Source organism: Tabrizicola fusiformis (assembly GCF_013328815.1).
In the GTDB taxonomy this organism is placed as follows: domain Bacteria; phylum Pseudomonadota; class Alphaproteobacteria; order Rhodobacterales; family Rhodobacteraceae; genus Fuscibacter.
In genome coordinates, this window is sequence record NZ_JABUHN010000007.1 from 164,369 (window position 1) to 220,135 (window position 55,767).

The following is a 55,767-nucleotide window of genomic DNA, read 5'->3' on the forward strand; positions in this document are numbered from 1 at the left end:
TGACGCGAGGAACGGCCCGAGCAGATCACCATGTAATCCGCCACGTCCGAGCGCCCGCGCAGATCAATCTGCACGATATCCTCAGCCTTGTCGTCATCGACCGACTGCAGCACCGCTGCCAGAAGTTGCTCGGCGGTGAAATCGGCGGCGCCCCGGGCGTCGCGCGGTCCGACCGGCAGCCCGGTCGAAGGGTCAGAATGAGACAGGACGTCGTCCTCCATGCAACATGCCGCATCGCCCCGGCACCGGGCCTTCCTTGCAATTTAACACCCGAAGGGCGAAATCTCAACCAAGGCAGGGAAGGCACGGGCCATATATCTCAGCGCGGGCCGCCGCAAGGGGCGATGGCCGCGATGAGATCGGGACCAAGCAGGGCGGAAAGCGGCGCCGGACCGATCAGCGGCATAAGCGCGCCATCCCGCTGCACCCGGATCAGCGCGGCCCCCTCGGCCCCCGGCGCGGCGCCGGCGCCCTGCGTGCAGGCATCCAGCGCCATGCCAAGGCTGACCTGACCACCGCCCTGCCCGCTCCACGCCGCCGCCTTGGCCTGCCAGTCGCGCATCGCCGCAATATCGGCAGGCCGCAGGACAAAGACATGGCCCGAAGCGCCGGCAGGCACAGCAAGCGCCGGATCGGCTGCGGTTTCGCGCAGCGGATAGCGGCCCGCCAGCACCTGCGCGCCCTGCACCGCCTGCAATTCCAGCGTCACACCATCCGGCCCCACCGCCAGCCCCGGCGGCAGCACCACGGCCACGGCAAGCGCCGCAGGATCGGCCGCCAGCGGGTCCATCGCTGCAAGCTGCGCGCTGGTCAGCGGCGAGACATAAGAACAGGCCGCAAGCAACAGGGTGGGGAAAAGGCGGGACAGGGGTAGGCGCATGGTGATTCTCTTTTTGACAGCGATTATTTATCGTATTACAGTAATTTTTAGACTTGAAAAGAGGATTTCCCAGATGCAAAACCTCACCCGCATCGCCCGGCTTTCCGACGTGCTTTATCGCGGGACCTCCGTGCTTTTGCCGCTGCTGCCGCTTTTGGTGCTGGGCTATGGGCTCTGGGGGCTCCGCGATCCGGGATGGTTGAACGGGGCCTTCCCCGAGCTGCCAACGGCGACACGCCTGACGGCGGCGAAATCCGTGGGGGTGCTGGCAATCGGGGCGTTGGCACTGGGGCCGATCTGCGCGGCGCTGTGGCAGATGCGCGGGCTTTTCGCGCGCTATCGGCGCGGCGAAATCCTGACCGCGGCCTGCGCCGGGCATATCCGGCGCAGCGGTGTGGCGCTGGTCGTGCTGGCCGGGATGCAGGTTCTGATCCGGCCGCTGCAGATACTGGCGCTGACCGCCGACAACCCGCCCGGAGAGAAGATGCTGGCCATATCCCTGTCCGGCGAAATGCTCTGGCTGGCCCTTGCCGGCGGCTTGCTGGTGGTGATCGGATGGGTGATGGCCGAAGCGGCGCTGGCCGCCGAAGAGAATGCGGGGTTCGTCTGATGCAGATTGTCGTGCGGCTGGATGTGATGCTGGCGCGGCGCAAGATGCGTTCGCGCGAGCTGGCCGAACGGATCGGGATCACCGAGGCGAATCTGTCGCTGCTGAAATCCGGCAAGGTCAAGGGCATCCGCTTTGAAACGCTGGCCGCGATCTGTGCCGTGCTGGACTGTCAGCCGGGCGATCTGCTGGAAGCGGCGGAGTGACCGCAACAGGGGGCGGCCGGCGTTGCAGATGGTGCAGGCCGGGGCCTCCGGCGGGAGTATTTCGAAAGGTGCAAATCGCAGGGCGGCGCAAAAAGGGATGCCGCTTGATCGCGGGGGGATTCGGGCGTATCTAGCGGCCCCATGAACCGCTTTTTCGACATGGCCGATCACGCGCGCCTGCCTTGGCGCTTTACCGCGTTGCGTCGGTCCGTGCTTGCGCGGCTGCGCTGAACGCGATGTCGCCCGGGCGCTGCTGCGCCCTTGCCTGCCCATTCCCCGCATACTCCCATAGCCAACACGGATGTGAGCCATGACCGCTCGGACTCTCTATGACAAGATCTGGGACGACCACGTTGTCCATCAGGCCGAGGATGGCACCTGCCTCCTCTATATCGACCGCCATCTGGTGCATGAGGTGACCAGTCCGCAAGCCTTTGAAGGGCTGCGGATGACGGGCCGCAAGGTGCGGGCGCCGGAAAAGACCATCGCGGTGCCGGACCACAACGTGCCCACGACGCTGGACCGCGCCAATGCCGCGACCATGACCGAGGAAAGCCGGGTTCAGGTGGCGGCGCTGGACAAGAATGCCAAGGACTTCGGCATCAACTATTATCCGGTGTCGGATGTCCGTCAGGGCATCGTGCATATCGTCGGCCCCGAGCAGGGTTGGACACTGCCGGGCATGACGGTGGTTTGCGGTGACAGCCATACCGCCACCCATGGCGCCTTCGGCTCGCTGGCCCACGGGATCGGCACGTCGGAGGTGGAGCATGTGCTGGCGACCCAGACGCTGATCCAGCGCAAGGGCAAGAACATGAAGGTCGAGATCACCGGCAGCTTGCGCCCCGGGGTCACCGCCAAGGACATCACCCTGTCGGTCATCGGCGCCACCGGCACCGCGGGCGGCACCGGCTATGTCATCGAATATTGTGGTCAGGCGATCCGCGAGCTGTCGATGGAAGGCCGCATGACCGTCTGCAACATGGCGATCGAGGGCGGCGCCCGCGCCGGTCTGATCGCGCCGGATGAAAAGACCTTTGCCTATGTCATGGGCCGCCCGCACGCCCCGAAAGGGGCGAAGTGGGAGGCGGCGTTGGCCTATTGGAAGACGCTTTTCACCGATGAGGGCGCGCATTTCGACAAGGTGGTGACGATCAAGGGCGAAGACATCGCCCCCGTCGTGACCTGGGGCACCAGCCCCGAGGATGTGCTGCCGATCACCGGCACGGTGCCCGCTCCGGCGGATTTCACCGGCGGCAAGGTCGAGGCGGCGCAACGCAGCCTTGACTATATGGGTCTGGTGCCGGGCATGAAGCTGACGGATATCAAGATTGATACCGTCTTCATCGGCTCTTGCACCAATGGCCGGATTGAAGACCTGCGTGCTGCCGCGGCGATCCTGAAGGGCAAGAAGATCAAGGACGGGATGCGCGCCATGGTCGTGCCCGGTTCGGGTCTGGTGCGGGCGCAGGCGGAAGAAGAGGGTCTGGCGCAGATATTCATCGACGCCGGGTTTGAATGGCGTCTGGCCGGTTGCTCGATGTGTCTGGCGATGAACCCCGACCAATTGGCGCCGGGGGAACGCTGTGCTGCCACCTCGAACCGCAATTTCGAGGGCCGTCAGGGCCGCGGGGGCCGCACGCACCTCTTGTCGCCCGCGATGGCGGCGGCGGCGGCGATCACCGGCCACCTGACCGACGTGCGTGAGATGATGTGACGATCCCGGCGGCGGCGGACCTGCGTGCAGGTCCGCCGCCGCCTTGCCGAAGGCAAACCGATGCAGCCGCGCCCCAAGGTTCTTGTCATCGCCGAAGCGGCCAACCCGCAATGGACTTCGGTCCCGCTGGTGGGCTGGTCGCTGACGGCTGCCCTGCGCGGGGTGGCGGATGTGCATCTGGTGACACAGGTGCGCAACCGCGATGCCATTGCCGCCGAAGGCTGGGTCGAAGGCGTGGATTTCACCGCCATCGATTCCGAGGCGCTGATGCGGCCTCTCTGGAAATTCGCCAGCCTGCTGCGGATGGGCGAGGGCAAGGGTTGGTCCACCCTGCAGGCGATTTCCTCCGCCAGCTATCCCTATTTCGAGCATCTGGTCTGGAAGCGCTTCGGCGCAGATATCCGAGCGGGCAAATATGACATCGTGCATCGGTTGACGCCGCTGACGCCGACCGCCGTCAGCAGTCTGGCGAAGAAGTGCAAGGCGGCGGGCGTGCCCTTTGTGCTGGGTCCGCTGAATGGCGGGGTGCCCTGGCCCAACGGGTTTGACGCCGACCGGCGGCGCGAGCGGGAATGGCTGTCTTGTGTCCGGGGCGTCTACAAGGCGATGCCGGGGCGTGGGCGGATGCTGCGCGATGCGGCGGCGGTGATCACCGCCTCGGCCCATACCATGGGCGAGGTTCCGGCGCAGTATCGCGGCAAGACCGTCTATATCCCTGAAAACGCCATTGATCCGGCGCGATTCAACCTGATCGCGCCGCAGGACGTGACCGGCCCGCTGCGCGCCGTCTTTGTCGGCCGTCTGGTGCCCTACAAAGGGCCCGAGATGCTGTTACAGGCGATGGCCCCCCTGTTGCGGCAGGGGCGGATGGTGCTGGACATCATCGGCGCGGGTCCGCTGGACGAACCTTTGCGCGCCATGGCGACCGATCTGCCCGGCGTCACCTTTCACGGCTGGCTGGACCACCGGGCGGTGCAGGCGGTTATGGCGCGGGCCAATCTGCTGACCTTTCCGTCGATCCGTGAGTTTGGCGGCGGCGTGGTGCTTGAGGCGATGGCGCTGGGGGTGGTGCCTGTGGTCTGCGACTATGCCGGGCCGGCCGAGTTGGTGACCCCGGAAACCGGCTTTGCCCTGCCCATCGGCAGCCGGGACCAGATCATTGCCCGCTTTCACGACAGGTTGGCGACGCTCTGCGATGACCCCACCGCTCTGCCCGCCATGGGCGCCGCCGCGCGCGCACTGATCGCCGACCGTTTCACCTGGGCCCGCAAGGCCGAACAGATCGCCGGGGTTTATGACTGGGTTCGCGGGCAATCGCGCGCGCGCCCGGACCCCTTTCTTCGCAATCCCACCTGACATCCGCCCCCTGAGGCGCTCTACCGAAAGGCCCAACATGGACAAGTTCACCACCCTGACCGGCATCGCGGCCCCCATGCCGCTGGTCAATATCGACACCGACATGATCATTCCCAAGCAGTTCCTGAAGACCATTCAGCGTTCCGGCCTTGGCAAGAACCTGTTCGACGAGATGCGTTATACCCAGGACGGGCAGGAGATTGCCGATTTCGTGCTGAACCAGCCCGCCTATCGCAAGGCGGAAATCATCGTGGCCGGTGACAATTTCGGCTGTGGCTCGTCGCGCGAACATGCGCCTTGGGCGCTGTTGGATTTCGGCATCCGCTGCGTGATTTCCACCAGCTTTGCCGACATCTTCTTCAACAACTGCTTCAAGAACGGCATCCTGCCGATCGTGCTGCCCGCCGATGTGGTCGAGGTGCTGATGGCCGATGCGCGCAAGGGCGCCAATGCCCGCATGACCGTGGATCTTGAGGCGCAGACCGTCACCACTTCGGACGGTCAGGTCTTTGGCTTTGAGGTGGACAGCCACCGCAAGCATTGCCTGCTGAACGGGCTGGACGATATCGGCCTGACGCTTGAGAAGGTTGCCGCCATCGACAGCTTTGAAACCCGCTATGCGGCGCAGCATCCGTGGTCCTGAGCCTCTTGGGGTTCGGCACAGTTTGAACACAAGATATGGGCCGCCCGCCGGGGCGGCCTTTTTCTTGCCGCCAGTTTGATGCAATCCGGCGACACATTGCCCCTGAAATCGCCCAAGTGATTGAGTTCCCTTAACCAGATCGTTGCGGGGACCGGCGAAAGAAGGCACAAATTGGGCAAGATTGAGGCAATCCGCCACAAAGTGCGGGAAATCGTCGGAACAAGGGCCTGGCGTCGCATCAGGTCCGTCCGGTTCAAAGGTGGGCAGGCAGTGATCTCACGGCTGACAAGCGCATTGGTGCGCGCGATTCTGGTGATGGTGCTGGTCGCCACGCCCTCGGCCTTGCTGCCGGGCATGACCGCCGACACCAAGCAGATGGTGGCGCTGGTGGCCCTGTTTGCCGGGGTGCTGACCTTTGTGGAATATAACGCCACCTACCCCAGCCTGGTCGAATTCCGCGACGCGCCGCCCTTCAACCGCATTCGCTTCGTGATGCTGTTTGCCACGGTGTTCTGCCTTTCGGCGATTCTGCGCAATGGAACCGCCCCCTCGACCCTGACCCAGTTGATCGAGGCGGTGGGCACGCTGATCGGGTTGTCGATGGATTTCCCCTATAGCCCCGTCCGGCTTGCCACGCTGATGCTGCGCGACGACGCCCCCGCTGCACAGGTCGAAATGGTGCGCACGGCGGCAGGCATGGCCTATCTTATCTCTCTTGTCTCGCTGGCGGTTTTTGTCGTGCTGATGCGGGCCGGACGCTGGCCGGGGCGGGAGACCGCCTTCAACGTCTGGGTGAACCTGCCGACCTTCGACCCCACCGCAGGCCCTGATATCGTGCGCCGCCTGACGCGCGATGCCCGCATTAACCTCGCGTTAGGGTTTCTTCTGCCATTCCTGTCGCCAGCGATGGTGAAGATTTCGTCAAGCGGGTTCGAGCCGATGACCCTGTCTTCGCCGCAAACCCTGATCTGGACGATGACGGCATGGGCCTTCCTTCCCGCCTCTCTTTTCATGCGCGGCATCGCCATGGGCCGGGTCGCCGACATGATCCGCGAGACGCGGCGGCAAAACCGCAGCAACGAGGCCAAGGCGCGCTACGCGCCGGCCTGATTCTTGTGTTCATCTGGCTGGGCGGGGCGGCTTTTGCCGATCCGCTGCGGCTTGCCTTCTGGAATGCCGATCTTTCGGCGCCCGGGCCGGGGCTGATGCTGCAACGGCTCTTGCGCGGCGGGCCCGAGGTGGAGGCCGTGGTTGCCGTGATCGTCGCGCTGGATGCCGATGTGCTGGTTCTGGGCGGCCTTGACCATGATCTGCGGGGCGACGGTCTGGCGGCGCTTGAGGTGCGGCTGGCCCGCGCCGGGGCGCCCTACCCCCACCGGATTGCCCTGCGGCCAAACAGCGGCGTGGCGACGGGCCTTGACCTTGACGGCAACGGCAAGCGTGGAGAGCCGCGTGATGCGCAGGGCTATGGCCGCTTCGCGGGCGAAGGGGCGCTGGCCGTGCTGTCGCGCCTGCCGCTGGGGGCGGCGGTGGATTACTCGGGGTTTCTCTGGGCCGATCTGCCGGGCAACCTGATGCCGCCCGGCCCGCCCGAGGTGCGGGCGGCGCAGCGGCTGTCCAGTGGCGGTCACTGGGCCGTTCCGGTGCGTTTGCCGGACGGGGGCACCCTGACGCTCTTGACCTTTTATACCACGCCGCCAGTGTTTGACGGCGCGGAAGACCGCAACGGTCGGCGCAACCATGACGAGGCCGCGTTCTGGCTGCGGCTGCTGGCGGGAGAATTGCCCTTTGCGGTGCCTGCGGCGCCGCTGGCGGTGATCGGGCAGCCCAATCTGGACCCCGCCGATGGCGAAGGGAGGCGGGGGGCGATTGCCGCCCTGATGCACCATCCCGCGCTGCAAGACCCCGCACCCCGGGGCACGGCCGGGCGCAGCGACCCGGGCCAAAGCGGCGACCCCGCGCTGGATACCGCGCTTTATGACGGGCTGGGCGGGCTGCGGGTGGATATGATCCTGCCCTCGGCCGATCTCACGCTGACAGGCGCCGGTGTGCTGTGGCCCCCCGACACCGATCCGCTGACCGCCGCCCTGCAAGCGGCCTCGCGCCACCACCCGATCTGGGTGGATATCGCCCTGCCCTAACCCCACCAAACCATAGCGCCGCTTGACCCCGGGCGGTGCTTTGGCTAGGCCCCAGCGCAACCCAGTTCAGAGCGGAGCCGCAACATGGCCAATCCTTCCCTCCTGATCCTTGCCGGCGACGGCATCGGCCCCGAAGTCATGGCCGAAGTGAAAAAGATCATCGCCTGGATGGGCGACAAGCGCGGCGTCGCCTTTGACGTCAGCGAAGGTCTTGTCGGCGGCTGCTCGTATGATGCGCATGGCACGCCGCTGACCGATGCCACCATGGCCAAAGCGCAAGAGGTGGATGCGGTGCTGCTGGGCGCCGTGGGCGGGCCGAAATACGACAAGCTGGATTTCAGCGTGAAACCCGAGCGCGGCCTGCTGCGCCTGCGCAAGGAAATGGACCTGTTCTCCAACCTGCGCCCGGCCCAGTGCTTTGACGCGCTGGCAGATTTCTCGTCGCTGAAAAAGGATGTGGTGGCGGGCCTCGACATCGTCATCGTGCGCGAACTGACCTCGGGCGTCTATTTCGGCGAACCGCGCGGGATTTTTGTTGAGGGCAATGAGCGTGTGGGCATCAACACCCAGCGCTACACCGAAAGCGAGATCGCCCGCGTTGCACGCTCGGCCTTCGAGCTGGCCCGCAAGCGCAACAACAAGGTCTGCTCGATGGAGAAGGCCAATGTCATGGAATCGGGCATCCTGTGGCGCGACGTGGTGCAGGAAATCCACGACAAGGAATACCCCGATGTCGAATTGTCGCATATGTATGCCGACGCGGGTGCGATGCAGCTTTGCCGTTGGCCCAAGCAGTTCGACGTGATCGTCACCGACAACCTTTTTGGCGACCTCTTGTCGGATATGGCGGCAATGCTGACCGGATCGCTGGGTATGCTGCCCTCGGCCAGCCTCGGCCTGCCGCAAGCCAATGGCCGCCCGAAGGCGCTGTATGAGCCGGTCCACGGCTCGGCCCCCGATATTGCCGGTCAGGGCAAGGCCAATCCGATCGCCTGCATCCTCAGCTTTGCGATGGCGCTGCGCTATTCCTTCGATCTGGGCGACGAGGCGACCCGCGTCGAAAAGGCCGTGGAAAAGGTGCTGGCCGACGGCGTGCGCACCGCCGATCTGATGGGCCCCGAAGGCGGCACCCCGGTTTCGACCAGCCAGATGGGCGATGCTGTGATCGCCGCGCTGAACGCCAGCCTCTGATCTCTGCGAAAGCAGCGGAAAGCGGCCCTTTCGGGGCCGCTTTTTCATTTTCTGCGCTAGCGCGGATTGAGCCTTGGCCGCCGATCTGGCATGAACCCGTTAGCGCGAACACCCCCAAGGACCGTCCCCATGGCCAGCCATACTGTCAAGGGCGCCGCCCTGTCGCTTGCCGCCTTTGCGCTTTACGCCACGCATGACGTGGTGGTGAAGTTTCTGGGCGCCAGCTACAGCCCGTTCCAGACCATCTTCTTTGCCGGGCTGCTGACCTTTCCCTTGGTTTCGGTGATGCTTTTGACCGACCGCAGCGGCGGCACGCTGATCCCGGCGCATCCGGGCTGGTCGATCTTGCGGACGGTGACGGCGGTGCTGAACGGGATCGCGGGATTCTATGCCTTTTCGATGCTGCCGCTGGCGCAATGCTATGCGATTTTCTTTGCCATGCCGCTGATGATCACCCTGCTGGCCATCCCGATTCTGGGCGAAAAGGTTGGCGCGCGGCGGGGTATCGCGGTGGCGGTCGGGCTTGTCGGCGTCGGCATCGTGCTTCGGCCTGGGGATGTGGACCTGAACCTTGGCCATCTGGCGGCGCTGTCGGCGGCGCTGATGGGGGCGATGACCTCGGTCATCGTGCGCAAGATCGGCCATGCCGAGCGGGCGGTGGTGCTGATGCTCTACCCGATGATGGGCAATTTCGTGGTCATGGCGCTGGCCCTGCCCTTCGTCTACCGCCCGATGCCGATCGAACATCTGGGGCTTCTGGCAGTGATGGCCAGCCTTGGCCTTGTCGCGGGCCTCTTGATCATCATGGCCTACCGGCTGGCGCCCGCAGTAATCGTGGCGCCGATGCAATATTCGCAAATCCTCTGGGCTGCCGTCTTTGGGTCGCTGCTGTTCGGCGAAGAGATTGACCTGTGGACCGGAATAGGGGCCGCGGTGATCATCGCCTCGGGCATTTACATCGTGCTGCGCGAGGGCACGCCGCGGGTGTCCGAGAATCGCCCGGTTCTGGAAACCCGTTCCCGCTTTGACGGCGGCAGCTTTCCCCGGATCAGCCTGTGGATGCGCTTTTTCGACCGCCGCAAAGGCGTGGAATGAATCTGCCGCAGCCCCTTGCAAATCGCTGCGCGGCAGAGTAACCCCCACCGCACGGTCGGAGCGTAGCGCAGTCTGGTAGCGCACCTGCTTCGGGAGCAGGGGGTCGGAGGTTCGAATCCTCTCGCTCCGACCAATTTCCCGCATTTTATGAATGATGCGCGATGCCTGCCGGCAAGGCACGGTTTCCCCTTCCTGTCGGCGGCATCAGGGCTCCACAAACTTCCGGCAATTTGCTGCGGCGCAAAGAGGGCGGTTCGGCCTTGGCCCATGCTGCCCGAAATCAAGCGGGGTTCACGGATGCCTGGCAAACAGCTTTCCCGTTGGACGATGGCGTGGTTCGCCAGTGCCATCCTTTTCCTGATTGCCGCTCTGGGTCTGATGGTGGCCGGGGCGGCGGGGCCCGCGCATTGGGAAAATGGCCGGGCGCTGGCGGTGGTTCATCTTTTTGCGCTGGGATGGCTGGGGCAGATGATGCTGGGGGCGCTGTTGCAGTTCGCGCCGGTGCTGGTGGCGCGGCCGCTGGCGCTGCCGGCACTGGCCCTGCCCGCATTGCTGATGTCAACGCTTGGCGTGCTGCTGCTGGCGGCGGGGTTTCTGGCGCTGGACGGCTGGGAGGGCGGTATCCTGCTGCTGGAGGCCGGGCCGGTCTTGCTTGCCGGGGCATTTGCCTGTGGCGGGGCGATGCTGGGCGGCACGTTGGTGGCAGCGGGTGGCTGGCGCGGGTCAGAGGCACGGGTGGTGCTGGCGGGGCTTGCGGGGCTGGTGCTGGTCTGGGCCAGCGGCGCCGGGATGGTGCTTGACCTGACGGGCAACGGGCCGGGGCAACTGATCGAGGCGCTGCCCCTGCATGTCGCGGTGGGGGTCGGGGGCTGGCTTGGCCTCGCGGCCTTTGGTGTGAGCTACAAGCTCTTTGCGATGTTCCTGCTCGCGCCCGATGGCGACAGCGCACAACGCCGCGCCGGGTTTGTGCTGGCCCTTGTTGCGCTGTCGCTTGTCCTTGGCGGGCTGACCGCGGTTCTGACGGCGCTGTCCGCACGGCTGGCCGTGATCGGTGTGGCCGTTGCCGCACTGGCGGCGGCGGTGCTTTACCTTGCCGATATCCGCCGTCTGTGGACAATCCGGAGGCGCCCGCAGCCCGAGGTCAACATGCAGATGTCGCGCGCCGCACTGGCTTTTCTGGTGCTGGTCTGCGGCCTGCTGCCCTTTGCCGCCGCATGGGGCGGCCGCTGGGCCGAGGCGGCGGTCTTTGCCGCGCTGGTCGGCTGGCTTTCGACACTGACCCTGGCGCAGATGATCAAGATCGTCAGCTTTCTAACATGGATTCAGTATTTCGCCCCCCGGATCGGCAAGGCCAAGGTGCCGGTGGTTCAGGATCTGACCAATGCAGGCGCCGCCCGGCGCTGGCTGTGGCTGTGGACGCTGGGTGCGCTCTGCGGCACCATGGCCCTGCTGGCGGAAATGCCGCTGCTGTTCCGTCTGGCCAGCCTTGCGTTGCTGGCTGCCGCAATCGGCCTTGCGGCGGAAGCGGTGGCCATCCGCCGCCTGTCGCATCTTTCGCCCGACGCGCGCCCGACAAGGGTGCCCGTCATCCTGCCCCCACTTGCCGAACGGAGACCCCGGAATGACCCCATGCAAGCTTGACGTGCGCCCTCTTCTTGCCCGCGGGGAAGAACCCTTTGCCGCCATCATGTCGGCTGTCGATGCGCTTGCGCCCGGCCAGCCGCTGTGCCTGATCGCGCCATTCCGGCCGGTGCCGCTGTTCAACGTGATGTCCAACCGCGGATTCGCCTGCAGCGACCGCGCACTTGAGGGCGGCGACTGGGAGGTGATCTTTACCCCCGTCAGCGCCGTCGAACCGGGCCTTGCGCCTGGAAGCGCCAGCGCCGCCGCCTTCTGGCCGGAACCGGCCGAAGTGCTGGACCTGACCGGCCTTGCCCCGCCCGAGCCGATGGTGCGCATCCTCGAAACGCTTGAGGCGATGGAACCGGGGGCGGTGCTGTTCGCGCTGCTGGACCGCGAGCCGATGTTCCTGTTCCCCGAACTGGCGCAGCGCGGCCATGAATGGGCCGGCAACCTTGCCGCAGATGGCACGTGCTACCGGCTGCTGGCGCGGAGGGGTGGCGATGACTGATCCCCTGCGCCGTGAGGTCGAGCAGGCGCTGACCCGGATCATCGACCCCGAAACGGGGCGCGATCTGGTCGCCATGGGGCTGATCTACGGGATCGAGGTGGCGGGGGACCGGGTGCAGGTCACCATGACCACCACCACCCGGGGCTGCCCCCTGACCGCGATGCTGAAACATGGGGTCGAGGCGGCGGTGGCCGCCCTGCCCGGCGTGGCGCAGGCCGAGGTCACGCTGACATGGGAACCGCCATGGACGCCTGCCCGCATGGCGCCGCCGGGCTGAGGGGCCCTACCCCTCGCCATGCGGCTTGCGGCGCTGGCGGGCCAGCATCGGCGCATGTTCGGCCACGAATATACCAAAGGCCGCAATCCACAGCCCCCCGGCCGCCTCCATCAGACCCATGCCGCCCGTCAGATCGGCCAGTGGCCGCGCGATGGCCGCCGCGAAAAGGCACAGATAGGACAGCGTGGTCCAGCCCGAGGCGGTCAGTGCCCGCCCGGTATGGCCGCGCGTCGCCCGCGTCATCACCGCCAGCATCATCGGCGCGATGACCCCGACCGTCAGCACATGCAGCGCCGAGGCGGGCAGGATTGCCCCGGCCTGGGCCGCTGCGATGGCAAGAAAGCCCAGCGGCACAAAGGCATAGGCAATATGCAGCACCAACAAAAGCGGCTCGGCCCGGCAGGCCAGCCCGCGCCAGCGCGCCAGCCGTGCCACGTTCAGTGCTGCCGCGACAAGGGCCGCAGGCAGCAGCAGCCCCGACTCCGGCGCCAGTGCCCAAAGGCCCAGAACCGCCGCGCTGACGCCGATCACTCCCATGTCAAAGCGCCGGTAAGGCACCGGCAGCGCCTGCACACCGCGCTGGGCCAACCAGTTGCGGGTAAAGCTGGGAATGATCCGCCCGCCGATGATCAGGATCAGCGCGACATAACCCGCAACCGCCCCGCGCAGCCAGAGGGCCGGATCACCGCCCCAGAATACGGCGACATGAAACCCCAGATTGCCCAGCGTCACGGCGCCAACCGCAGCCAGCACCTTGAGGTCGTTCCACTTCTTTCCGGCGACGATCTCACGCGTGGCGATGATCCAGAGCGCTGGCAGAAATGCGGCATCCACCAGTGCAGCGGCGCCCATGCCCCAGAGCGCCGCCCCCGCCATGGCCAGCCGCCCGGCCGCCCAAAGGCCGGCAAGCCCGATCAATGGCCCGCCAGAGACCGGCAGGCTGCCCGTCCAGTTGGGAATCGCGGTCAGCAGGAACCCCGCCAGCACGGCGGGGGCGAACCCGAAAACCATCTCATGCGCGTGCCAGAGGGGCGCGCCATATCCGCCGCCCAGCGGCAGGCCGTGGATCAGCGCCGCGATCCACAGCGCCATGGCTGCCACGGCCCAGACCGCGCCCCCCAGAAAGAACGGTCGGAACCCGTAGGACCACAGCGCCATCCCATCCTGTTTCAACCCCCGCGGCACCCGCCGCCGTTTTGCCTCGACCATGTTCATCGCGGTCTCCTGTGTTGTCAGACCGGGAATAGGCCGGGAAACGCTCTGCTCTTTGCGCGGGCGCAAGCAACGGCGCGATTCAGGCCGCGAAGGTTGTGCTGGCGCAACGAGAGCGGCAGCTGAAACCACTAATCCGGTGGCAGCCCGGCGGAACGCGCCGGAATGCCGAAAGGACGGAAAGATGAGCGAATTTCAGATGACCCGCCGCACAATCCTGGCAGGGGCAGCCCTTGCCGGGGCCATCGCCCAGGTGCGCAGCACCGCTGCCCAGGCGCAAGAGGTTCTGACTCCGGTTGCCAGCAGCGCCGATGGTCTGCCGCGCCGCAAGGTGCAACTGGTCGATCCGCCCTTCGTGCATGAACACGAGCAGGTCGCCACCTCGGGTCCGGCTGTGATCGAATTCGAGATGACGATCCACGAAAAGAAGATCGTCCTTGATGACGAAGGTACCGAGACCTTTGCCTTCACCTTCAACGGCACGGTGCCCGGGCCCCTGATGGTGGTGCATGAAGGCGATTACGTCGAGCTGACGATGATCAACCACCCCGACAATGAATTGCTGCACAACATCGACTTCCACAGCTCGACCGGGGCTTTGGGCGGTGGCGGGCTGACGCAGGTGAACCCGGGCGAAAAGGTGATCCTGCGCTGGAAGGCCACCAAGCAAGGTGTCTTCGTCTATCACTGCGCCCCGCCCGGCATGGTGCCGTGGCATGTCACCGCCGGGATGAACGGCGCCATCATGGTGCTGCCGCGTGACGGGCTGAAGGACCATCAGGGCAACGCGCTGTCCTATGATCGCATCTATTATGTCGGCGAGCAGGATTTCTATGTGCCCCGCGACGAAACCGGCGCCTACAAGAAATATGAAAGCGTCGGCGAAAGCTATGACGATGCAATCAAGGCGATGCGGACGCTGACGCCCACCCATATCGTCTTCAACGGCAAGGTGGGGGCGCTGACCGGCGACAATGCGATGACGGCGAAGGTCGGTGAAACCGTGCTGATCATCCACAGCCAAGCCAACCGCGACACGCGGCCCCACCTGATCGGCGGGCATGGCAACTATGTCTGGGCGACCGGCAAGTTCCGCAATCCGCCGGAACTGGATCAGGAAACCTGGTTCATCCCGGGCGGCACGGCGGGCGCGGCAATGTATACGTTCGAACAGCCGGGCATCTACGCCTATGTGAACCACAACCTGATCGAAGCATTCGAGCTTGGCGCCGCCGCCCATTTCAAGGTGGAAGGCGAGTGGAACGACGATCTGATGACGCAGGTTCTGGCGCCGACCGCGATCTGAGACGCGCTTTGCAAAAACGGGCCGCCCCTTTCGGGGGCGGTTCCTGCCCGAAAGGAACGGATATGCGCGGCCTTTCCCTGCTTGCCTGCCTTTGGCTGTGCTGCCCCGCCCTGGCGATGGCGGATCAGGCGGCGCCTGTCCTGTTGCGGCTTGACCCTGTTCCCTTCACCCACCGGCTGGATGGCGAATGGCAACGCGACGGCCACCCGGTGGACCCGCCGCTGGCCGAGGTTCAGATTGCCACCCCGGTCGAGATCATGGCACTGCCGGTCAGCGTGGGCGACTACATGGCCTGTGTGCAGGCGCGGGCCTGCGTTCTGCCCGACGGACCAACCGACCGGGCCGATTTGCCGGTGACCGGCGTCAACTGGCTGGACGCCACGGCCTATGCCGACTGGATGTCACAGCAGACCGGCGACATCTGGCGCCTGCCGAGCGATGTGGAATGGGCGCAGGGTGCCGCCGAGCTTTATCGGGACGATGCCCTGAACATCGTTGACGACCCCGGCAATCCCGCTGTGCGCTGGCTTGCCGAATATGAGGCGGCGGCCGAGCGCAGCCGCGACCGCGACCGCGAAATTCGCCCCGTGGGCAGCCTGAACGTCAGTGCCACCGGAATGCGCGACATTGGCGGCGCGGTCTGGGAATGGACATCGACCTGTTTGCGCCGCGTCGATGTGGACGGCGACGGCAAGATTCTGCGGCAGGACGAAACCTGCGGCATCTATATTGCCGAGGGCCGCCACCGTGCCGCCCTGACCCTGTTCGAGCGTAATCCCCGCACCGGGGGCTGTTCGGTCGGCACACCGCCCGACAATATGGGTTTCCGGCTGGTGCGCGAGCTGAACCCGGGGTTTCTGCACCGGATGTCGCGCTGGTTGGCCGGATGAGGCGGCCTTCCTGCTTTGCATTCCCCGCCGTTTGCGCCACCTTGCGGTGAGGCGATGATGCGGGAGCAAGGCTTGGCAATAGACCCCTTTCTGGTGCGAAACCTGCCGCTGTTCCAGCGTCTGAGCGAAGCCGAGCTGACGCGCCTGATGGCCCATGCCACCTCGCGCCGGGTGGCGCAGGGCGCCACGGTGTTCGAGCAGGGGGAAAAGGCCCATGCCTTTTATCTGCTGCTGCACGGGCGGCTGAAGGTCAGTCAGGTCACACCCGACGGGCAACAGGTCATGGTGCGGGTCGTGCATCCCGGCGACCTTTTCGGTTTTGCCCGGGCCCTGGCGCGGCCGGATTACCCGGGAACGGCGCGGGCGGCGGTGGATTGCGTGGTGATCGGCTGGCCGATGGCCGATTGGGACGCGGTGGTGGAAAGCAGCCCGCATCTGGCGATCAACGCCATGCAGACCATCGGCCAGCGTCTGGACGAGGCGCATACCCGCCTGCGCGAAATGTCCACGCAAGAGGTGGAGCGCCGGGTGGCCCATGCCGTGTTGCGTCTGGCTGCGAAGGCCGGGCGCCCCGAGGCGCAGGGCACGCGCATCGACTTTCCCATCACCCGGCAGGACATCGCCGAGATGACCGGCACCACACTGCACACCGTCTCACGGCTTTTGTCGGCATGGGAGGGGCTGGGTCTGGTCGAGGGCGGGCGGCAGAAGTTGACCATCTGCGATGCCGAAGGGCTGGCGCGGATCGCTGACCCGGAAATCTGACTTTCGCCCGCCTCTTTGCGCAGGCGCAAAGTCTTCGGGGGCTGGCGGCGCTATTCCGCTTGGCAACGGGCCATGTCGGCCCGCATCCGAAGGAGACGCAAGATGAAACTGTCGCACCTGTTCGCCGCCCCCGCCCTGATCCTTGCCCTTGCCAGTGCGGTGCAGGCCGCCGAGGTGGAAATCCACATGCTGAACAAGGGGGCCGATGGCGCGATGGTGTTCGAGCCGGCCTTCGTCAAGGTGCAGCCCGGCGATACCGTGAAATTCGTGCCCACCGACAAGAGCCACAATGTGGAATCGATCAAGGACATGCTGCCGGAAGGGGCCGAGCCCTTCAAAGGCGAGATGAACGCCGAATATGTGCTGACCGTCACCGCGCCGGGCGTCTATGGCGTGAAATGCACCCCGCATTTCGCCATGGGTATGGTCGCGCTGATCCAGGTCGGCGATGCGCCGGCCAATCTTGACGCGGCCAAGGCGGTAAAGCTGCCCAAGAAGGCGCAAGAGCGGATGAACAAGGGCTTTGATCAGGTCAACTAAGCCGCCCTGACCCGGTTCCCAGACGCCCGTCGCACCCGCGGCGGGCGCTTTGGTTTTTGCACCCGCCGGGCAAGCAGCGCTTTAACGCCCGCTGTCTCCGCCCCGCAGGTCGAGCCGTTGCAGATCTTCCAGCAGGTCCAGCAAATCCTCCAGCCGGTCATGGCCGAAACCGGCCTCGATCCGGGCAAAGATCGCGGCGCTGTCGCCGGAATGCGACGCGACGAATTGCTGCCCCTCTTCCGTGATGGCCACCACCACCTTGCGCCGGTCGCCCTTGGGGGTGGTGCGGCGGATCAACCCCTCGTCCTCCATCGGGCGGACCATCCGCGTCAGGCTGGGCAGCAGAAGGCAGGCTTCATGCGCCAGCAGGGTCAGTTCCAGCGGCCCCTGTTCCTGCAAGACCCGCAGCACCCGCCATTTCTGCTCGGAAATGCCCGATTGGGCCAGCATTTCGCGGATGGGGCCCATTACCGCTTCGCGGGCACGAAGCAGGGCAATGGGCAAAGAGCGGCGGGTGCGGCGCAGGGGGGGCGTGTCGGTCATGGCCATGGGTAACGCGGCTTGCGCGTTCTTCCAAGGGCCGGATTGGACGGGTCATCCCGAATCATTGACAGATGCGCAGATTTACTTAACAAAGCAACTATTAGGGAGGAACGGATGCCGCATATCCAGATCGACTATTCGCCCAATCTTGCGGCCCGGCTGGATATCGCCGGGCTGTGTCGGGTGCTGCGCGATGCGGCCGCCGAAACCGGCGTGCTGCCGCTGGCAGGGCTGCGGGTGCGGGCCACGGCCTGCGACCATGTGGTGATCGCCGACGGCAACCCCGACCATGCCTTTGCCGACATCTCGCTGCGGCTGCGCGCCGGGCGGCCTCAGGCGGCAAAGGAAGCGGCAACGGCCCATATCTTTGCCGCCGCCGAAGCTTATTGCGCCGGTGTTCTGGCCAGTTCCTCGTTCATGCTCTCGTTCGAGATGCGCGACATCGACCCCGCGCTGTCGCCCAAAACCTCATCAGTCCGCCGCTATCTGACCGGAGACGACCAATGACCACACTTGCCACCCATCTGGCGCGACTGGACACCCACCTTGCCCGGTTCCGCGACAGCGGCATCCTGAACCTGATCGACGGGCAGGATGTTGCCGCCGCGAATTGGTTCGAGACCCGCTCGCCGGTTGATGACAGCCTGATTGCCAAGGTGGCGCTTGGCGATGCGGCCACGATCGACGCCGCAGCCAAGGCGGCCAAAGCGGCCTTTCCGGCATGGGCGGCGATGCCCGGCGATCAGCGCAAGGCCATCCTGCACCGCATCGCCGACCTGATCGAGGCGCGGGCCGAGGAAATCGCACTTTGCGAATGCTGGGATACCGGGCAGGCGTGGCGCTTCATGTCCAAGGCGGCGCTGCGCGGGGCCGAGAACTTCCGCTTCTTCGCCGATCTGGCCCCCGGCGCGCGCGACGGGCAAAGCCTGCCGACGCCGACGCATTGGAACGTGACTTCGCGCCATCCCATCGGGCCGGTCGGGGTGATCACGCCGTGGAACACGCCTTTCATGCTGTCCACATGGAAAATCGCCCCGGCGCTGGCGGCAGGCTGCACCGTGGTTCACAAACCGGCCGAGTTCAGCCCGCTTTCCGCGCGGCTTCTGGCCGAGATCTGCCATGAGGCGGGCCTGCCGCCGGGCGTTCTGAACCTTGTGAACGGCATGGGCGAGGGCGCCGGGCGGGCGCTGACCGAACATCCCGACATCAAGGCCATCGCCTTTGTCGGCGAGACGAAGACCGGCAGCATGATCATGCGGCAAGGGTCGGAAACGCTGAAGCGGGTGCATTTCGAACTGGGCGGCAAGAACCCGGTGATCGTGTTCGAGGATGCCGATCTGGAGCGCGCGCTGGATGCCGTGATCTTCATGATCTACTCGCTCAATGGTGAGCGTTGCACCTCTTCCTCGCGGCTACTGGTGCAGGAAAGCGTGGCCGACAGGTTCCACGACATGCTGGTCAAACGGGTGAACAACATCAAGGTCGGCCACCCGCTCGACCCGGCGACCGAGGTGGGGCCGCTGATCCACAAGACCCATTTCGACAAGGTTATGGGCTATGTGGCCATCGGGCACGAAGATGGCGCGGCGCTGGCCGCCGGAGGAAGCCGCGTCGGGGATCAGGGGTGGTTCGTGCGCCCCACCCTGTTCACGGGAGCCACCCCCGCCATGCGGATCGCGCAGGAAGAGGTGTTCGGCCCCTTCCTGACCACGCTGACCTTCGCGGATGAGGAGGAGGCGCTGCGCATCGCCAATGGCGTGGCCTATGGGCTGACCGGCTATGTCTGGACCAATGACCTGACCCGGGCGCTGCGCGTCTCGGACCGGCTGGAGGCGGGGATGATCTGGGTCAACAGCGAAAACGTGCGCCACCTGCCGACACCTTTTGGCGGGGTCAAGGCCAGCGGCATCGGCCGCGACGGCGGCGACTGGTCGTTCGAATTCTACATGGAAACCAAGAACACCGCCTTCGCCCTTGGCCACCACAAGATTCAGCGGCTGGGCGCCTGACGCGCCCGGCCCTCAGCACGCAGGAAACGCGCTGAACCCCTAGGGAGGAAGACCATGGGAGAGATCGTTCTCGCCGCCAAATGCACGCATGTTCCGACGATGCTGATGTCGGAACAAGACGGCCCGGTGAAGGGCAAACGTCAGGCGGCGATTGACGGCCATGTCGAAATCGGCCGCCGCGCCAAAGAGCTGGGCGTGGATACCGTGATCATCTGCGACACCCATTGGGTGATCAACGCGGGCTTTCACATCAACGCCAACAGCCATTTCGAAGGGCTGTTCACCTCGAACGAATTTCCGCAATTCATCCAGAACATGCCCTATGCCTATGAGGGCAATCCGGCGCTTGGTGACGCCATCGCCGAGGCGGCGCGCGATCTGGGGGTCTATACGCTGGCCCATCACCTCGACAGCCTGGAAATGGAATATGGCACGCTGGTTCCGATGCGGTTCCTGAGCCGGGCGCATCAGATGAAGGTGGTGTCGGTCGCGGCATGGTGCACGGTGCATAGCCATGACGAAAGCCGGGTGATCGGTCAGGCGATCCGCCGCGCGGTCGAGGCCAGCGACTCGCGCGTGCTGCTGGTCGCCTCGGGGTCGCTGTCGCACAAGATCTGGCCGAACAAGGATTATGCCGCCAACAACGGCACCTTCACGATTTCCAGCGAGTTCAACCGCCAGATGGACCTGCATGTGCTGGAGATGTGGAAGAACGGCGATCATGCCACCTTCCTGAAGATGCTGCCGGAATATGCCCAGTTCTGCTGTGGCGAAGGCTCGATGCACGACACAGCCATGCTCTATGGCGCGCTGGGTTGGGACAGCTACACCGGCAAATGCGAAGTGGTGACCCCCTATTTCCCGTCGTCCGGCACCGGACAGACCAATGTCATCTTCCCCCTGTAAGGACGCCAGATGCCCATTCCCGCCGCCAACCTCTATCCGCCCTTCAACATCGTCCGCCTGAGCCATGTCGAGCTGGGTGTCACCGATCTGGCGTGGAGCCGCGCCTATTATGTGGACATGCTGGGCCTTCAGGTCAGCCATGAAGATGCCGGTCACATCTATCTGCGCGCTCTGGAGGAGCGGGGGCATCATTGCATGATCCTGAAAAAAGCCGAGGCGGGCCATGTCGGCGTGCTGGGCTTCAAGGTCTGGGACGAAAATGATCTGGACCGGGCCGAGGCGTGGTTCCGCGCCAAGGGCCTGCCCACCGGCTGGATCGAGCGGCCCTTCATGGGCCGGGTGCTGCGGACCCGCGATCCTTGGGGCGTGCCGCTGGAGTTCTATGCCAAGATGGACCGGCTGCCGCCGATCCATCAGCAGTATAAACTCTATCGTGGGGTCAAGCCGCTGCGCATCGACCATTTCAACCTGTTTGCAAGTGATGTGGACGCCAGCGTTGCCTTCTATGGCGAGATGGGCTTTCGCGTGACGGAATACACCGCCGATGAGGAAACCGGCCGCACCTGGGCGGCGTGGATGCATCGCAAGGGCGGTGTGCATGACGTGGCCTTTACCAACGGCACCGGCCCGCGCCTGCACCACACCGCCTTCTGGGTGCCCACGCCCCTGAATATCATCGACCTGCTCGACCTGATGTCCACCTCGGGCTATCTGCCGAACATCGAGCGCGGGCCGGGGCGGCACGGCATTTCCAACGCCTTCTTCCTTTACATCCGCGACAGGGATGGCCACCGGACCGAGATCTATTGCTCGGACTACCAGACGGTTGACCCCGATCTGGAGCCGATCCGCTGGAGCCTGAAAGACCCGCAACGCCAGACGCTCTGGGGGGCGCCCGCGCCAAGATCATGGTTCGAACTCGGCTCGGAATTTGATGGCGCCGCGCTGCGCGAGAGCGACCTGAAGGCGACGCCCATCGTGGCGCCATAAGAAGGGGGGCCGTCTGCCCCCCTCTGGCCTGCGGCCATTCACCCCCCGAGGATATTTTCGCCAAGATGAAGGACACGGCCCATGGGCTTGCCAAGGTTCGCCACCATCCGCGCCAAGGGCGCACAACATTATGGTGTGGTTGTCGAGGGCGGCATTGTCGCGCTGTCGGCCGCATTCCCCCAATGGCCGACCCTGCGCGAGGTGATCGCGGCGGATGGGCTGGACGCGCTGGCCCGGGCCGCCGAAGGGCGGGCACCGACCCATTCCAACGGCAGTTTTGACTGGGACATCCCGGTGCCGGCGCCGGAAAAGATCATCTGCGTCGGCGTGAACTTTCCCGACCGCAATGCCGAATACAAGGACGGGCAAGAGGCGCCGCCGAACATGTCGCTGTTTCCGCGCTTTGCCCGCAGCTTTACCGGCGCGGGTCAGCCGCTGATCCGGCCGCCGGAAAGCCCGCAACTGGATTACGAGGGCGAGATTGCGGTGGTGATCGGCAAGGGCGGGCGCCGCATCGCCGAAGCCGAAGCGCTGACCCATATCGCCGCCCTGACGCTGTGTAATGAGGGCACGATCCGCGACTGGGTGCGCCATGCGAAATTCAACGTCACCCAAGGCAAGAACTGGGACCGCTCCGGCGCCATCGGGCCCTGGCTCGTGCCCTTCACCGATCCGGGGCAGATCGTTGATGTGGCGCTGGAAACGCGGGTGAATGGCGAGGTCCGACAATCCGACCGCACCGGGCGGATGCTGTTTCCGGTGGCGCGGCAGATCGCCTACATCTCGACCTTCACCACGCTGGTTCCGGGGGATATCATCGTGACCGGCACCCCCACCGGCGCGGGCGCACGGTTCGATCCGCCGATCTGGCTGAAGCCCGGCGATGTCATCGAGGTAACCGCCGAAGGCATCGGCACCCTGACGAACGGAGTGGCAGACGAATGACCCACGATCAGATCGCCGCCGCCGCCCAAGCCCTGTTGCAGGCCGAACGGACCGGCCTGCAGACCGGGCTTCTCAGCCTGCAATATCCGGCGATCACGCTGGACGATGCCTATGCGGTGCAGGCGGCCCTTGTGGCGGCCAAGCGGGCGGCGGGGGCCAAGGGGATCGGCTGGAAGATCGGGCTGACCAGCCGGGCGATGCAACAGGCGCTGGACATCACGACGCCGGATTCGGGTGTGCTGCTGGACGATATGCTGTTTGCCGATGGCGCGACGGTCCCTGCGGGCCGCTTCATCCAGCCCCGGGTCGAGGCGGAGATTGCCTTTGTCATGCGCGCGCCGCTGGCGGGGGAAGGCGTGACCCGCGAGGATGTGCTGGCGGCCACCGGCGCCGTGGCGCCCAGTCTGGAAATTCTGGACACCCGCATTCTGCGGGCCGATCCGGTGACGAAAGCGGCGCGGAAGATCTTTGATACCGTCGCCGACAATGCCGCCAATGCCGGGATCGTCCTTGGCGCCCAGCGCCACGCGGTTGACGCCCATGACCTGCGCTGGGTCGGCGCCATCGTCAAGCGCGACGGGGTGGTCGAGGAAACCGGCCTTGGCGCCGGGGTGCTGGACGATCCGGTGACGGGCATCCTCTGGCTGGTGCATCGGCTTGCGCGCTATGGACTGGGGCTGGCGGCAGGGGATATCGTGCTGTCAGGCTCGTTCATCCGACCGATCGAGGCGCCGTCCGGCAGCCGCTTCCATGCCGATTTCGGCCCGTTCGGCCAGGTTCACATCAACTTCTGAGGTTCCCATGCCCGCCCCCGAAAACCGCCTGCGCGCCAGCCTTGCCAGTGGCGCCACCCTGCATGGCTGCTGGCTGGGCATGGCCGATGCCTATGTGGCCGAAATGGCGGGCACCTGCGGCTTTGACTGGCTGCTGATCGACGGCGAACATGCGCCGAACGATCTGCGCAGCCTGTCGGCCCAGCTTGCCGTGGTCGAGGCTAGTCCCTCGATCCCTGTTGTCCGGCTGCCCGATGGCAACAGCACCGCCATCAAACAAGCGTTGGATATCGGGGTGCAGAACCTGATGATCCCGATGATCGAAACCGCCGAACAGGCCCAAGCGGCGGTGCGCGCCACGCGCTATCCGCCGCAGGGGTTTCGCGGGGTCGGCTCCAGCCTTGCCCGCGCCTCGCGCTTTTCGGAGATCGGGGATTACCTGACCACGGCGAACGACCAGATTTTCCTGATCCTTCAGGTGGAAAGCCGGGCGGCGCTGGTCAATCTGGATGCCATTCTGGCGGTGGACGGGGTGGATGCGGTGTTCATCGGCCCCTCTGATCTGGCTGCCGATATGGGCCATCTGGGGCAGGCCGGCCATCCGGCGGTGAAGGCCGCGGTCATGGAGACGCTGCGGCGCATCCGGGCTGCCGGCAAGGTGGCAGGCGCGCTGACCACCGATCCGGCCTATATCGACGACTGCCGCGCTGCCGGGGCGAATTTCCTCGGAGTGGGGATCGACGTGCTGCTGTATGTGCAGGCGATGCGGGCGCTGGCGGCGCGGGTGCGCGGCCAGTCCTGACAAAGGGCGGGGCCGCGCGGCCCCGCCCCCCGAGGTTCAGGCGCGGTTGGCGCCCATCCTTGCATGGGCTGCCGGATCGCGCGCCTTCAGCCGCGCCGCCGACAGCCAGCCGATCAGCCCGGCCACCGGGATGCTCAGGGGCAGAAGCAGGCCCAGAATGCCGCCCGTCGTGCCGGTCAGATCGCCGAAGTTTAGGAAGATGAACACGAACAGGGCCGCCATGATCAGCCCCGACACCACCGGCAGAACCAGCGTCGTCAGGGGCGAACCGCCACCATTGCGCTGAAAGAACACCGTCACCGCCAGCGAGGTGATGGTCATCATCCCCAAGACGCCCAAGGTGCCGACCTGGCTGATCCAGGTGAACATGTGCAGCACCGGGTCCAGCCCCAGCCCGGCAAAGATCGCCAGCACGACAAGCGCACCCAGCGTCTGCACCACCGAGCCGATATGCGGGCTTTGGTGGCGATCATGGGTCTGACCAAAGGCGGCGGGCAGGATGCCCTCGCGCCCGGCGACATAGCTGTAACGGGCGATATAGTTGTGGAAGGCCGACAGCGCGGCAAACAGGCTGGAGACCAGCAGCAGCCCCATGATCGCCGGAACCGGCCCACCGACATATTGCCCGGCCAGATCGAAGAAGAAGCTGGTCGGATCGGCCAGCCCGCCAATGGTCGGTTGCAGCTTGTCCGCACCCACACCGGCAATCATCAGCCAGGTGGTGAAGACAAAGAAGACGCCGATCATCAGCACGGAAAGATAGGTCGCCCGGGGGATGGTCTTTTCCGGGTCGCGCGCCTCTTCGGCATAAATCGTGGTGGCCTCGAACCCGATGAACGAGCCAAGGCAGAACAGCACCGCCGCCGTCAGAGAGCCCGAGAAGATCGCCGTCGGGTCAAAGAGATTGACCGACAACCCGCTGCCCTCGGCCCCGCCCGCACCAAGGATGGCGAAATCGACGATCAGCACGATGATGTATTCCAGCGCCACCAGCACGACCAGAACCTTGGCCGAAAGGTCCACCTGCCGGTAGCCGAGCAGGCCCACCAGCGCGATGGCAATCAGGCTCCACACCCACCAGTCCAGCACAATCCCGAACCCGGCGAACACGCCCGAGGCGATGCCGCCCAGAAGGCCGATCAGGCCGAACTGCATGGCGTTATAGGCGACCAGCGCCATGAAGGCGGTCGCCCCGCCCCAATTGCCGCCCAGACCCCGCGCCGCATAGGCATAGAAGGCCCCGGCATTGGTCACATGCCGCGACATGGCGACATAGCCGGCCGAAAAGGCCAGCATGATCAGCGTCATGGCAAGGAAGGTGGCCGGCACCCCCGTTCCGTTGCCGATCAGAAAGGCGATCGGCACCGCGCCGGCCACCCCGGTCAGCGGGGCTGCCGCCGAGATGACCATGAAGGTCACGGCAATCAGCCCCAGCGAGTTTCGGCGCAACTGATTGGTGCCGAGTGATGAGTTTTCCGTCATTGTCCACTCCTTGCTGGTTTTATGGGCCCGGTCTTGCTGCCGGTTTCCCTTTCCCTTTGCCGCGCGATGCGGCCTCGTCTCAGTCTCCTTGCGGCAGATGCACCGCACGGCGATAGGCCCGCTGCCCGTAAAGCAGGGCGGCAGGGCTGTCCGACAGCCGGACGCTATGGACCCGTCCGACCAGAATGTGATGCGTCTCCCACAGCAGGGCGGTGGCCAGACGGCATTCGAAACTGGCGGTCGCCCCGGCCAAGATCGGCTGGCCCAGCGGGCCAGGCTGCCAGTCGGTGCGCCCGAACCGGGCGGAATGCTCCCCCGCGCCCGCACGTCCGGCAAACAGGTCGGCGATGTCCTGTTGGCCTTCATGCAGAAGATTGGCGCAGAAGGCGCGGTTTTTCAGGATCGCACTGGCCGCAAGCGACAGGTGATGCACACAAGCCAGCAGCGAAGGCTGGTCCCCATCCGCCGAAACCGAGGTCAGCGAGGAAATCGTAACGCCAAAGCGTCCGCCCTCGCCATCGGTGGTGGCGACGGCAACGAATGTTGCCGCCCGGCTCATCCCTTCCAGAAATCTGGCGCGCAGGTCGCTGTCCATGGCCCTATCCCAGATCGAAGAAACGTTGCAGTTCCACATCGGGAACCTTGCGGCGGAACTCGTCATGCTGGCTTTGGCGTGTTGCGGTGAAGCTATCGACAAAGCGCGCGCCAAGCCAGTCTTTCGCAAAAGCCGAGCCTTGCAGCCGTTCAATCGCTTCGGGCATCGAGCGGGCAAAGTCGCGCGGCGGCGTCTGGGCATAGCCGGAACCCAGCGTTTCGGGGTCAGGCTCGATCTGCTCCAGAATGCCGGCGACACCGGCGGCCATGGTGGCGGCGGCGGTCAGGTAGGGGTTGGTGTCGGCGCCGGGAAGCCGGTTCTCCACCCGCAGCGAACCAGCGTCATGGCCGACAAGCCGGAAGCAGGTGGTGCGGTTCTCATATCCCCATGTCAGGCCGGGCGGAGCGAAAGTGCCCGGCGCAAAGCGGCGATAGGAATTGACCGTCGGCTGAAAGATCAGCGTCATATCCCCAATATAGGTCTGCAGCCCGCCGAGGAAGTGGCGGAAGGTCTGGCTGACGCCGTTCTTCTGTGCCGGATCATGGAACACCGGCTTGCCTGCCTTGTCCTTCAGGCTGACGTGCAGGTGGATCGACTGGCTGTCGGCCGCCTCGTTCCAGCGCGGCATGAAGGTCACGCTGCGCCCCTGCCGCAGGGCCAGCGCCCGCAGGAAATTCTTCAGCAACACCAGTTGATCGGCCGGTTCCAGCCCCTCGCCCGCAGCGATGCAGCATTCCATGAAACCGGCGCCGATTTCCTCGTGCATCTTGGCGAGGTTGATCTTCAACGGCTCGCAGATGGCCGCAAGCGCCTCATACCATTCGGTCTGAAGTGCCTGATAGATGATCAGGTCATGGCTGGCATGGGTGGTCGCGGTTTTCAAGTTGCGATAGCCCTTTTCCCGCGCGCTTTCAGGGGTTTCGTCGAACAGGGTATATTCCAGTTCCATGCCGTATTTCGGCACGAACCCCGCCGCCTCGGCCCGCGCCAGCACCGATTTCAGGATCGAGCGCGGGCAGATTTCGGCCGAAGCGCCGGTGAAATTCGACAGCACCAGCAGATCATGCCCCGGCTTGGCCCAAGGCAGGCGGCGGGTGCTGGAAGGGTCCAGCACCAGCGGGTCGTCGTGAAAATCGCCAGTGTCGTCATTCACCCCCGGCATGTTCAGATGCACGTCCGTCGGGTCCAGCGCCAGTTGCGCCGGGGCCATGCCCATGCCGTTGCGCGCAATGCCCTTGAGGCTGCCGGTGGACACCATCTGCCCGCGCAGAAGGCCGTTGGTGTCTGTCATGGCCACGGTGGCAAAGCGGCTGGCGGGGTCGGCGATATAATCGTCAAGTTTCATGGATCTCACCTGTTGGAAGGGGCGCCGTTCAGCAGCGCCTCCAGTGTCGCCAGATCGGCTTCGGGTCGGGTGGAATAGGCGCGCAGGAACACCCGCAGGCCATTGTGGATATAGCGCGCCAGCGTGGCGCGGTCGGGCAGCGCGGCAGGCATATACAGCGCCTGCGTCCGCGGCGCCGACAGGATCAGACCCCAAAGGTCTTGCGCGGCGAGTTCGGCATCCTCGAACCGCAGCGCGCCTTCATCCCGCCGGTCGGTCAGATAGCCCATGATCCCGCGCAACAGGTGATCCGGCCCCGAAGCCTGATAGGCCGGCCCCAGATCGGGAAAGCGCTGCACCTCGCCGATGATCAGCCGCGCCAGAGACAGCATGTCGGGCCGCATCACCGTCGCGGCATAATCCCACGAAAAGTCGAGCAGTTCCCGCACCATCGCCCCGGGCTTGGGATTAGCAAAGACCTCCAGCATGGCATCGCGCTTGCCCAGCATCATCGCCTGAAACAGGGTCTCTTTCGACGGGAAATACTGGTAGAGGGTCGGCTTGGTCAGACCCGCCTCGGCGGCCACCGCATCCATCGTTGTGCCGGAATAGCCGGTGGCGGCAAACACCGTCAGCGCAGCATCCAGAATGCGCTGGGTGCGCTCGGCCCGGTTCTGCGCGCGGCGCGACAGGGCAGCCGTCACGGCAATCTGCCCAGAAAGTCGAGCAGCGCCCGGTTATAGGCCGCAGGTTGCTCGACGTTGCAGACATGGCCGGCGTCGGCGATCACCTCGAACCGGACATCCGGCAGCGGCGCCTGATCCCAGATACGACCCGCCACGCCGCGGATTTCCGCCGGGGGGGCCAGCCGGTCATGCTCGCCCGTCATCATCAGGACGGGCATGGTCAGCCGGGCAAAGTCGAACCGTTCCAGCGGGTTGGTGAAACAGCGCAGCGCGTCGCGGTAGGTTTCGGCCGGAATCGCCGCCATTGAGGCCAGCAGTTGCTGCCGCACCGCGTCAGAGGCACCCGGCCCGGCCAGCACCTTGACCACAGCGGGCGCAAAATCGGCGGGCACCTGCCCTGCGTCCAGCGGCACTTCGCGGCTGATGCGGAAGGCTTCGCGTTCGTCGGGGCCCGCTTCGGACATGCCGGTGCAACCGCCCGACAGGACCAGCCCGTCCAGCATCTGCGGATGGCGCATGGCGAAAGAGGTGGCGATCCACGACCCATAGGAAAGACCGACCAGAACCAGCCGCTCGGCCCCCGTGTCCTGCATCACCCGCAGGATGTCGTCACAGTAATCGTCCACCGTGGACTGCCTTGCGCCCAAAGTGCTGTCACCATAGCCGCGCAGGTCAAGGGCCGCGGCAGGCATCACGCCGCTTGCCGCGGCAAGTTGCAGCGCCCAGTTGTGGCGGCTGCCGCCGATGCCATGCAGAAACAGGCAGAGCCTGCGCCCCGGCCCGCCCGCCACCGTCAGCCCAAGCCGCGGCAGATCGTCGATGCCGCGCTCTTGCACCGGGGGCAGCGGGGTGACCTTGAGCGGCGTGGGCGGCGCGGCGTAGGTCAGCGCCAGACCTTCAAGCGCGGTAATCCCGGCTTCAAAAACTGCGCGCGTGCCGTCGCAGATCGCCGCAAGCCGGGCGGCGGGGGCACGGACCACGGCGGACCAGACGACCACCGCCCCGCCGCCTTCGGCCGCGCTGACGGTCAGCCGCGCATCATAGGCTTCACAGCCGGCAATCCCCGCAAGATGGCGATAGCCAAGGCTGCGGTCGCTGTCGCTGAACCACGTCAGTTGCTCGCGGTAGAGCGTTTCTTCCCCCTTAACCGTGAAGGCCCGGATCAGGGCGCCCTGCGCCCCCCGCTCTTCGGTGATCGTCGCCATCCACGGATGCCAAAGACCGCAAAAGTCGCGCAGCACGGCCCAGACCGCGCCGGGCGCCGCGGCGACCGTGCCGCGCACCTGAACCTGATCGCGCGGCATCAGCGCAGCATCCGCAGGGTGCCGCTGTCGCCCCGCCAGAGCGAGTTGCGCGCGCCGCCCTCATCACCCGGGGCGCTGTCGATCTCGTCCATCTCATACAGCGCCAGAACCCCGAGATAGTCTTCCATGATTTCAGAGGTATAGGGCAACATCAGCGCACCGCAGCGGCTGTCACGATACATCCGTTCCAGCGGCAGCGACTTCAGCATCGACTGGCCGCCACAGGTGCGGATCGCCAGCGCGGCAATCTCTTGCACGCCTTCCATGACGTTGTACTGCGCGGCATACATCCGCATCACCTCGCCCTTGGTCGGAAATCCCTTTGCCTCGCAGAACGCCTGCCACCAGAGGGCGCGCATATTGGCCAGACGGGCATAGATCTTGCCCACGGTGATCCGCTTGGTCGCATACATCCGCCGGTCGATCGGCGGCTGCCCGGGGGTCTTGCCTTTCAGGTAGTCCACCATGAAGTCATAGGCGCCCTGCGCCACGCCCATATAGGTGGGCGACAGGGTGGCCATCATATGTGGGAAGTTCGGCAGCGTCTTGCCGAAGATGCCCGGCGGCATCAGCATGTCTTCGGCGCTGACGAACACATCCTTCAGGATCAGATCGCGCGAGTTGGTGCCGCGCATCCCCAGCGGGTCCCAGTCGCCCCGCACCGTCAGGCCCGGCGCATCCTTGTGGACGACGAACAGCACGGTGTCTTCGTGCCGGGGTTCGATGCCCTCGAAAACCTCGGTGCAGACGATGGTGTAATAGTCGCAATAGCCCGCCAGCGAGGCGAATTTCTTGAAGCCGTTGATCTTCCAGCCGCCTTCGACCTTGCGACACTGGGTCTGGTTCGGTTTTGAGGTCCAGTTCTGCCCGCCCTCGGAAATCGGTTGCGAAAAGATCGCCTGTTCCGCAATCGCCCGGCGGAACTGCCGTTCGCGCAGCGGGGCGAAGGCGGCCTTCTCTTCCGGCGTCAGGTTCGGCATTTCGAACATGAAGCGCGACCATGCCATGGATGAATTGTGCATGTTGAAGGTCAGCGCGGTCGCGCCGCAGAACTTGCCGATCTCGGCGCCCACCATGGCATATTCGCCCATGGTAAAGCCCCAGCCGCCGAATTCCTGCGGAATGCACAGGCCCAGAAAGCCTTCATCCGCCAGATCGCGGTAATTCTCCACCGGGAAAGAGGCGTCATCATCCACCGCCTTGGCCCGCTCGGCAAAGCGGGGGCCAAGGTCGTTCACCCGGCGCAGGACGGCCTGCACTTCGGGGCGGATGCGGGACAGGTCATAGTAATCGGCGATATCGCTCATGGTCGGTCTCTTTCGGGAAAGGGGTCAGAGGGCCAGATCGCCCTGAAGCACGCCGTTCTGCACAACGGTGCGGCCATCCAGCGCGATGGTGCAGTTGCGCATCGGCAGGTCGAAATGGCCCAGCGTATAGCGTCCGGCATATTGGTTGGCGCCGGTGGACCACAGGAAACTGCCCGCCAGCGCGCGGAACTCGACCGCCTGCATATCGCGCTTGTCATACATCGCGGCCGAAACCCAGCGCGCGCCGGGATGCATCCCCCAGCCGACATGGCTCATGCCATAGGCGTTGCGGTCGTCCCAGGCTTCCATGTATTCGCGGAAATGCAGCGCATCGATGCCGTCGCCCTTGATGGCGGTGACGAAGTCGTTCTCGATGGTAAAGTCGATCTGGCTGGTCAGATAGGTCTTGAACGTCAGGTTCATGTCGCCCACGCCCATCACGATCCGCCCGTTCACCGCATTCTTGCCCGGGAAGGCAAGGCAGAGGCCGCCGGGCCAATGCGCCACCGCCCCCGGTGTGGTGCCAAACCCCGCCGTGCCGCCGCAGGGCGCGCCGCGCAGGTCCACGGTCAGGTCGGTGCCAAGGGCCGAAGTCACCCGCATTTCCGACGCTTCGCGCAGCATCTGGATGCCAAGCTGCACCTTGGGGCCATGTTCGGCCTTGGGTTCGGTCCGCTCCAGAATCTCGGGGTGTTCGTTGGTGATGACCAAGAGGCGGGTGTTGCCGGCGTCTTCGATCTCGGGCCATTCGGGGGCGTGGATCAGCCCCTCGACCGTGCAATCCACGATCACCTCGACCCGTTTCAGCGCCTCGATCACCGCGCGGTTGCCCTGCAAGGCCCAGCTTGTGCCGGTGGATTTCACCGGAACCGGCGCGCTTTGCGGTGGGGTCGGCATCTGGATCATGCAGAACTCGGCGCCCAGATCATAGGCCGCCAATTCGCAAAGCTGCACCAACACCGGGCGCGACTGCGTTTCGTGCAGGATCGCAATGGGCGTGCCCTTGCCGATCCCGTTGAGTGCCAGAACCCGGCGGAAAGCGGCAAGCCACTTTCCCTCGATGCGCTCTTGAAGCATCGCTCTCCCTATCCCTGTTGCGATTCGCCTTGTGACGAATTTCTTTACTCTTGGGTTAAGGTTTGTCGATGAAGAGGGTTCTGTCAAATATATTTTAAGGTTGAAATTATCACCCGACATCAAGGGCTTGGGTGACAGACATGGAAAGGCCCGCCACAGGGGCGGGCCTCAACAACCGAAAAACGGTGCCGTTACAGCGCGACCCAGGCGGCATCCTGCCGGGACGACCGCACGCAGGCATCGACAAAACGCATCCCCTGCAAGCCCGCCTCAAGCCCCGGCAACACGTCCAGCGCCGCCGAACGGCCCCCGGCCTGCGCGGCGCGGATCGCCTCGGCGGCACCGGCATAGATGTTGGCAAAGCCTTCGAGATAGCCTTCGGGATGGCCGCCGGGGGTGCGGCTGACCGCAGCCGCCGCCGGATTGGCACCCGATCCGCCCCGGGTCAGCAGGCGCTTCGGCTGACCGAAGGGGGTGAACCACAGGTAATTCGGGTCTTCCTGCGCCCATTCCAGACCGCCCTTTTCACCGTAAACCCGCAGGCGCAGCGCGTTTTCATTGCCGGGGGCCACCTGACTGCACCACAGCATCCCCCGCGCCCCACCTTCGAACCGCAGCAACACATGGCCATTATCATCCACCCGGCGCCCGGGAACAAAGCTTTGCAGATCGGCGGCCAGTTTCTCGACCTTCAACCCGGTCACGAAACAGGCAAGGTTATGGGCATGGGTGCCGATGTCGCCGGTAGAGCCGCCCGCGCCGCTGCGCTCGGGGTCGGTGCGCCATTCCGCCTGCTTGCTGCCCGAAGCCTCGCTCGCCTCGGTCAGCCAATCCTGCGGATATTCCACCTGAACCACACGGATCGTGCCCAGTTGCCCCGAGGCAACCATGTCACGCGCCTGCCGGATCATCGGATAGCCGGTGTAATTATGCGTCAGGATGAACAGCGCCTTTGACGCGCCAATCGCCTCGGCCAAATCGGCGGCCTGATCCAGCGTGGCCGTCAGCGGCTTGTCACAGATCACATGGATGCCACGGGCAAGGAACGCCTTGGCAGCAGCAGCGTGAACATGGTTCGGCGTCACGATGGCGACCGCTTCGATCCCGTCGGGACGGGCGGCTTCGGCGGCAGCCATTTCGTCAAAGCTGCCATAGCAGCGGTCCGCCGCCAGCCCCAGCGCAAGGCCGCTGTCGCGCGACTTCTCGGCGGTCGAAGAGAGCGCCCCCGCCACCAGATCGAATTGCCCGTCGATGCGGGCAGCAATGCGGTGAACCGCGCCGATGAAGGCATCCTTGCCGCCGCCGACCATTCCCAGTCTGATCTTGGCCATGATTACAACCCCAGCAGGCGGCGGTTGGCCGCATCATCGCTGCCGCCATCGGCAAAATCGTCGAACGCTTTCTCGGTCACGCGGATGATGTGGTTGCGGACAAACTCCGCCCCCTCACGCGCGCCATCCTCGGGGTGTTTCAGGCAGCATTCCCACTCGACCACCGCCCAGCCGTCAAAATCATTTGCCGTCAGCTTGGAGAAGATCGCACCGAAATCAACCTGCCCGTCACCCAGACTGCGGAAGCGGCCCGCGCGGTTCACCCAAGACTGGAAGCCGCCATAGACACCCTTGCGCCCGGTCGGATTGAACTCGGCATCCTTGACGTGGAACATGCGGATGCGGTCCTTGTAGATGTCAAGATTATCAATGTAGTCAAGGCATTGCAGGACGTAGTGGCTGGGATCATACAACATGCAGGCCCGCGCATGGCCGCCCACGCGGTCAAGGAACATCTCATAGCTGTCGCCGTCATGCAGATCCTCGCCGGGGTGGATCTCATAGCAGACATCCACACCACAGTCTTCGGCATGGTCCAGAAGCGGGCGCCAGCGGCGGGCCAACTCGTCAAAGGCCAGCTCGACCAGCCCCGCCGGGCGCTGCGGCCATGGGTAGACAAAGGGCCAGGCCAGAGCGCCCGAAAAACTGGCCATCGCCGTCAACCCCATATGGCGCGAGGCGGACAGTGCCTGCTTCACCTGCTCCACCGCCCATTCCTGCCGCGCCTTGGGGTTGCCGCGCACGGAAGGCGCCGCGAAACCGTCGAACGCCTCATCATAGGCGGGATGCACGGCGACAAGCTGCCCCTGAAGATGGGTTGAAAGCTCGGTCACGGTGATGCCATTGGCGGCGGCAATACCCTTGAACTCGTCGCAGTAATCCTTGCTGGTGGCGGCCTTGGCGAGGTCGATCAGCCGGCCATCCCAGCTTGGCACCTGCACCCCGGCATAGCCGCAATCGGCAGCCCATTTGGTGATACTGTCCCATGAGTTGAACGGCGCGGCATCCCCCGCGAATTGCGCAAGGAACAGCGCGGGCCCTTTCATCGTCTTCATTTCTGTCTCCTCCTGTCGGTCAAGTCAGGCCAGCCGCCGCCATCTGCGCGCGGATATGGGCATAGCCCTCACGGTATACAGCTTGCGGGCTTTCGGCAAAGTCGCGCCAGACTTTTGTTGCCGCCGCCAGATCGGGCAGGCCCCGGCCGAACGCCTCGATCGTCAGCCAGTCGTCATAGCCGATGGATTTGATCGCGGCAAAAGTCTCGGCCCAGGGGATATTGCCGCGCCCCGGCACGCCCCGGTCATTCTCGGAAATGTGGATATGCACCACATCGGCCTTGTGCGCGGTCAGCGCGGCGATGGGGTCGGTCTCCTCGATGTTGCAATGGAACGTGTCATACATCGCGCGGATGTTCGGGTGGTCGATCCGGGCAAGCAAAGCCGAAAGATCGGCCATGGTATTGACCAAATAGCATTCGAAACGGTTCAGCGCCTCAAGCCCGACAGTCACGCCCAAAGTGGCGGCATGGGCGCCGATGGCCTGTTGGCTGTCAATGGCGCGGGCGATTTCATCGGCGGTCGGCCCCTGCCCGGAAAACTGGCCCAACACCGAATGCAGCGGCCCCGAAACCCGGTCCGCCCCCAGTTCCGCCGTGCAATCCAGCACCCAGCGCATCCGGTCGATGCCCGCCTGCCGCACTGCCCGGTCAGGCGAGATCAGGTCCAGCGCCGGGTCACCGATGGCCGAAACCGCTGTGCGTTGCAGGTCCAGCCCGTCAAGCAGGGTGCCAAGCCGCGCATAATCTGCCGGAGCGCCCTCAAACACCGGGATTTCCACCCCGTCAAAGCCCGTTGCCCGGATATCGGCCATCAGCGCCTCATGCCCGGCATCGACCTTGGTCGTCCAGAGAAACATGCACATTCCAAGCTTCATGCGGCGCCCTCCCCTGCGTTATCTGGTCTTACCAAAAGAGACGCCGGGCGACTAGCCCCTGACAACGCTCGGCGCCGGTTTTTCTTGTTTATGGGGCTTTACGCAAATATTCCCGCCCCACCCCCTTGCGTCGGGCTTGACCCTCTGCGGAAATCCTCACAATCTGGTCAAACCAGAATTACCGGGATGCCGCAGATTCTGCGACGCAAGCCCAAAGGGAGGAACCATGCATCTTTCGACTCACAACTGGATGCGCGCCGAGCCGCTGGAAACCACGGTGCGCCGGATCAAGCAATACGGCTACGAATCCATCGAGATTTCGGGCGAGCCGACACAATACAACACTCGCGACACGCTCAAGCTGTTGAAAGACAACGGAATGCGCTGCTGGGGCGCCGTCACGCTGACCTTGGGGGAGCGCAATCTGGCCGCCAAGGATGAAGGTCAGCGTGCCCGTTCGGTCGATTATGTGAAATCGGTCATCACCATGGTTTCCGAGCTTGAGGGCGAGATCGTCACCCTTGTTCCGGCCACCGTCGGCAAGGTGACCCCCGATGCCACCCCCGAGGAAGAATGGAAATGGGTGGTCGATGCCACGCGCGAATGCTTCGCCCATTCGCAAAAGAAGGGGGTCCGCATTGCGGTCGAGCCGCTGAACAGGTTCGAGACCTATCTTTTCAACCGCTGCGCACAGGCTTTGGCGCTGGCCGATGCGGTGAGCCCGGAATGCGGCGTCTGTCTGGACGCCTATCACCTGAACATGGAAGAGACGAACATCTATGACGCGATCCGCCTTGCCGGAAAGCGGCTGTTCGATTTCCACGTCGCCGACAACAACCGCTTTGCGGCGGGGCTGGGGCATCTGGACTGGCCCAAGATCATCGGCACCCTGAAAGAGATCGGTTATGACGGCGCGGTGACCAATGAATTCGTGGCCCCGGTGGACCGCACCCCTGCCGCGCCCTATCCCGAGATGGTGGAAAGGAACCCGGTCGATATCTCGCCCGAGCAGTTGAAGTTCATTCAGGATCACGGGTCGAGCCTGCTGACCGAAGCCTTCTATGCCGACCAGATGCGCATCACGGCGGAAACCCTGCTGCCGCTGATCAAGTAAGCGCCGGATGGCCCTTCGGGGCCATCCCGCACCCGAAGGGAGGGGTATATGCGTATTAAGTCGGTTCAGGCCCGCTGGGTCCAGATCCCCATCGAGGCCGCGCGCCAGCATGTCAGCGATTTCGGCCGGTTGCAGACTTTTGACGCCGCCATTCTGCGGATCGAAACGGAATGCGGCATCGTCGGCTGGGGCGAGGGGAAGAATGCGGCGGGCAGTGCCGGCGATTATGCCGCGCTGGTGCATCTGCTGAACCGTGAATTCGGGCCGCGGCTGATCGGGCGCGATGCCAGCCAGATCACCCAGATCTGGGAAGACCTGTATAACGGCAGCCGGGCTGTCGCCTCGGCAGCGCGGGGGCATCCGCTGCCAGAGCTGGCGCGGCGCGGGCTGACGCTGGCGGCGATCAGCGCCATCGACATCGCGTTGTGGGACATTCGCGGCAAATCGCTGGATCAGCCGATCTGGGCGCTTCTGGGCGGGCGCAAGACCACGCATCTGCCCGCCTATGCCTCGGGCGGCTGGGCCGATGCGGCAGGCATTGGCGATCAGTTGCAATCCTATATCGACGAAGGCGGCTTTCGCGCGCTCAAGATGCGGGTCGGGTCGATGGACGGGCGGCCACAGGTTTCTGCAGCCCGCGTGCAGGCCGCGCGCAAAGCCATCGGCCCCGAGGTAGAGCTGATGGTGGACGCCCACGGCACCTATACCGTGGCCGAGGCCAAGCGTTTCGCCCATATGGTGGCCGATTGCGACCTTGCCTGGTTTGAAGAGCCGGTCAGCGCCGATGACCGCGCCGGTCTGGCCGAGTTCCGCGCCTTCAGCCACATTCCCGTGGCCATCGGCGAAAGCGAGTGCAGCCGCTTTGACTTTGCCGCGCTGGCCGCCGGGCGCTGCGCCGACATCTTCCAGCCCGACCCGGCCTTTTGCGGCGGCATTACCGAGGCGATGCGGATTGCCACCATCGCCTCGGCGTTCAACCTGCGGCTGGCCCCACATCTCTGGGCAGGCGCCCCCTGTTTCTTTGCAGGGTTGCATGTGCTGGCCGCCGCCCCTGCCGGTTTCATCGTCGAGTTCTCGCTGGGTGCCAATCCGATGATCCATGACCTCTCACGCGCCCCGGTGCGGGTGGTTGACGGCATGATCGCGGTGCCCGAGGCGCCGGGCCTCGGGCTTGACATCGACCCCGATATGATTGCGCGTTTCGTCAAGGACTGACCCAGCCGGAGCCCCCCATGCAGCAGGAGGATTTTCTTCCCGCCATCACCGCCCATCTGATCGAAGCGGCCCGCGCCAATGACGGCAAGGCGCCGTCCGAGCGTGATCTGGCCGAGAAGTTTCAGGTCTCGCGCGGGCTGGTGCGCGAGGCGCTGGCAATCCTCGAAGCGATGCAGGTGATCGAGCGGCGGGCGAAATCGGGCATCTATGTGAACGACGGCATCGGCGGCATCGAAGCGATGGCCTTTTTCGCCAGGATCGGCCTTCCCCTTGAAAACAGGCAGATTTTTGAGGCAGTAGAAGTGCGCAAGATCCATGAGATCAAGGCTGCGGAACTGGCTGCCTCGCGTGCCAATGACGAAAACTATGCGCGCCTGCGCGATGTCCTCGCCCGGTCCGAAGACAGGTTGCGTCAGGGCGAAGGGCTGGACAAGCTGGATCAGGAGTTTCATCTGGAGATCGTGCGGGCCACACAGAACACGGTTTTCCTGAACATCTGCACCTCGTTTTACGCCCTGAGCCATAACCGCCTTCAGGTCTATTTCCGCAGCCCCGAACGCAACCGGCGGTCGCATGAAGAGCATCAGCAGATCTTTGATGCCTTGCTGCGACGCGATGCCTCACTGGCTTCGGCGCTGATGGTGTCACACCTGCGCGGCGCGATGAGCTACTGGAGCGAAATCCTCGAACCGCCGCCGGCAGGCGCCTGAAATGGCCGGGCCGGTGATCTTTTCCACCCATCCGCTGCATCCCGAAGTGACCGCAGCGCTGCAGGCAATTGGCCCCTACCGCGTGGCCACGGCCCCGACACCCGCCGCGATCATCACCGAAAGCGCGGGGGCAGAGGTGATCGTGGTCCGCGCCCCGATCCCGCCCGAGGTGGTGCGGCGCGGGGCGGGGCTGAAAGCCCTTCTGCGCCACGGCGCCGGGCTGGACATGATCCCGGTCGAGGTGGCGACTGAGGCCGGGGTTCTGGTGACCAATGTCCCGGGCGCCAATGCCCTGACGGTGGCCGAGCATGTGATCTGGTCCGCCATGGCCCTGTTGCGGCGCTATCCGCAGGTGGACCGCGACCTGCGCCAAGGCGGCTGGGCCGCAGGGCGCAGCCATTCCGACCACGGGCGCGAAATTTCGGGCCGGGTGCTTGGCGTGCTGGGCATGGGCAATATCGGGAGAGCGCTGGCTGGAATGGCGCAGGGCGGTTTTGGCATGACGGTGATTGCCCATACCCGCAGCGGCAGCGGACTGCCCAAGGGGGTGGAGCATGTCGATCTGGAAACCCTTTTCGAAAAATCAGATGTCCTCGCCCTTTGTGCCCCCCTGACCGACCAGACGCGCGGGCTTGTCGATAGGGCGGCGCTGGCGCGGATGCGGTCCGGGGCCATTCTGGTCAATGTGGCACGCGGGCCGGTTGTGGTTGAAGAGGCGCTGATCGCCGCGCTCGCCTCGGGCCATCTGGGTGGGGCGGCGATTGATGTGTTCGACACCCAGCCGCTGCCGCCCGATCATCCGTTCCTGTCGCTGCCCAATGTCATTCTGACCCCGCATATGGCCGGGATCACCGAGGAAAGCATGTTGCGCATGGGCATGGGCGTGGTGGAAGAGGCCCGCCGCATCGCGGCGGGCACCCTGCCCCTGCATCTCGTAAACCCCGGGGTTCTGCCGCGTTTCACCGCCCGCTTTGGCTGAGGCAACGCCTCAGCCAAGCGCCAGATTGACGCCGCTTGCGGGATCAAAGGTCAGCACCCGCTCGGGCTTCCAGCCGAACCGCACCACCTCGTCCCGCGCCACGCGGGTTCCGGCGGGCACGGTCACATGCAGCCGCGTGTCGCCCATGTCCATCGCCAGAATCTTGATGACACCCTGATCCTCGATATCGAAAACCCGTGCTTCGGCCGGGGCGCCGCCCGCCAGAACCACATTCTCGGGCCGCACGCCAAAGGTAACGGCCCGCGCGCCCAGAGCGGCGGCACTGACCGGCAGGCTGTAGCCGCCAATTTCTGCACCGCCTGCGCCCAGCCGCCCCTCGATCAGGTTCATCGGCGGGGAGCCGACCGAGCGGGCGACAAAGGTGTTCAGCGGGCGTTCGTAAATCTCGGAAGGCGTGCCGACCTGCACCAGACGGCCCGATTGCAGCACGCCGATCTTGTCGCCCATCGACATCGCTTCCACCTGATCATGGGTCACGAACAGAAAGGTCGCGCCCAGCTCGGCATGAAGTTTCTTCAACTCCACCCGCAGGGACTCCCGCAATTTGGCATCCAGCGCCGAAAGCGGCTCGTCCATCAGAAAGACCGAAGGTTGCCGCACGATGGCCCGCCCGATGGAAACCCGCTGCATCTCGCCGCCCGAAAGCCGTTCGACCTTGCGGTCAAGCAGATGGGTGATCTGAAGGGTCTTCGCTGCGCGATCTACCCGGCGGGCGATTTCCTCTTCGCTTTGCCGCCGCACCTTGGAGCGCAGCGGAAACTCAAGGTTCCCCCGCACGGTCAGCCGTGGGTAAAGCGAATATTGTTGCAGCACCAGTGCCACATCCCGCTCTGCCGCAGTCCAGCCGCCCACATCGCGGTTGCCGATGCTGACGCTGCCGGTGTCGGGCTTTTCCAGCCCGGCGATCACCCGCAGCGTGGTGGTCTTGCCCGCGCCGGTGCGGCCCAGAAGGACGAAGAACTCGCCATCCTCAACCACCAGATCCAGCCCTTTCAGCGCGCGCTGTGCGCCAAAGCTCTTGGTGATCCCGTTCAGTTCGATCCGCGCCATCAGGCCGTCCTCCGCAGCGCCATACCTGTTTCACCGTCAAAGAAATGCGCCCGTTCGGCATCAAGGCCGACCCACAGGCGTTGCCCCTGTCCGCGCACAAAGCCGGGTTCCGCCCGGGCGCGCAGCGTGGCGCCGCCAAGACGCACATCCACGATTTCATGCGAACCAAGCGGTTCAAGGTTGGTGGTTTCCGTCTCGACCATGCCTTCGCCGGGTTCATGGCTCAACCGGACCGCTTCGGGGCGGATGCCCAGCTTGACCGCGTTTTTCGGCAAATGCGCGATCAGCCCCGCAGGCATCGCCACACCGGCCCCCGCGCCAAAGGAGAGGCCGCCGTTTTCGACGCCGACATCGGCCACGTTCATCACCGGAGAGCCGACGAACTGCGCCACGAACAGGTTGGCGGGGCGGTTATACACCTCTTCCGGGGTGCCCACCTGTTGCAGCAGGCCGCCATGCATCACGACAATCCGGTCGGCCAGCGACATCGCCTCGATCTGGTCATGGGTCACATAAACCGAGGTGGAGGCGCGGGCGATGTGCAGCCGTTTGATTTCGGCGCGCATTTGTTCGCGCAATTTGGCATCCAGCGCGCCGATGGGCTCGTCCATCAAGAGCGCCTTGGGTCGCCGCACCAGCGCCCGACCAATCGCCACGCGCTGCATGTCGCCGCCCGACAGCGCCGAGGGCTTGCGGTTCAAAAGCCGCTCGATCCCCAGCACACGGGCCACTTCGCGCACCGCTGCCTCACGTTCGCTCTGGTTCATGCCGACGGCGCGCAGCGGGAAGGCGATGTTTTCGTAAACCGTCATATGCGGATAAAGCGAGAAGGACTGGAACACGAAGGCGATGTCGCGGTCCGCCGCCTTGAGATCCTGCACCTCGCGCCCGTCGATGCGGATGGTGCCCGAAGACACCGTTTCCAGCCCGGCAATGGCGCGCAGGGTGGTGGTCTTGCCGCAGCCGGACTGGCCCAGCATCACCACGAATTCCCCGTCTTCGATGGTCAGGTTGACGTTCTTCAGCACCTGAAAGGCGCCGAAATGTTTCTGGATGTCTGTCAGTTCAATCCGCGCCATCAGACCAGCTCTTCCTCTTCTTCTTCAGCGGCTTCCGGCTCGGGCGGGATGTGCGAGGTCACGAGGAACCCGACAAGGCCCAGCAGGATGATGGTCAGCCCGTAACGGTGCAGCACCTCGACCCAAGGCTGGCACAGGCAGATCAGTCCAAGGATCATGGTCCATTGCGCTGCCGGCTCGAACCACTTTGCATTCATCTGGCGAAAGGTCATTTGCGGATCGCTCCGAAGCTCATGCCGCGCAGGAGATGGTTGCGCAGAAGGAAGGTGAAGATCGCCACGGGCACAAGGAACAGGAAGGCACCCGAGGCAATAACGGTCCAGTCCGACAGCCCCGAACCGACCTGGCTGGGAATATAGGGCGGCGCGGTCTGGGCATTCTTCGAGGTCATCATCAGCGCGAACGCATATTCGTTCCAAGCGGTGATGAAGCAGAAGACGGCAGTGGCGGCGATGCCGGTCAGGGCTTCGGGCAGCACGATCTTGAAGAAGGCTTCCATGCGGGTATAGCCATCGACCAGAGCCGCCTCTTCATATTCGCGCGGAATCTCGTCGATAAACCCCTTCATGATCCAGACCGCGAAGGACAGGTTGAAGGCGGTATAAAGGATGATCAGCCCGATATGGGTATCATGCAGCCCCACCGCCCGATACATCAGGAACATCGGAATGGCGACCACCACGGGCGGCAGCATCCGGGTGGAGAGGATGAAGAACAACCAGTCCTGCTCCCCCGGCACCCGGAAGCGTGAGAAGCCATAGGCCGTCAGCGTGCCCATCGACACCGCAAGGAAGGTCGAGATGATCGAGACGATCAGCGAATTCATATAGCGGTTGCCGAAACCGGAGGAGGTGGGTTCGTTTGTCTTCTTGTTGCGCACCACCTGTTCGCCGCCGTCATAGATCAGCTTTTCCCACCAGGGCGCGGCCTCATACACTTCGGGCGCGACCGGCTCGCGCAACTGGCTGCGCTTGGTGAACAGCTTGGCGAACGGAGCCAGCGTGGGTTCGAAAACCACGGTGGGCGGGATGGTCGTCGCCAGATTGCGGGCTTTGAACGAGGTGGCGGCGATCCAGTAGATCGGCGTCAGCATGATGATCAGCGCCACCACCACGGCAAGGATGGCGCCCCGGTTGAACAGCATTTCGCCTTTGGTCTTGATCTCGGCCATGTCAGCGCGCCTTCGCCTTGTTCAGATACTTGACGTAGATGTTGGTGATGGCGACCACGACGATCAGCACAATATAGGCAAAGGCCGAAGACAGGCCGGTCTGCCATTCAAGGAAAGCCATCTTGTAAAGCCGGATGGCGATCAGTTCGGTCGTGGGCTGCGACGACAGGATATAGGCGTGGTCGAAGGTCTTGAACGCCTCCATCGTGCGGAAAATGATGGCGATCATCAGGATCGGCGCCACCAGCGGCAGGGTGATGCGGAAGAAGGTGTAGAAGGGTCCGGCACGGTCAATCTCGGCCGCTTCATACAGGTGCTTCGGCACGGCCGAGAGACCGGCGAGCGACAAGAGCATCACGAAGGGCGACCACATCCAGATATCGACCATGGCCACGGCCCAGAGCGCCATCTGCGGATCCGCCAGCCATTCGAATTTCCCAAGGCCAAGGAAGTAGTTGATGATTCCGAATGACGGGTCATACAGCAGCTTCCAGAACAGGCCCACCACCGCCGGCGACAGCATCATCGGCAGCATCAAGAGCGTGGTGATCAGCCCCTTCAGCGCCATCGGCCGGTTCAGCAGCATGGCAAGACCAAAGCCGACAATCACCTGACCCGTGACCGAGATCACCACATATTTCGCGGTGATGGTGAAATTGCGCCAGATGAATGGGTCACTCAGCAACTCGCGGAAATTCGCCAGCCCCACCCAATTCGCCGGCGCCGTGGTTGAGGCGCGGTAATCGGTGAAGCCGGTATAAAGCGAGTAGATCAGCGGGAATACGTTGAAAACGATCAGGAATGTGATCGTGGGAATGATGAAGAGGTTGCGGATCGAAAGGTCTGACAGCCCGCGCGCCGCCGCGCGTGAATTGGGCTCCAGCCGGGTCATCACATCTGCCACGGGCGCGTTTCCTGATGCCTGATGAAAGTGCGGCGGGCGCAGGAGGCGCGCCCGCCGCCGGGAGCCGGTCGGGATTTACTTGATCCGACCGTATTTCTTGAACGTCTCGGTCCAGTCATTGGCCAGAGCATCAAGCACTTCTTTCGCCGTGCCTTCACCGCCCACCACGAAGGGATAGATCCGCTGGTTCGCCGCCGTCAGCAGCTCGGCATATTCCGGCACCGCCCAGAAGTCCTTGACCTTGAACATCGTCTGGAAGAACGCCTCGTTATACGGGGTTGCCTTGCGGAACTCTTCGCTTTCCAGCGTCTTGGCATGGGCGGTATAGCCACCCAGCTCGGCCCAACGTTTCTGCACGTCGTCACGGATGAACCATTCGAGGAACTTGAACGCCTCTTCCTGGTTTTCCGAATAGGACACGATGGAAATGCCCTGCCCGCCCAAAGCCGCGAACTGATCACCATCCGGTCCGGCCGGGTTGGCGAAGAAGCCGGTGTTGGCCGCGTTGGGGTTGGTTGCCGGGTTCACCAGTGCCGGGAAGAAGGCGAAGTAGTTCATCGACATCGCAGCGAGGTTTTCGGTGATCGCCTGGTTGTTCTCGACGAAGAAGGTCTTGGACCAGCCGGGCGGGGTAAAGCCGTAAAGCTTGCGATAGGCGTCCAGCGCCGCCACCGCCTTGTCCGAGTTCAGGATGCCGTCAACCTGATAGGTCGAAGGGTCGCCCAGTTCGGCCCCGTAAGAGAAGAGCGCGTTTTCCACGCCCATCACCAGACCGTCATAGGAGTTGTCGGTATAGATGGCCACGCCATAGCGGTTCTGGTCGGGCCGGTGGAAGAACTCGGCAATGTCGAGAAGCTGCGCCCAGGTGGTGGGCGGCGCAAGGTCATAGCCATATTTGGCCTTGAACGCCTCCATCTCGGCCGGATCTTCGAACCAGTCCTTGCGATAGGCCCAGCCCACGGCGTCGCCCTCGGCGGGGATGGCCCAGTATTTGCCGGAGTTTCCGGGGTATTCGGCATAGTATTTGACCGTGGCCGGAGCCATGACCTCACCCAGATTGTGCTTCTGGAAGAATTCGGTCAGGTCCACATAATGCCCGCCTTCCGAGGCGGCACCCAGCCACTGGCTGTCGCCGACGATCATGTCATAGGCGGATCCGCGGGCGTTGAATTCGGTGAAAGCCTTGGTCTGGAAATCCTGCCAGGGCGTGGTTTCGACCGTGACGGTCACGCCCGTCTCGGCTTCATACTCGTTCACCAGCTCTTGCAGATAGTTGGCCGGATCCCACTCGGCCCAGAAGATCGTCAGTTCTTGCGAATAGGCCGCGGGCGCGGACAGCGCAATGACGGCGGCGCCGGCCATAAGCCGACAGACTTGTCTGTGCATCAGTTCTCCTCCCGTTACATGATCGGCGGCACCTGGTTCGGGATCGTTGCTGTCGTCCCCTCCACTTGCGTGGTTCCCGGCAATTTCCTTCCGCTCTTCCAAATTGGTATTACCAGATGTGACAATCTGTCAAGAAGTGGTTTAAGGTGAAAAACAGGAATCACCGACAGTAACAGCGATGAAAATGCCCGAAATCTGGAAATACTTGCAGGAAATCATCGCTGAACCGGCATTTTGGGCGCAGCTGCACCATTCATGTGGGGAACGGCGGCGCCCAAATCTGGCCCTACCAGATTCAGCTTTGCCGCTTTTCCACCAAAGCCGTGCGGTGCTGCGCTGCAGCCAGAATCGCCTGCGCGGCCTCCAGCGCCACCTCCTGCGCGGCGGCAAGATCAAGACCCCAGATGTCCTTCAGCACCACCATCGCCTCGGTTCCGAAGGTCAACGACAGCGCCATGACCAGCCGGTTCTGCTCATCCGCCGGAAGCCCCAGTCCATCAACCGCTGCGGCCAGCAGATTGCGCCGGTGGCCGCGGCCCAGCGAGCCATCCTGCGGACCGGCTTCGTCCGGTTCCATCGACTGACGCAGGGCGGCGCGGAAGGTGGCCTCATGCTCGAACAGACGCGGATAGGTGGCACGATACAGCGCCTCCAGCCGTGCCGCAGCATCGCCGCCGGTGACCGGACGGTCCAGAATTGGCCCCAGCGCCTTGGCCACCACGGCACGCAGCATGTCGCCCCGTGTCGGGAAATAGCGATAGGCGGTGGACCGCGAAACGCCCGCGACCTCGGCCACTTCACTGACCGAGGGCGACAGGCCCTGCCGCATCATCGTGCTGGCCGTAGCCACCATCAGGGCGCGCGTGCGGGCGGCAGCGCCCTTGGGTGGCGCCTCCTCTGCGATTTCGACTCGTTGACCCGGAACTTGCATCCCAATATGATACTACAGTCCCATTTTTGGTCAAGCAGGACCGGACAGACAGGGGGGAAAGGGTGATGCGCCGCATTCTTGTCGCCGGAACGGCCGACACCAAGGGCGAGGAACTGGCTTGGCTGCGCGATTTGCTGCGCGCCGGGGGGTTTGCCGCCGAAATCGTCGATCTGGGCACGCGGGCGCCCGGCATTCACCCCGATGTCGCGGCAACCGAGGTTGCCGCCTGCCACCCCGAGGGCGCCGGTTTTCTGCGCAGCGAAGACCGCGGCATTGCGGTTGCAGCGATGGGCGCAGCCTTTGCCAATTGGTGCCGCCAGCACGCCACCGAGATCGCCGGGGTGATCGCGGCGGGCGGCGGTGGCGGCACCTCGATCGCCTGCGCGGGGCTGCGGGAACTGCCCTATGGCGTGCCCAAGCTGATGGTCTCGACCCTCGCTTCGGGGGATACCGCGCCCTATGTCGGCATATCCGATATCGTGATGATGCCCGCCGTCACCGACATCGCGGGACTGAACCGCCTGAGCCGCGTGATCCTGTCGAACGCGGCCCATGCCCTGATCGGGATGGTCAGGGCGCCGGAACCGGCAGTCAGCGACGACAAGCCTGCCATCGGGCTGACGATGTTCGGCGTCACCACCCCCTGCGTGACCGCCATCGCCGAAACCCTGCGCAGCCGATACGATTGCCTTGTGTTCCACGCCACCGGCACCGGCGGGCGGGCGATGGAACGCCTTCTGGACCAGCGCCTGCTGTCCGGCCTGATCGACATCACCACCACAGAGATTGCCGATCTTTTGTTCGGCGGTGTGCTGCCTGCCCTGCCCGACCGGCTGGACGTTGTGGCACGCACCGGCGCGCCCTGGGTGGGGTCGGTCGGCGCTTTGGACATGGTGAACTTCTGGGCGCCCGCGACCGTGCCCGCGCGCTACCGCGACCGGCTTTTTCACCACCACAACCCGAATGTGACGCTGATGCGCACCAACCCGGAGGAAAACGCCGCGATGGGCCACTGGATCGCGGACAAGCTGAACGCCTGCCCCGGGCCGGTGCGCCTTCTGATCCCCGAGCTGGGGATTTCGGCTCTGGATGCCGAAGGCGGCGCCTTCTGGTGGCCCGAAGCGGATGCTGCCCTATTCGCCGCCCTGCGCAATCACATCGCCGACCCGGCGCGGCTGATCACTCTGCCCTGCCACATCAACGACCCGGCCTTTGCCGCCGCCGCCGCAACCACCTTCCTTGACCTGATGGAGCCGTGATGCCCGCAATTCCGCGCCAGACCCTGCTCGACCGTTTCCGCGCCATGATCGCCGAAGGCCGCCCGATCATCGGCGGCGGTGCCGGCACCGGCCTTTCCGCCAAATCAGAGGAGGCGGGCGGGATCGACCTGATCATCATCTACAACTCGGGCCGCTACCGCATGGCAGGGCGCGGCTCGGCTGCGGGGCTGTTAGCCTATGGTAATGCCAATGAGATCGTCAAGGAAATGGCGGTCGAGGTGTTGCCGGTGGTGAAACACACCCCGGTTCTGGCCGGGGTAAACGGGACCGATCCCTTCATCCTGATGCCGCAGTTTCTGGCGGAACTGAAATACATGGGCTTTTCCGGGGTGCAGAACTTTCCGACCGTCGGCCTGTTCGACGGTGCCATGCGGCAAAGCTTCGAGGAAACCGGCATGGGTTTCGGCCTTGAGGTGGAGATGATTGCGCAGGCGCATGGGCTTGACCTGCTGACCACGCCCTATGTCTTCAACCCCGACGAAGCGGCGGCGATGACCCGCGCCGGTGCCGATATCATCGTCGCCCATATGGGGGTAACCACCGGCGGCACCATCGGCGCCACTTCGGCCAAGACGCTGGACCAATGCGTGACCGAGATTGACGCGATTTCCGCCGCCGCGCGCCGCGTGCGCCCGGATGTGATCGTGCTGTGCCATGGCGGGCCGATCTCGATGCCCGAGGATGCCGCCTATGTGCTGGCGCGGGCCGACCGGCTGCATGGCTTTTACGGTGCGTCGTCGGCGGAACGCCTGCCTGCCGAACGCGCCATCGCCGACCAGATCCGCGCCTTCAAGGCGATGCCCCTCCTGCGCCCGTGAAAGGACAGACCATGAGTGATGTGAAATCCCTTTTCAGATACCCCGGCGATGTGGATGCCTATGGCTTTGACTGGGGCCAGCTTTCGGTGGTTCTGGGCCCCAAGGTGAATGGCGCCGAGCGGTTTTCGGCGGCCGTGGTGACGGTGCCGCCCGGTCAGGGCCACAGCCGCCACAACCACCCCGGGGCCGAAGAGATCATCTATATCCTGCAAGGCGAAGGTCAACAGATGGTCGAGGATGAGGCTGGCCAGCCCCATACCGAAACCGTCCGCCCCGGTTGCTGCGTCTATATCCCTGAAAGCCGCTATCATTCGACGCTGAACACCGGCAGCGGCGACATGCAGATTTTCGTGGTCTATTCCCCCGCCGGCCCCGAAGAGGCGCTGCGCGACCTGCCCGACTTCCGCCTGATCCCGAAGGAAAGCGCGACATGACCGACCTGCCCTACAGCTTTGCCCGACTGGATGATCTGATGGAGGCGGCGGGCATCGACGTGCTGCTCGTCACCTCCAAGCACAATGTGCAGTATCTTCTGGGCGGTTACCGCTTCATCTTCTTTTCGGCGATGGATGCGATCGGCCACAGCCGCTATCTGCCGGTGCTGGCCTATATGCGCGGGGCGCCCGAGCGCACGGGTTACATCGCCAACAAGATGGAGGCGGGCGAACATGCCAACCATCCGTTCTGGCCACCGCATTTTCGGCCGATGTCCTGGGGTGCCGTCGATGCGATGACCGAGGCGGTTGCCCATCTGCGCAGCCATGGCCCCGCCGTGCCCCGGATCGGGGTAGAGCCGTCGTTTCTGCCGATGAATGCAGCGCGGGTGCTGGAAGGCGCCTTTCCCGACACGCCATTGGTTGATGCCACCAGGTTGCTGGAACGGTTGCGTGCCGTCAAATCGCCTGCCGAACTGGCGCTGATGCGTCGGGCGTCCGAAGCGATTACTGATGCGATGCAGGCGACCATCGCCGCCGCCGATGCCGGGTGGAGCAAGACCGCCATCATCGAACGCCTGCGCCAAGAGGAGACCGTGCGGGGCCTGCAATTTGAATATTGCCTGCTGACGCTCGGCGCCTCGCACAACCGCGCGGCTTCGGATCAGGTCTGGGCACCGGGCGAGGTGCTGTCGATCGACTCGGGCGGCAACCTGCAGGGCTATATCGGCGACATCTGCCGGATGGGTTTCCTTGGCGAACCCGATGCCGAACTGGTTGACCTGCTGGGCGAGGTCGAAACCGTGCAGCAAGCGGCCTTTGCACAGGTCCGCGCCGGGGCCGCGGGGGGCGATCTGATTGCGGCGGGCGAGGCGATGCTGGCCCGCCAGCCCAGCCGCGCCTGCACCGATTTCTTTGCCCATGGCATGGGGGTGATCACCCATGAAGCGCCCTTCCTGATGACCAACCATCCCGTGGCCTATGAAGGCATTGACGCCGATCAGCCGTTGCAGGCGGGCATGGTGCTGTCCATCGAGACCACGATGCTGCACCCCCGCCGGGGGTTCATCAAGCTGGAGGACACGCTGGCGGTGACCGAAACCGGCTATGAGATGTTCGGCACCGCCGGGCGCGGCTGGAACCGGGGCGGGCAATAGGCCCCGGTTGCCGGTTTCAGAAACGGTCCAGCGGCCAGAACGGGCGCGGCAGGCGAGTATAGGGGCGCAGATGCGCCTGCGGCGTGGCCAGCGCGCCGCTGTCGCAGACGATGACCTTCCCCGCCACCGGCTCGAATGCGGCGCGGAAATGCTGCATCGACTTCACGACCAGAAAGCGCAGGTTCGCAGGTTCGATCCCGAAGGTGCGCACCTGTTGCAGGTCAAGCATCTGGCCCGGGATCGTCACCACCAGCACGTCGATCCCGCCGCTGCGGAACACCGCCGTCGGCCCGAAACTGTGGGTGATGCCGCCAAGGATCGGCCCGTCGCCGGTGAAGCTGCCGTCCGACAGATGCACCACCTGCCCGGTGAGCCGCAGCGGACCGCCGCCGAAATTGGCATCCTGCTTGCCGCCGATGTCCAGCGTCACGGTATCGCCGACCCGGTGGCGATGCAGGACTGCCGCCGCCTCGGGGTCGATCATCGGGGCAAAACCGCCGCCGGTCGCACCCGCCTCCAGCAGCGCCGCCAGCAGCGCCGTCGCATCGCCATAGGCCCCGGCACCCGGGTTGTCGGCATAATCGGCAATCACCAGCGGCCCATGCGAAGCGTCAAAATCGCGGGCGATTGCCGCAGCGGCGGCAGGGGTCAGGAAATCGTTGGAAACGCTGTCGCGCTGCTCCCAGATCGTATCGGCCAGCCCCTCGGCAATCGCCCGCGCTCGCGCGCTGGCTCCGGGGTGATCGGCGTCATAGGTGACCAGAACCGTCGGCCCCGCCTCGGCCACATCCGCCTCGGCAAAGGCGGCGTTGATCGACACGGCCATGATCCCCGGCTCATCCTCATGCGCGCGGGCACGGGCGTAAAGGGCGGCTGTTTGCGGAACGTCGGTGCGCCCGGCATTCGCCTCGTCCAGCATGGGGCGATGGGCGCGCAGCGTCACCGGACGCGCCGCCTTGCGCATTGCCGCATCCAGCAGGCGGCCCGCGTGGCGGCCCGTCTCGCGCATATCGACATGCGGATAGGTCTTGTAGCTGACGAAGACCTGCGCCTGCGCCACCATCGCGGGCGTCGCAATCGCGTGCAGGTCCAGCGTCACCGCAATCGGCATCTCCGGCCCGACAATGGCCCGCAGCCGCGCCAGAAGCTCGCCCTCGCCATCCTCGCAGAAGGCGGGCACCATGGCGCCATGCAGGCCCAGCAGAATGCCGTCCAGCGTGTCGCGGTGCTGGCGGGCGGCATCGCAGATCACACCGGCTATATGGTCAAACGCCGCGCGCGACACCCGCGCGCCGGGCGTGGCGTGGGCGGAAATCGTATGGGTGATCTTCCAGCCCGCCGCCCGCCCGGCATCCAGAAAGCCGGCGAGTTCCGCATTCACATCGCCGAACCGATCGACCGCCGCCGCCCCCAGATCGAGCGCGGAATCGCGGAAATCGTCCAGCCCGGTCTCCCCCTTCTTGAAGGTGTTGCTTTCGTGGACGAATTCGGCAGTCAGAACGTGGAAGGCCATGGGCTCTCTCATATCGGGTGGAAACAGGCGACCGGGTGTTCGGCGGTCTCAAGTGCGGGTCGCTCGGTCCGGCAACGGTCCGAGGCACGCGGGCAGCGCCCGGCAAAGGCGCAGCCGGGTGGCAGGCTGAACGGGCTGGGGATTTCGCCCGCAAGCGGTGCGATGGCGCGACGGCGGGACGGATCGGGCGACAGGTTCGACTGCATCAGTGCCTGCGTATAGGGATGGCGCGGCGCGGCATCGGGGCGCGGCAGAACCTCGACCACGGCACCCAGATACATCACCACGATCCGGTCACAGAAATAACGCACCAACCCAAGGTCATGGCTGATGAACAGATAGGTCAGCCCCAGCCGGTCGCGCAGGCCAGACAGCAGTTCGATGATCTGCGCCTGAATCGACACGTCGAGCGAGGCGGTCGGTTCATCCAGCACGATGAAATCGGGGCGCAGGGCAAGGGCGCGGGCGATGCCAACGCGCTGACGCTGCCCGCCTGAAAGCTGATGCGGATGGCTGGCGGCAACCGAGGCGGGCAGGCCGACATCGGCAAGCATGGCCTCTGCCGCGCCCTTGTCCATTGGGCGGCGCTGCACCACGAACGGCTCGGCCAGCACATCGGCCACGGTATAGCGCGGATCGAGCGACGAGTAGGGGTCTTGGAATACCATCGCCATCCGCCGCCGCGCGGCGCGCAGGGCGGCACGGGGCAGCGCCGTCAGGTCGGTGCCGTCCAGCAGAATTTGCCCCGAGGTCGGCTCGATCAGGCGCAGCACCAGCCGGGCAAGGGTTGACTTGCCGCAGCCGCTTTCGCCGACCACGCCCACCACTTCGCCCCGAGCGATGGCAAGGTCCACCGCGCGCACCGCCGTCATGCTGCGGGCGGGCGTGAACCAACCGCCGCCGGTCTCGAACCGCCGGGTCAGCGCGCGAAGCTGGATCAGCGGCTGGGTCATGGCGCCCCCGGTTCGGCATGGTGACAGGCGACAAGGCCGCCATCGGGCAAGGCCGACAGGGCGGGAACCGTGGCGCGGCAGGTGGCATCGGCCCGGGCACAGCGCGGATGGAACCGGCAACCGGCCGGATAGGCCGCCGCCGAAGGCACCGCGCCCGGAATGCCGTGCAGGCTGCCCCGCGCCATGCCCTCACGCGGGATGCACAGCGTCAGGGCGCGGGTATAGGGATGGGCCGGGGCGGCAAAGATCGGACCCACCGCCCGCTCTTCCGCCAGCCGCCCGGCATAGAGAACCGCAACCCGGTCACAAAGCTGCGCCACCACCCCCATGTCATGGGTGATCAGCATGAGCGCCAGCCCCCGGTCGCGCACCAGCCCGGCAAGGATTTGCAGAATCTGCGCCTGCACCGTGACATCCAGCGCGGTCGTCGGTTCATCGGCGATGATCAGGTCCGGGTCTCCGGCCAGCGCCATGGCGATGACGATGCGCTGCTTCATGCCGCCCGAAAGCTGATGCGGCCAGGCTTCGGCGACTGCCGCCGCCTCGGGGATACGAAGCTGCGCCATCAGGTCCAGCGTGCGCGCCCGCGCCGCCGCCTTGTCCAGCCCCAGATGCAGCCGCGACACCACGTCGATCTGCGCGCCGATCCGCTGCACCGGGTCCAGCGCGGTCATCGGGTTTTGCGTGACAAAACCGATGCGCCGCCCGCGCAGATGCCGCCGCCCCGCCTCGCCCAGCGTGGACAGATCGGTGCCGTCAAAGCGCACCTCACCCGCCGTGACCCGCCCGCCGATCAGCGGCAAAAGCCCCATCGCCGCCATCGCCGTCAGCGACTTGCCCGAGCCGCTTTCACCGACCAGCCCCAGAATCTGCCCCCGGTCCAACGCCAGGTCGATCCCTTCCAGCAGGTGCGCCTTGCCGATGGCCACCGAAACGCCGGACAGTTGCAACAGCGCGCTCATGCCGCCCTCCGCATCCGGGCGCGGATGTCGAGTTCGGCAATCAGCGCGTCTCCGAACAGGTTGATCGCCACGACGGTTATCGCCACCGCAAGGCCGGGGAACAGGATGATCCACGGCGCCTTGAACACCAGCGCCGACCCCGCCGACATCATCGCACCCCAGCTTGGCGTCGGCGGCTGCGCGCCAAGGCCGAAAAAGCCAAGCGTCGCCTCAAGGATAATCGCATCGCCGGTGGCCAGCATCGCCGAAACCAGCACCGGCGCCAGCGCATTGGGCAGAAGGTGGCGGAACAGGATATGCGCATTGCCCGCGCCAAGGCTGCGCGCCGCCTCGATGAAAGTTTCGCCCTTCAGCATCATGATCTGCGCCCGGGTCAGCCGGGTGAATTGCGCGAGGTAAGCCACGCCGATGGCCGCCATGGTGCCCGTGGTGCCCGGCCCGATGATGGCCACAAGGATCAGCGCGATCAGGATTTCGGGGAAGGACCATGTCAGGTCCACCACCACCGTCACCGCCCGGTCGAACCGCCCGCCGAACCAGCCTGCCGCCGCCCCCAGCACCATGCCGCACAGCACCGAAATGCCGATGGCGATGCTGCTGACCGAAAGAGAGGTGCGCGCGCCGTGGAAGAGCCGCGTCAGCAGATCACGCCCGAACTCGTCGGTGCCCAGCCAATGCGCGGGGGAAGGCGGCTGATACGCCTCTTTCAGCGCCTGAATGTCATAGTCATACGGCGTCAGCCAAGCCGCGAAGACGGCGACGAAGATCATGGCCAGCAACCAGCCCCCGGCAATCGCCCCCATGGGCCTGCGAAAGGCGCGCAGAACCGCCCTCATGCCAGCGCCGCCCGCACGCGCGGGTCCATCGCGGCCTGCAAGAGGTCGCCCAGAAGGGTGCCCAGCATCACCGCCATGGCCAGCATCAGCAAACAAGCCTGCACCACCGGATAATCATGCTGGCTCAGGGATTTGATCAGCAGCGTGCCAAGGCCCGGCCGCGCAAAGACCACCTCGACCGTGACCGCCCCGCCCAGAATCCAGCCGATCCGCAGCGCCAGAATGGTTACCACCGGGATCAGCGCGTGCCGCAGCACATGGCGCAACTGGATACGCAGGGGTGAAAGACCCTTGGCGTGCAGCAGCATCACGAAATCCTTGCCCGCCGCCTCTATCATCGCCACCCGCGTGATCCGCGCGACAAGTGCCGTGCCGCCCAGCCCGATGGTCAGCACCGGCAGCACCAGCGCCGTCCAGCTTCGGGCGCCGGACACTGGAAACCAGCCCAGCCAGACCGAAAACACCAGCATCAGGATCAGCCCCAGCCAGAAACTCGGCATGGTAGAGCCCAAGAGAACCCCGCCCATGATCGCTCGATCAGGCCAGCGGTCACGGTTCAGCGCCGCCACCACGCCCAGCCCGATCCCCATGACCGAGGAAAACAAGAGTGCCAGCCCCCCCAGCCGCAGCGAATGCGGCAGGGCCTGCGCAATCATGTCCAGCACCGGACGCCGCGCCACGATGGCCGTGCCCAGATCGCCGGTCAGCACCTTGCCCAGCCAGATCGCATATTGCACCGGCAGGGGGCGGTCCAAACCATAGCGCGCCTCCATTTCGGCCCGGGCGGCGGGGGAAGATCCGACCTTCAACAGGTTGTCGATCGGATCGCCCGGGATGAAATGCAGGATCAGGAAGATGATGACCGAGACCGCAAGGAACACCGGCACCAGCATCAGAACCCGTCTGATCAGATAGGAAATCATGCTGGCGCCCCCGAGGTCCCTGTCCGCTTACTCCTTCACTTCCATGTCCATGATGGCGATGGCCCCCACCGACGGCGCATTCAGCTCGGCCGGCATCGCCAGACGTTCGCTGTTGTAGCCGACGCTGGTAACCGGCTGATAGATCGGCGCCACCGGGAACTGGGTCAGGACATATTCATGGTAGGCGGTGAAGTTCTTCACCCGCTCGTCCATGTTCTTTGCGCCGGTCATTGCCGCCGCCCGCAGTTCTTCAGCCTTGGGGTCGTTGAACATCGAGACGTTGGGATAGCCCAGACGGTCGCCCCCCAGGAACCAGTCCACAATGTCGGCATTGTCCCAGTTGTAGGACCGCACCGCCAGTTGCTGTTCGCCTGTCTTGTATTGGTCGCGGATCATCGAGCTGTCGAAGGTGGTGATTTCCGCCTCGATGCCCACGGCCTTCAACTGGGCCTGAACCACTTCGGTCAGACGGCGGAAGCTGGAATCGCTCTGCGTCCAGAGGCTGACCTTGAGCGGCTGGCCATCCTTGGCCCGCACGCCGTCGGCCCCCATCACCCAGCCTGCCTCATCCAGCGCGGCGGCGGCGCGGACGGGGTCATAGCTGATCTTGGCCGAGTCGGCGACATGGCTTTCGGGCAGCGCGTCGATCAGGAAGGTATGCGCGACGCTGCCCACCCCGCCAAAGACCGAAGCCAGAATCTCATCCTGATTGATCGCCTTGGCCGCCGCTTCGCGCACGCGGATGTCGTCGAAAGGCGGCTTGGTGACATTGATCGGCATGTAATACACGTCCTGCCCCGGCAGGGTCAGGACGGCCAGATTGGCCTCTTTCTGCACCTCGGCCAAAAGGTCGGCGGGCACGCCCAGCAACATATCGACGCCGCCGGTTTTCAGTTCCAGAAACGCCGTCGAATCCTCGGCAATTTCGCGGAAGGTCAGCCGGGCGATATGCGCCGGCCCCTGGTTCTTGGCCAGAGGCGAGCCCCATTTGTAATCCTCGTTCCGCACCAGAACGGTTTCCTGCCCCACGGCAAAGCTTTCCAGCTTGAACGGGCCGGTGCCGTAAACCTCGGTCACGCCATAATTGTCGCCAAGCGCAGCATAGGACTTCGGCTCGACCACGCTCATGTAGCTGGAGGAGAAGTTGTAAAGCAGGTTCGGCTCGGGCCGCGACATCACGAATTTGACGGTCAGGTCATCGACCACTTCGACGCTGGCAATCGCCTCGGCCATATAGGCGTTCTCGCTGCCCTTGAAGAGTTCAAGCCACGCCTTGACGGTTTCCGCATTGAAGGGTTCGCCGTTGTGGAAGGTCACGCCGGGCTTCAGGTGGAACACCCAGGACATGCCATCGGGCGCCTCTTCCCA

58 protein-coding genes and 1 tRNA gene (2 of these 59 only partly in view) are annotated in these 55,767 nt (G+C 64.9%); 32 read left to right on the top strand and 27 right to left on the bottom strand.

All coding sequences use genetic code 11. From position 1 onward, the window contains the following. On the bottom strand, positions 1-221 hold the 5' portion of the coding sequence (gene rsfS / locus HS053_RS12895) for a ribosome silencing factor (RefSeq protein WP_174211657.1). The gene continues 217 nt to the left of window position 1, outside the view; only the first 221 of its 438 coding nucleotides appear in the window; its start codon is at positions 219-221; the stop codon falls past the left edge of the window. A gap of 98 nt (positions 222-319) precedes the next feature. Further along, positions 320-880, bottom strand: a complete 561-nt coding sequence (locus tag HS053_RS12900; RefSeq protein ID WP_174211658.1) for a hypothetical protein — start codon at positions 878-880, stop codon at positions 320-322. Positions 881-953: 73 nt separating this feature from the next. Between HS053_RS12900 and HS053_RS12905 the strand changes: the two genes are divergently transcribed. The 13 genes from HS053_RS12905 to HS053_RS12965 all read left to right on the top strand — a co-directional run bounded on the left by HS053_RS12905 (position 954) and on the right by HS053_RS12965 (position 12,244). After that, a complete protein-coding gene (locus HS053_RS12905; protein WP_174211659.1) occupies positions 954-1,490 on the top strand; it encodes a DUF2975 domain-containing protein in 537 nt (178 codons plus the stop codon). Then, a complete protein-coding gene (locus HS053_RS12910) occupies positions 1,490-1,693 on the top strand; it encodes a helix-turn-helix domain-containing protein (RefSeq protein ID WP_174211660.1) in 204 nt (67 codons plus the stop codon). The genes HS053_RS12905 and HS053_RS12910 overlap by 1 nt, the downstream gene beginning before the upstream one ends. 310 nt (positions 1,694-2,003) lie before the next feature. Beyond that, positions 2,004-3,410 (top strand): 3-isopropylmalate dehydratase large subunit, encoded by a 1,407-nt coding sequence (gene leuC / locus HS053_RS12915; RefSeq protein WP_174211661.1) that lies wholly within the window; start codon positions 2,004-2,006, stop codon positions 3,408-3,410. Positions 3,411-3,470: 60 nt separating this feature from the next. Further along, a complete protein-coding gene (locus HS053_RS12920; RefSeq protein WP_174211798.1) occupies positions 3,471-4,766 on the top strand; it encodes a glycosyltransferase family 4 protein in 1,296 nt (431 codons plus the stop codon). Positions 4,767-4,803: 37 nt separating this feature from the next. Continuing rightward, positions 4,804-5,409 carry a 3-isopropylmalate dehydratase small subunit gene (gene leuD / locus HS053_RS12925; protein ID WP_174211662.1) on the top strand — a complete coding sequence of 202 codons (606 nt, stop codon included), beginning with the start codon at positions 4,804-4,806 and terminating at the stop codon, positions 5,407-5,409. Positions 5,410-5,679: 270 nt separating this feature from the next. Then, a complete protein-coding gene (locus HS053_RS12930) occupies positions 5,680-6,519 on the top strand; it encodes a hypothetical protein (protein WP_174211663.1) in 840 nt (279 codons plus the stop codon). A 95-nt stretch (positions 6,520-6,614) separates the two neighbouring features. Further along, a complete protein-coding gene (locus HS053_RS12935) occupies positions 6,615-7,550 on the top strand; it encodes an endonuclease/exonuclease/phosphatase family protein (protein WP_174211799.1) in 936 nt (311 codons plus the stop codon). 84 nt (positions 7,551-7,634) lie between these two features. Beyond that, positions 7,635-8,741 carry a 3-isopropylmalate dehydrogenase gene (gene leuB / locus HS053_RS12940; RefSeq protein ID WP_174211664.1) on the top strand — a complete coding sequence of 369 codons (1,107 nt, stop codon included), beginning with the start codon at positions 7,635-7,637 and terminating at the stop codon, positions 8,739-8,741. A gap of 129 nt (positions 8,742-8,870) precedes the next feature. Continuing rightward, positions 8,871-9,836: a DMT family transporter gene (locus HS053_RS12945; protein ID WP_174211665.1), complete on the top strand. Its 966-nt coding sequence runs from the start codon at positions 8,871-8,873 to the stop codon at positions 9,834-9,836. Positions 9,837-9,892: 56 nt separating this feature from the next. Next, positions 9,893-9,969: transfer RNA gene (locus HS053_RS12950), tRNA-Pro, on the top strand. A 194-nt stretch (positions 9,970-10,163) separates the two neighbouring features. Beyond that, positions 10,164-11,477 (top strand): hypothetical protein, encoded by a 1,314-nt coding sequence (locus tag HS053_RS12955; protein ID WP_174211666.1) that lies wholly within the window; start codon positions 10,164-10,166, stop codon positions 11,475-11,477. Position 11,478: 1 nt separating this feature from the next. Then, positions 11,479-11,967 (top strand): DUF2249 domain-containing protein, encoded by a 489-nt coding sequence (locus HS053_RS12960; RefSeq protein WP_347233326.1) that lies wholly within the window; start codon positions 11,479-11,481, stop codon positions 11,965-11,967. Next, the gene (locus HS053_RS12965; protein ID WP_174211668.1) at positions 11,960-12,244 is read left to right on the top strand and encodes a metal-sulfur cluster assembly factor; all 285 of its coding nucleotides are present in this window, start codon (positions 11,960-11,962) and stop codon (positions 12,242-12,244) included. The genes HS053_RS12960 and HS053_RS12965 overlap by 8 nt, the downstream gene beginning before the upstream one ends. A gap of 6 nt (positions 12,245-12,250) precedes the next feature. Here the strand turns inward: HS053_RS12965 and HS053_RS12970 are convergent, their stop codons facing one another. Then, the gene (locus tag HS053_RS12970; protein ID WP_174211669.1) at positions 12,251-13,459 is read right to left on the bottom strand and encodes an NnrS family protein; all 1,209 of its coding nucleotides are present in this window, start codon (positions 13,457-13,459) and stop codon (positions 12,251-12,253) included. Between the two features lie 181 nt (positions 13,460-13,640). On the opposite strand from HS053_RS12970, the gene nirK reads away from it, so the two are divergent. The 4 genes from nirK to HS053_RS12990 all read left to right on the top strand — a co-directional run bounded on the left by nirK (position 13,641) and on the right by HS053_RS12990 (position 16,957). Continuing rightward, positions 13,641-14,762: a copper-containing nitrite reductase gene (nirK, locus tag HS053_RS12975; protein ID WP_174211670.1), complete on the top strand. Its 1,122-nt coding sequence runs from the start codon at positions 13,641-13,643 to the stop codon at positions 14,760-14,762. Positions 14,763-14,824: 62 nt separating this feature from the next. Beyond that, entirely contained in the window at positions 14,825-15,652 is an 828-nt protein-coding gene (locus HS053_RS12980) for an SUMF1/EgtB/PvdO family nonheme iron enzyme (protein ID WP_174211671.1), read from the top strand. Positions 15,653-15,724: 72 nt separating this feature from the next. Then, complete coding sequence (locus HS053_RS12985; RefSeq protein ID WP_241699851.1) at positions 15,725-16,417, top strand: Crp/Fnr family transcriptional regulator; 693 nt, start codon at positions 15,725-15,727, stop codon at positions 16,415-16,417. Between the two features lie 102 nt (positions 16,418-16,519). Next, entirely contained in the window at positions 16,520-16,957 is a 438-nt protein-coding gene (locus HS053_RS12990; protein WP_174211672.1) for a pseudoazurin, read from the top strand. Positions 16,958-17,038: 81 nt separating this feature from the next. Here HS053_RS12990 and hpaR read toward each other — a convergent pair whose 3' ends face one another. Continuing rightward, positions 17,039-17,506, bottom strand: a complete 468-nt coding sequence (hpaR, locus tag HS053_RS12995) for a homoprotocatechuate degradation operon regulator HpaR (RefSeq protein ID WP_241699852.1) — start codon at positions 17,504-17,506, stop codon at positions 17,039-17,041. 108 nt (positions 17,507-17,614) lie between these two features. Here hpaR and HS053_RS13000 point away from each other — a divergent pair, with 108 nt between their 5' ends. The 7 genes from HS053_RS13000 (at position 17,615) to HS053_RS13030 (ending at position 23,925) form a co-directional block, all read left to right on the top strand. Beyond that, a complete protein-coding gene (locus HS053_RS13000) occupies positions 17,615-18,007 on the top strand; it encodes a 5-carboxymethyl-2-hydroxymuconate isomerase (protein WP_174211673.1) in 393 nt (130 codons plus the stop codon). Then, on the top strand, positions 18,004-19,509 hold the full coding sequence (gene hpaE, locus HS053_RS13005; RefSeq protein ID WP_174211674.1) for a 5-carboxymethyl-2-hydroxymuconate semialdehyde dehydrogenase: 1,506 nt from the start codon (positions 18,004-18,006) through the stop codon (positions 19,507-19,509). Before HS053_RS13000 ends, hpaE begins: the two co-directional genes overlap by 4 nt. Positions 19,510-19,563: 54 nt before the next feature. Beyond that, complete coding sequence (gene hpaD / locus HS053_RS13010; protein ID WP_174211675.1) at positions 19,564-20,415, top strand: 3,4-dihydroxyphenylacetate 2,3-dioxygenase; 852 nt, start codon at positions 19,564-19,566, stop codon at positions 20,413-20,415. A gap of 9 nt (positions 20,416-20,424) precedes the next feature. After that, on the top strand, positions 20,425-21,405 hold the full coding sequence (gene hpaD, locus HS053_RS13015) for a 3,4-dihydroxyphenylacetate 2,3-dioxygenase (RefSeq protein ID WP_174211676.1): 981 nt from the start codon (positions 20,425-20,427) through the stop codon (positions 21,403-21,405). Positions 21,406-21,486: 81 nt separating this feature from the next. Further along, positions 21,487-22,350: a fumarylacetoacetate hydrolase family protein gene (locus HS053_RS13020; protein WP_174211677.1), complete on the top strand. Its 864-nt coding sequence runs from the start codon at positions 21,487-21,489 to the stop codon at positions 22,348-22,350. Next, positions 22,347-23,144: a 2-oxo-hept-4-ene-1,7-dioate hydratase gene (gene hpaH, locus HS053_RS13025; RefSeq protein ID WP_174211678.1), complete on the top strand. Its 798-nt coding sequence runs from the start codon at positions 22,347-22,349 to the stop codon at positions 23,142-23,144. Before HS053_RS13020 ends, hpaH begins: the two co-directional genes overlap by 4 nt. A 7-nt stretch (positions 23,145-23,151) precedes the next feature. Continuing rightward, complete coding sequence (locus tag HS053_RS13030) at positions 23,152-23,925, top strand: HpcH/HpaI aldolase family protein (RefSeq protein WP_174211679.1); 774 nt, start codon at positions 23,152-23,154, stop codon at positions 23,923-23,925. A gap of 36 nt (positions 23,926-23,961) precedes the next feature. On the opposite strand, the gene HS053_RS13035 is transcribed toward HS053_RS13030, so the two are convergent. The 10 genes from HS053_RS13035 to HS053_RS13080 form a co-directional block, all read right to left on the bottom strand. Next, the gene (locus HS053_RS13035; RefSeq protein WP_174211680.1) at positions 23,962-25,407 is read right to left on the bottom strand and encodes an APC family permease; all 1,446 of its coding nucleotides are present in this window, start codon (positions 25,405-25,407) and stop codon (positions 23,962-23,964) included. Between the two features lie 79 nt (positions 25,408-25,486). Next, positions 25,487-26,002: a flavin reductase family protein gene (locus tag HS053_RS13040; RefSeq protein ID WP_174211681.1), complete on the bottom strand. Its 516-nt coding sequence runs from the start codon at positions 26,000-26,002 to the stop codon at positions 25,487-25,489. Between the two features lie 4 nt (positions 26,003-26,006). Beyond that, entirely contained in the window at positions 26,007-27,347 is a 1,341-nt protein-coding gene (locus tag HS053_RS13045; RefSeq protein WP_174211682.1) for a glutamine synthetase family protein, read from the bottom strand. A gap of 5 nt (positions 27,348-27,352) precedes the next feature. Next, positions 27,353-28,030: a TetR/AcrR family transcriptional regulator C-terminal domain-containing protein gene (locus tag HS053_RS13050; RefSeq protein WP_174211683.1), complete on the bottom strand. Its 678-nt coding sequence runs from the start codon at positions 28,028-28,030 to the stop codon at positions 27,353-27,355. Further along, a complete protein-coding gene (locus tag HS053_RS13055) occupies positions 28,027-29,316 on the bottom strand; it encodes an alpha/beta fold hydrolase (RefSeq protein ID WP_174211684.1) in 1,290 nt (429 codons plus the stop codon). Before HS053_RS13055 ends, HS053_RS13050 begins: the two co-directional genes overlap by 4 nt. After that, positions 29,316-30,623, bottom strand: a complete 1,308-nt coding sequence (locus HS053_RS13060; protein ID WP_174211685.1) for an acyl-CoA dehydrogenase family protein — start codon at positions 30,621-30,623, stop codon at positions 29,316-29,318. The genes HS053_RS13055 and HS053_RS13060 overlap by 1 nt, the downstream gene beginning before the upstream one ends. Before the next feature lie 24 nt (positions 30,624-30,647). Then, entirely contained in the window at positions 30,648-31,700 is a 1,053-nt protein-coding gene (locus tag HS053_RS13065) for a M29 family metallopeptidase (protein ID WP_174211686.1), read from the bottom strand. Positions 31,701-31,891: 191 nt separating this feature from the next. Further along, positions 31,892-33,031 (bottom strand): Gfo/Idh/MocA family protein, encoded by a 1,140-nt coding sequence (locus tag HS053_RS13070; RefSeq protein WP_174211687.1) that lies wholly within the window; start codon positions 33,029-33,031, stop codon positions 31,892-31,894. A gap of 2 nt (positions 33,032-33,033) precedes the next feature. After that, positions 33,034-34,086, bottom strand: a complete 1,053-nt coding sequence (locus HS053_RS13075; protein ID WP_174211688.1) for a sugar phosphate isomerase/epimerase family protein — start codon at positions 34,084-34,086, stop codon at positions 33,034-33,036. A gap of 19 nt (positions 34,087-34,105) precedes the next feature. Beyond that, complete coding sequence (locus tag HS053_RS13080; protein WP_174211689.1) at positions 34,106-34,963, bottom strand: sugar phosphate isomerase/epimerase family protein; 858 nt, start codon at positions 34,961-34,963, stop codon at positions 34,106-34,108. Positions 34,964-35,189: 226 nt separating this feature from the next. On the opposite strand from HS053_RS13080, the gene HS053_RS13085 reads away from it, so the two are divergent. The 4 genes from HS053_RS13085 to HS053_RS13100 are packed head-to-tail and all read left to right on the top strand — an operon-like array spanning position 35,190 to position 38,981. Beyond that, positions 35,190-36,077, top strand: a complete 888-nt coding sequence (locus HS053_RS13085; RefSeq protein ID WP_174211690.1) for a sugar phosphate isomerase/epimerase family protein — start codon at positions 35,190-35,192, stop codon at positions 36,075-36,077. Between the two features lie 48 nt (positions 36,078-36,125). Beyond that, the gene (locus tag HS053_RS13090) at positions 36,126-37,292 is read left to right on the top strand and encodes a mandelate racemase/muconate lactonizing enzyme family protein (protein ID WP_174211691.1); all 1,167 of its coding nucleotides are present in this window, start codon (positions 36,126-36,128) and stop codon (positions 37,290-37,292) included. Between the two features lie 17 nt (positions 37,293-37,309). Then, entirely contained in the window at positions 37,310-38,002 is a 693-nt protein-coding gene (locus HS053_RS13095) for a FadR/GntR family transcriptional regulator (RefSeq protein ID WP_174211692.1), read from the top strand. A 1-nt stretch (position 38,003) separates the two neighbouring features. After that, positions 38,004-38,981: an NAD(P)-dependent oxidoreductase gene (locus HS053_RS13100; RefSeq protein ID WP_174211693.1), complete on the top strand. Its 978-nt coding sequence runs from the start codon at positions 38,004-38,006 to the stop codon at positions 38,979-38,981. A gap of 9 nt (positions 38,982-38,990) precedes the next feature. Here the strand turns inward: HS053_RS13100 and HS053_RS13105 are convergent, their stop codons facing one another. From HS053_RS13105 to HS053_RS13135, 7 genes are all read right to left on the bottom strand, one after another. Beyond that, positions 38,991-40,052 carry an ABC transporter ATP-binding protein gene (locus tag HS053_RS13105; protein ID WP_174211694.1) on the bottom strand — a complete coding sequence of 354 codons (1,062 nt, stop codon included), beginning with the start codon at positions 40,050-40,052 and terminating at the stop codon, positions 38,991-38,993. Then, positions 40,052-41,131: an ABC transporter ATP-binding protein gene (locus HS053_RS13110; protein ID WP_174211695.1), complete on the bottom strand. Its 1,080-nt coding sequence runs from the start codon at positions 41,129-41,131 to the stop codon at positions 40,052-40,054. The genes HS053_RS13105 and HS053_RS13110 overlap by 1 nt, the downstream gene beginning before the upstream one ends. Next, positions 41,131-41,343, bottom strand: coding sequence for a hypothetical protein (locus HS053_RS13115; RefSeq protein ID WP_174211696.1), 213 nt, complete (start codon positions 41,341-41,343; stop codon positions 41,131-41,133). Before HS053_RS13115 ends, HS053_RS13110 begins: the two co-directional genes overlap by 1 nt. Then, positions 41,340-42,302: a carbohydrate ABC transporter permease gene (locus tag HS053_RS13120; RefSeq protein WP_174211697.1), complete on the bottom strand. Its 963-nt coding sequence runs from the start codon at positions 42,300-42,302 to the stop codon at positions 41,340-41,342. Before HS053_RS13120 ends, HS053_RS13115 begins: the two co-directional genes overlap by 4 nt. Position 42,303: 1 nt before the next feature. Then, positions 42,304-43,206: an ABC transporter permease subunit gene (locus tag HS053_RS22525; protein ID WP_206677604.1), complete on the bottom strand. Its 903-nt coding sequence runs from the start codon at positions 43,204-43,206 to the stop codon at positions 42,304-42,306. A gap of 75 nt (positions 43,207-43,281) precedes the next feature. Further along, complete coding sequence (locus HS053_RS13130) at positions 43,282-44,592, bottom strand: ABC transporter substrate-binding protein (RefSeq protein WP_174211698.1); 1,311 nt, start codon at positions 44,590-44,592, stop codon at positions 43,282-43,284. A 295-nt stretch (positions 44,593-44,887) separates the two neighbouring features. After that, the gene (locus HS053_RS13135) at positions 44,888-45,523 is read right to left on the bottom strand and encodes a TetR/AcrR family transcriptional regulator (protein ID WP_174211699.1); all 636 of its coding nucleotides are present in this window, start codon (positions 45,521-45,523) and stop codon (positions 44,888-44,890) included. Between the two features lie 65 nt (positions 45,524-45,588). On the opposite strand from HS053_RS13135, the gene HS053_RS13140 reads away from it, so the two are divergent. Genes HS053_RS13140 through HS053_RS13155 form a run of 4 tightly spaced genes read left to right on the top strand, consistent with a single transcriptional unit; the run spans position 45,589 to position 49,212 of the window. After that, complete coding sequence (locus HS053_RS13140) at positions 45,589-46,782, top strand: Tm-1-like ATP-binding domain-containing protein (RefSeq protein WP_174211700.1); 1,194 nt, start codon at positions 45,589-45,591, stop codon at positions 46,780-46,782. Continuing rightward, complete coding sequence (locus HS053_RS13145; protein ID WP_174211701.1) at positions 46,782-47,621, top strand: phosphoenolpyruvate hydrolase family protein; 840 nt, start codon at positions 46,782-46,784, stop codon at positions 47,619-47,621. The genes HS053_RS13140 and HS053_RS13145 overlap by 1 nt, the downstream gene beginning before the upstream one ends. Positions 47,622-47,632: 11 nt before the next feature. Further along, positions 47,633-48,055 (top strand): cupin domain-containing protein, encoded by a 423-nt coding sequence (locus HS053_RS13150; protein WP_174211702.1) that lies wholly within the window; start codon positions 47,633-47,635, stop codon positions 48,053-48,055. Further along, positions 48,052-49,212: a M24 family metallopeptidase gene (locus tag HS053_RS13155; protein ID WP_174211703.1), complete on the top strand. Its 1,161-nt coding sequence runs from the start codon at positions 48,052-48,054 to the stop codon at positions 49,210-49,212. The genes HS053_RS13150 and HS053_RS13155 overlap by 4 nt, the downstream gene beginning before the upstream one ends. Positions 49,213-49,228: 16 nt before the next feature. Here HS053_RS13155 and HS053_RS13160 read toward each other — a convergent pair whose 3' ends face one another. The 6 genes in view from HS053_RS13160 to HS053_RS13185 are tightly spaced (at most 27 nt apart) and all read right to left on the bottom strand, a layout consistent with a single transcriptional unit that may run on beyond the window. Beyond that, positions 49,229-50,725 (bottom strand): M81 family metallopeptidase, encoded by a 1,497-nt coding sequence (locus HS053_RS13160; RefSeq protein WP_174211704.1) that lies wholly within the window; start codon positions 50,723-50,725, stop codon positions 49,229-49,231. An 8-nt stretch (positions 50,726-50,733) separates the two neighbouring features. Further along, a complete protein-coding gene (locus HS053_RS13165; protein WP_174211705.1) occupies positions 50,734-51,678 on the bottom strand; it encodes an ABC transporter ATP-binding protein in 945 nt (314 codons plus the stop codon). Continuing rightward, positions 51,675-52,640, bottom strand: coding sequence for an ABC transporter ATP-binding protein (locus HS053_RS13170; protein ID WP_174211706.1), 966 nt, complete (start codon positions 52,638-52,640; stop codon positions 51,675-51,677). Before HS053_RS13170 ends, HS053_RS13165 begins: the two co-directional genes overlap by 4 nt. Then, complete coding sequence (locus HS053_RS13175) at positions 52,637-53,476, bottom strand: ABC transporter permease (protein ID WP_174211707.1); 840 nt, start codon at positions 53,474-53,476, stop codon at positions 52,637-52,639. The genes HS053_RS13170 and HS053_RS13175 overlap by 4 nt, the downstream gene beginning before the upstream one ends. Next, entirely contained in the window at positions 53,473-54,399 is a 927-nt protein-coding gene (locus HS053_RS13180) for an ABC transporter permease (RefSeq protein WP_174211708.1), read from the bottom strand. The genes HS053_RS13175 and HS053_RS13180 overlap by 4 nt, the downstream gene beginning before the upstream one ends. 27 nt (positions 54,400-54,426) lie before the next feature. Continuing rightward, a protein-coding gene (locus tag HS053_RS13185) for an ABC transporter substrate-binding protein (protein ID WP_174211709.1) crosses the window boundary here: on the bottom strand, positions 54,427-55,767 show its 3' portion. Its footprint extends 234 nt past the window's final position; only the last 1,341 of its 1,575 coding nucleotides appear in the window; the start codon falls outside the window, past its right edge — the gene reads right to left on this strand; the stop codon is at positions 54,427-54,429.

Coding starts and splice junctions, on each gene's coding strand:
- hpaE (WP_174211674.1), top strand. CDS start 18,004: ATGACCACACTTGCCACCCATCTGGCGCGACTGGACACCCACCTTGCC.
- HS053_RS12990 (WP_174211672.1), top strand. CDS start 16,520: ATGAAACTGTCGCACCTGTTCGCCGCCCCCGCCCTGATCCTTGCCCTT.
- HS053_RS13135 (WP_174211699.1), bottom strand. CDS start 45,523: ATGCAAGTTCCGGGTCAACGAGTCGAAATCGCAGAGGAGGCGCCACCC.
- HS053_RS13045 (WP_174211682.1), bottom strand. CDS start 27,347: ATGAAACTTGACGATTATATCGCCGACCCCGCCAGCCGCTTTGCCACC.
- leuC (WP_174211661.1), top strand. CDS start 2,004: ATGACCGCTCGGACTCTCTATGACAAGATCTGGGACGACCACGTTGTC.
- HS053_RS13095 (WP_174211692.1), top strand. CDS start 37,310: ATGCAGCAGGAGGATTTTCTTCCCGCCATCACCGCCCATCTGATCGAA.
- HS053_RS13030 (WP_174211679.1), top strand. CDS start 23,152: ATGCCCGCCCCCGAAAACCGCCTGCGCGCCAGCCTTGCCAGTGGCGCC.
- HS053_RS13170 (WP_174211706.1), bottom strand. CDS start 52,640: ATGAGCGCGCTGTTGCAACTGTCCGGCGTTTCGGTGGCCATCGGCAAG.
- HS053_RS13080 (WP_174211689.1), bottom strand. CDS start 34,963: ATGAAGCTTGGAATGTGCATGTTTCTCTGGACGACCAAGGTCGATGCC.
- HS053_RS13120 (WP_174211697.1), bottom strand. CDS start 42,302: ATGGCCGAGATCAAGACCAAAGGCGAAATGCTGTTCAACCGGGGCGCC.
- HS053_RS13110 (WP_174211695.1), bottom strand. CDS start 41,131: ATGGCGCGGATTGAACTGACAGACATCCAGAAACATTTCGGCGCCTTT.
- HS053_RS13180 (WP_174211708.1), bottom strand. CDS start 54,399: ATGATTTCCTATCTGATCAGACGGGTTCTGATGCTGGTGCCGGTGTTC.
- HS053_RS13070 (WP_174211687.1), bottom strand. CDS start 33,031: ATGGCCAAGATCAGACTGGGAATGGTCGGCGGCGGCAAGGATGCCTTC.
- HS053_RS12980 (WP_174211671.1), top strand. CDS start 14,825: ATGCGCGGCCTTTCCCTGCTTGCCTGCCTTTGGCTGTGCTGCCCCGCC.
- HS053_RS13060 (WP_174211685.1), bottom strand. CDS start 30,623: ATGAGCGATATCGCCGATTACTATGACCTGTCCCGCATCCGCCCCGAA.
- HS053_RS13090 (WP_174211691.1), top strand. CDS start 36,126: ATGCGTATTAAGTCGGTTCAGGCCCGCTGGGTCCAGATCCCCATCGAG.
- HS053_RS13000 (WP_174211673.1), top strand. CDS start 17,615: ATGCCGCATATCCAGATCGACTATTCGCCCAATCTTGCGGCCCGGCTG.
- HS053_RS13150 (WP_174211702.1), top strand. CDS start 47,633: ATGAGTGATGTGAAATCCCTTTTCAGATACCCCGGCGATGTGGATGCC.
- hpaH (WP_174211678.1), top strand. CDS start 22,347: ATGACCCACGATCAGATCGCCGCCGCCGCCCAAGCCCTGTTGCAGGCC.
- HS053_RS13040 (WP_174211681.1), bottom strand. CDS start 26,002: ATGGACAGCGACCTGCGCGCCAGATTTCTGGAAGGGATGAGCCGGGCG.
- HS053_RS12965 (WP_174211668.1), top strand. CDS start 11,960: ATGACTGATCCCCTGCGCCGTGAGGTCGAGCAGGCGCTGACCCGGATC.
- HS053_RS12920 (WP_174211798.1), top strand. CDS start 3,471: ATGCAGCCGCGCCCCAAGGTTCTTGTCATCGCCGAAGCGGCCAACCCG.
- leuB (WP_174211664.1), top strand. CDS start 7,635: ATGGCCAATCCTTCCCTCCTGATCCTTGCCGGCGACGGCATCGGCCCC.
- HS053_RS13140 (WP_174211700.1), top strand. CDS start 45,589: ATGCGCCGCATTCTTGTCGCCGGAACGGCCGACACCAAGGGCGAGGAA.
- HS053_RS13165 (WP_174211705.1), bottom strand. CDS start 51,678: ATGACCCAGCCGCTGATCCAGCTTCGCGCGCTGACCCGGCGGTTCGAG.
- HS053_RS13155 (WP_174211703.1), top strand. CDS start 48,052: ATGACCGACCTGCCCTACAGCTTTGCCCGACTGGATGATCTGATGGAG.
- nirK (WP_174211670.1), top strand. CDS start 13,641: ATGAGCGAATTTCAGATGACCCGCCGCACAATCCTGGCAGGGGCAGCC.
- hpaR (WP_241699852.1), bottom strand. CDS start 17,506: ATGGCCATGACCGACACGCCCCCCCTGCGCCGCACCCGCCGCTCTTTG.
- HS053_RS12905 (WP_174211659.1), top strand. CDS start 954: ATGCAAAACCTCACCCGCATCGCCCGGCTTTCCGACGTGCTTTATCGC.
- HS053_RS13175 (WP_174211707.1), bottom strand. CDS start 53,476: ATGAGGGCGGTTCTGCGCGCCTTTCGCAGGCCCATGGGGGCGATTGCC.
- hpaD (WP_174211676.1), top strand. CDS start 20,425: ATGCCCATTCCCGCCGCCAACCTCTATCCGCCCTTCAACATCGTCCGC.
- HS053_RS13075 (WP_174211688.1), bottom strand. CDS start 34,086: ATGAAGACGATGAAAGGGCCCGCGCTGTTCCTTGCGCAATTCGCGGGG.
- HS053_RS13130 (WP_174211698.1), bottom strand. CDS start 44,592: ATGCACAGACAAGTCTGTCGGCTTATGGCCGGCGCCGCCGTCATTGCG.
- HS053_RS13145 (WP_174211701.1), top strand. CDS start 46,782: ATGCCCGCAATTCCGCGCCAGACCCTGCTCGACCGTTTCCGCGCCATG.
- HS053_RS12970 (WP_174211669.1), bottom strand. CDS start 13,459: ATGAACATGGTCGAGGCAAAACGGCGGCGGGTGCCGCGGGGGTTGAAA.
- leuD (WP_174211662.1), top strand. CDS start 4,804: ATGGACAAGTTCACCACCCTGACCGGCATCGCGGCCCCCATGCCGCTG.
- HS053_RS13035 (WP_174211680.1), bottom strand. CDS start 25,407: ATGACGGAAAACTCATCACTCGGCACCAATCAGTTGCGCCGAAACTCG.
- HS053_RS13065 (WP_174211686.1), bottom strand. CDS start 31,700: ATGCTTCAAGAGCGCATCGAGGGAAAGTGGCTTGCCGCTTTCCGCCGG.
- HS053_RS13160 (WP_174211704.1), bottom strand. CDS start 50,725: ATGGCCTTCCACGTTCTGACTGCCGAATTCGTCCACGAAAGCAACACC.
- HS053_RS12945 (WP_174211665.1), top strand. CDS start 8,871: ATGGCCAGCCATACTGTCAAGGGCGCCGCCCTGTCGCTTGCCGCCTTT.
- HS053_RS12910 (WP_174211660.1), top strand. CDS start 1,490: ATGCAGATTGTCGTGCGGCTGGATGTGATGCTGGCGCGGCGCAAGATG.
- HS053_RS13115 (WP_174211696.1), bottom strand. CDS start 41,343: ATGACCTTTCGCCAGATGAATGCAAAGTGGTTCGAGCCGGCAGCGCAA.
- HS053_RS13100 (WP_174211693.1), top strand. CDS start 38,004: ATGGCCGGGCCGGTGATCTTTTCCACCCATCCGCTGCATCCCGAAGTG.
- HS053_RS13055 (WP_174211684.1), bottom strand. CDS start 29,316: ATGCCGCGCGATCAGGTTCAGGTGCGCGGCACGGTCGCCGCGGCGCCC.
- HS053_RS12955 (WP_174211666.1), top strand. CDS start 10,164: ATGGCGTGGTTCGCCAGTGCCATCCTTTTCCTGATTGCCGCTCTGGGT.
- HS053_RS12935 (WP_174211799.1), top strand. CDS start 6,615: ATGCTGCAACGGCTCTTGCGCGGCGGGCCCGAGGTGGAGGCCGTGGTT.
- hpaD (WP_174211675.1), top strand. CDS start 19,564: ATGGGAGAGATCGTTCTCGCCGCCAAATGCACGCATGTTCCGACGATG.
- HS053_RS12900 (WP_174211658.1), bottom strand. CDS start 880: ATGCGCCTACCCCTGTCCCGCCTTTTCCCCACCCTGTTGCTTGCGGCC.
- HS053_RS13105 (WP_174211694.1), bottom strand. CDS start 40,052: ATGGCGCGGATCGAACTGAACGGGATCACCAAGAGCTTTGGCGCACAG.
- HS053_RS13085 (WP_174211690.1), top strand. CDS start 35,190: ATGCATCTTTCGACTCACAACTGGATGCGCGCCGAGCCGCTGGAAACC.
- HS053_RS13020 (WP_174211677.1), top strand. CDS start 21,487: ATGGGCTTGCCAAGGTTCGCCACCATCCGCGCCAAGGGCGCACAACAT.